This is a genomic window from Bartonella sp. TP, from assembly GCF_030406085.1.
In the GTDB taxonomy this organism is placed as follows: domain Bacteria; phylum Pseudomonadota; class Alphaproteobacteria; order Rhizobiales; family Rhizobiaceae; genus CALTWN01.
This window is the reverse complement of record NZ_CP129002.1, coordinates 517,836-573,736: the sequence shown is the minus strand read 5'-3', so window position 1 is coordinate 573,736 and position 55,901 is coordinate 517,836. Positions and strand designations below refer to the sequence as shown.

The window sequence follows — 55,901 nt, the reverse complement described above, 5'->3', positions numbered from 1 at the left end:
AAGTTCTAATAGCTGGTTAGATCTTAGCACCAAAGAGGGCGTGTATGACGATAGTTTGCGATTATTTCGTTTGCCTGGTCAGATTAGCCTGACTCTGGACAATGAAGGGGCCAAAATCTATGGTAATTTGCCAAATGCTAGCATAGATGTTGCTGCAAAATCTTTGCAATCAACAGGCGGGGTAAAGGTAAATAATGATATGATGCAGCTAACAGCCCAGGCCTTGCAGATATCAGATAGCGGTAAAAATTTGCTATTTACGGGGGCTATACAGCTTAGCTTGGATGACAAAAAATATGGTAAAATAACGATAACAGCAGATGAGTTGCGAATTTTGCCAATGTTACAATTATTGCATTTTTCTAGCCATGTAATGGCAAAATTGCATGGGGATATTGTAAAAAGTGATATGATGCAGCTACATTATCTTAAAGCTAGCCATGATGTTGATAAAATATTTGCCAGTGGCCATGTATATTTAAAGCATAATAACGAGATTGCGCGGGGCTGTAAATTGCAAATGGACGTAAAAAATGGTACGACGAAATTAGATAGTTGTGCTGTGCAAGCTAGCATAAGTTTGGGTAATTAATATGGCTATATTGCGGGCAAAAGATTTACGAAAAACCTATAATGGTCGCGTGGCTGTAGATGGCGTTTCTTTTCGCGTTGGCTCTGGAGAGGCGGTTGGGCTTTTGGGTCCAAATGGCGCTGGTAAAACTACTAGTTTTTACATGGTAACCGGGCTAATAAAAAGCGATAGCGGGCAGATTTTGTTGGATGAATATGATTTAACCCCTTTTGCTATGTATAAGCGCGCGCGTTTTGGCATTGGTTATTTGCCGCAAGAAAGCTCGATTTTTCGCGGGTTAAATGTGGGCGAAAATATCCGCGCGGTGCTCGAGCTTATTGAGAAAAATAAGCGTAAGCGGGAAGATTTGATAGATGAATTATTGGCAGAATTTAAAATATTGCATTTAAAGCATAGCCCAGCCCTTGCGCTTTCTGGCGGGGAGCGCCGCCGACTTGAAATTGCCCGGGCCTTGGCTTTGCGGCCTAAATTTTTGCTATTAGACGAGCCTTTTGCGGGCGTGGACCCTTTAGCGGTGAGTGATATAAAGCTACTTATTAAGCATTTGACAAAGCGGGATATTGGCGTTTTAATTACTGACCATAATGTACGCGAGACGCTTTCTATGGTAGACCGGGCATATATTATGCATGGGGGCAAAGAGCTGGCGCATGGCGACGCTGCTTCTTTGGTGGCTAACCCGGAGGTGCGCCGATTTTATTTGGGCGAGGATTTTCGCCTATAATAGGGAAAAATTTATGTTATGAATATAATAGCTTCATTAGTTTTTTTAATTCTATTCGTGCTGGGCGTTTATGGGTTTTTGTTTATAGCATTTTTGGGCTTGGCAAATTGGCTGCTGCATAGTTGGGGTTATTTTTCGGTAATAGATTTTAAGTTAGTTTTTGCTACTGCTTTGTGCTTTTTGGCTGGCTGGCTTGGGGTTAGTTTTATTATTAGCCGCTTGGTTTATTTTGCTTTACGTAGCTATGGGCCAAAAAGAGCAGCAAAAATTGCTGAAATTACCTTATTTGCTATGTTTCATATTTTCGCCATGCCAGTTTTATTTTGGCGTATGTTTGTGCAAAATTATACTCCCTTGCGGCGGTATTACCGAGCGCGGCTAAAAAAGCTGGCGCGCCGTAAAAGGCAAAACCTTAGTGCGGCGCAGGATTTTAGCTAGCTTTGCTTTTGGTTTGTGGCGTAAATGAATTATCGCGGCTTAAGACTAATCTAAGATTTGCTGATTTTTTACCCCCAAGTTTAATTGGTGTATTGTGCATATGCGGAGAATAGGCATTTTGAAAAAAATGGTGATGCAGGGCATTTAGGCTTATGCGCAAGGCGCCCAAAAGATGTGGCAGCTCTAGATTTTCTAATACGCCATATTGAATGGCAGCAAAGAGATTTTCAGAGCTATATTTTGCTTGCGCGTCTTCGATTACTTTGTTGGTTAGCTCAAATTTTCTGGTTGTTTTAATCGCCCATTGGGTGTAGCTTGCGTCGTCTTTTATGTAAGTTTGGTCTGTTTCATTGTCGTAATGTGCGGCGGGGGACAAAATTGCTTTGCGATAATTATTGTATAATTTTAAATAATGCTCGGCAGCTTTATATTGCGGCTCGCTTAAGCCACGCCCGGCGCCTAGAAAAGACAGCCGACCAACCCAGCTTTGCGAGCGTGGGTTTTTTGCTTGGTCAAAGCTTAAGTTGAATTTTTGGGCGCGAATTTTTATAGCTAGCTCATCGCTGTTGTGTTTGGCGCGCGAAACTCGCCCATTTGGCTCGCGTAAGGCGCCCTTGATTCTGGGTCTGCCCCTTGGTTTTAATTTCTTGCCTTTACATGTTTCGGTTGTTTTTTCTATTATTTCCATGTTATGATCTCTTAAGTTATGTTAAAGCTTTGTTAAATATCTGAGTATAAAATCAACTCCTCTAAGCTGTAATCATATTAGGTAAATTTACCGCATTGTGCAAGGAAAAAATTCCTAAAATGGGACGATTTGTAAAAATCCCCCGGTAAATGCGGCTTTTTGGAGTATAAATTTTTTAAGATATTTTTAATAAATGTCAAAAATTAGAATTTTGAGAAATGAATATTGCGGCAAGGATAGAGAGCAGGTTAAAAATTTTGCATAAAAGCGAAAGGCAGGCTTGTCTGGAAGCTGGATTGAGCGATTCTTTTATACGAAATATTCGTGTTGGTAAATCGGTTAGTCCGCGTATAGATACCTTAGATAAATTAGCAGTGGTGCTGCAAACTAGCACGGCCTGGTTGTGTGCAGGGCAGGATGCTGTAGTAGAAAATGGCAATGCTATTATCCAGCAAGGGGTAGATTTTCTAGAGCAACACTCGCTATTGCAGGTATATGGTCAAGCTGTGGGCGGTAGCGAAGGGGAATTTATTCTAAATGGCTCGCCTTTATATGATGTGCTTTGCCCACCTAGCTTAAGCAACACCGTGGGTGCCTATGCCGTAGAAATTGTTGGTGATTCGATGTCGCCCCGCTATGAAGAAGGCGAGATAGCCTATATAGACCCACTGCACCCTATTCGCCGCGGCGATTATGTGGTGGTGCAATTAAAAGATAATGGTAGCGACGCGCCCCATGCTTTTATTAAGCGTTATTTGTTTAAAACCGAATATGAGTTGGTGTTGGAGCAATTTAATCCCCCTAAGCGTATAAAATTTCCGCTGGGGCAAGTAATTTCCATGCATTATGTGGCCATGGCCGGGGCTCGGGGCTCTGTGTGATAGTTAATAAAGGAGAAAAATATGCAAAAGAGTAAAATTCAGCTTCTATTATATAGTAGTGTTATGTGTCTGGGGTTAAGCGCTTGTGCTAGAACCAATGCTGGCTATGACCCCATGGCTTATGACGCCGCGCAAAATCCAGTTTTGCAGGCCACACAAGCAGAAAAAGCTGTTAATGTAAAAGATTTTAGCTGGCCGACCAATCCATATGATGATAATTATGCCCATGGCGGCGAAAATCTAGGCACTAGTGGCTATGATGTTAAGATAGATAAGGTTTTGCCAGCAGATAAGAGCTATTTTACCGCGCAAATAGGTGATGTAATACATTTTGACTTGGATTCTATAACGCTAAATGAAGAAGGCAAGAATCTGTTACGTTTGCAGGCACAGTGGATAGCGCAGCACCCACATAAATTATTGATTGAAGGCTATGCCGATGAACGCGGTACCAGAGCCTATAATATCGCCCTAGGCGCAAAAAGAGCTAGCGCTGTGCGAGAATATTTGATGCAGATTGGTATACCAAGAGCCACGATTAAGACTGTGTCTTATGGCAAGGACCGCCCGGCTGCTGTATGTGGTTCTGAGCGCTGCTGGTCGCAAAACCGCCGTGCAAAGATTGTATTGCGCTAAGGGCGTCTGCTAGATAGGGCTAGTATTTTATCTAGCCCAGTCTGGCGTTGTGTCTTCTGCAAATTGTCCATAGGGGCGTAAATGCCATAGATAGGATGGCGTAATAGCTGCTAGGCTATGCTGCTCTATTTGCGCCGCTTGCAATATGCGCCCTTCTTTTTTTGCCTCAATGCTTACCATGCTGGGCATAGACAAGGCCTGAACATCTGCCCTATTTAATAGCTGCGTGCAAAAGGGAATGTTTTGTGTAAAGCTGAGCAAGGCGCTGAGCATAGCGCTGCTTTGTTGGGTTAGATGTTTTACCTTGCGCGGACGTTTTATTGTTTTTGCTATGGTTTGTATGATTTCTTCTTGGGTGAGTTTTTCTGGTCCGCCTAACTCGAAACATGCCGCATCGATGACATTATTTAGCAAATCACTTTCTAACAGCCAGGCAATAAAATTAGCAATATCGCCTACATAAATTGGCTGGTGTCTTATGTCTTTATTGCCAAATACTGGCAGGCTAGTTGTAAAGCGTGCTAGATTTGCCAAATGGGTGAATGTTTTGTCGCCAGGGCCAAATACTAGCGATGGGCGTAATATTATAGGGCTATTATGAGCATGGCGCACCGCATCTTCGCCAAAGGCCTTGGCTATGGCTTGCGCGTTGGCGTTGCATTCTGCTTGTTGTAGAGAAGAAAAATAGATAAAGCCTATGCCTAATTTTTGTGCAATTTCTGCTACAAATTTAGCACCCTCGACATTAACCTTGTGATAGCTGTTGGCACCATGAGAAGAGCTGCCATTGGCGGCAAAGATAACTGCGGCAGAACCCTGGATAAGCGATGTTATGCTGGAGCGGCGCAAAATATTGGCAGAGACGCATTGAACCTGGCCAACATCACCAAACTGCATTAACTCATAAGCGCGGCGGGTATTGCGTGCTATAATTGCTACGCGATAGCCCAAATTGCAAAGTTTTTTTGCTATTGCCTTGCCTATAAAGCCAGTGCCGCCTATAATGGTGACTAGTTTAGGTTGCTCAAACAAGGCTTTGCGCCGCGATTCTATGCTGTTTGGGGTGAATTTAGTGCTGTTTAAAAGCTTGATTATGCTTTGTAGATTTTCGCTAGATTGAGGCTGCATTTTTACTCCATCTAATAATGCTATTGCTTAGATTAATATATTATATTATTTTATGTTTGTAAAAATAAAAATTTCTCTTTAAGAATGTATATATGACCGAAGTAAAATTAGCCAATATCCGTAATTTTGCGATTATTGCCCATATCGACCATGGTAAATCTACTTTGGCCGACCGTTTGATCCAGCTAACTGGTGGGTTAGAAGAGCGGGAAATGAAGGCGCAAATCTTAGATTCTATGGAGATAGAGCGCGAGCGCGGCATTACTATTAAGGCACAAACGGTGCGCTTGGTGTATGAGGCGAAGAACGGCAAGCGCTATATTTTGAATTTAATGGACACACCGGGCCATGTTGACTTTGCCTATGAAGTTTCGCGCTCATTAGCGGCCTGCGAAGGGTCTTTGCTTGTGGTAGATGCCTCACAAGGGGTGGAAGCGCAAACCTTGGCAAATGTTTACCAGGCCATTGATAATAATCATGAAATTGCGGTGATTTTAAACAAGGTAGATTTGCCCGCGGCGGATGTGCCAAGGGTAAAAACGCAAATAGAAGATGTAATAGGTTTGGACACCTCACAAGCGGTAGAGATTTCTGCCAAGACGGGGCTGGGTGTTGAAAATGTATTAGAGGCAATAATTGAGCAATTGCCAGCACCAAAAATTGGCGACATAAATGCACCGCTAAAAGCTATGCTTGTAGATAGTTGGTATGATTCTTATCTGGGTGTGATTGTTTTGGTGCGGATTATTGATGGGGTATTAAAAAAAGGGCAAGTAATTCGTATGATGGCGGCGGATGCGCGCTATCCTGTAGAGCGGGTTGGAGTTTTTTGCCCCAAGATGGTTGCGGTGGACTCACTCGGCCCTGGGGAAATAGGCTTTATTACCGCCTCTATTAAAGAGGTTGCGGATACACGGGTGGGCGATACGATAACAGAAGATAGGCGTCCTTGCGAAAAAACGTTGCCCGGGTTTCGCTCGGCGCAACCAGTGGTTTTCTGCGGTATTTTTCCCATTGACGCAGCGGATTTTGAAAATCTACGCAGTGCTATGGGTAAGTTGCGCTTGAATGATGCTAGTTTTAGTTTTGAAATGGAGAGCTCGGCTGCGTTGGGCTTTGGCTTTCGCTGTGGGTTTTTGGGCTTGTTGCATCTAGAGATAATTCAAGAGCGGCTTTATCGTGAATTTGGGTTAGATCTTATTGCTACTGCGCCTTCGGTGGTGTATCAAATGCTCATGCGCGACGGTAGCGTTAGGGAGATTCACAATCCTGCAGATATGCCAGATATTATGCAGATTCAAGAGATTCGAGAGCCGTGGATTAAGGCAACGATTTTAACACCAGATGAATATTTGGGCGCTATATTGAAATTATGCATTGACAGGCGTGGGTTGCAGCGCGACCTTTCCTATGTTGGTACGCGCGCTATGGTTAGTTTTGAGCTGCCTTTGGGCGAGGTAGTGTTTGATTTTTATGACAGGTTAAAATCTCTGTCTAAGGGCTACGCTTCTTTTGACTATCAATTGGCTGATTATCGCGCTGGTGATTTGGTAAAAATGTCTATTTTGGTAAATAGCGAACCAGTGGACGCTTTATCGGTATTGGTGCATAGAAGTGCAGCGCAAAAGCGCGGCCGTGCGATGTGCGAAAAGTTAAAAGAGCTAATTCCGCAGCATATGTTTCAAATACCGATTCAAGCAGCGATTGGCGGCAAGGTAGTAGCGCGCGAGACGATAAGGGCGTTGCGCAAGGATGTTACCGCAAAATGCTATGGTGGGGATGTAACGCGTAAGCGTAAATTGCTAGATAAGCAAAAAGAAGGCAAGCGCAAAATGCGGCAGTTTGGCCGGGTGGAAATACCGCAAGAAGCTTTTATTCAAGCCTTAAAGATGGATGATTGATTGCAATCTGCTGGGCATAAATCAGCAAGGAAACATTGCTCGCATAGGGCTTTGCGTGCTTTGCAGATATAGCGGCCATGTAGAATTAGCCATAGATGGCTATTTTTTATATATTGTTTGGGAATAATTTGGGCAAGCTTTTGCTCTACGCCAATTGGGGTGGGTGCTGGTGCAAGCTTTAGCCTATTGCTAAGGCGAAATATATGGGTGTCGACGGCGATGGTGGGCTGGTTGAAGGCTGTGTTGAGCACTACATTTGCGGTTTTGCGGCCTACACCAGGTAATTGCACTAATTCTTCGAAGCTAGACGGCACGATGCCGTTGTGCTTTTGCAGTAGTTGCTGGCACAGGGCAGCAATATTGCTGGCTTTGCTGCGCCATAGACCAATGGTTTTTATGTAATTTTCTAACTCGCTTAGCTTGAGCTGCGCCATGGCTTGTGCATTATCGGCCTTTGCGAATAGCGCTTTTGTGGCTTGATTCACGCTTTTATCGGTAGCTTGTGCCGAAAGCAACACGGCTATTAATAGCGTAAAGTTATTGGTGTAATCTAGCTCGCCTTGGGGGTTTGGATTATGTTGCTCAAAGCGCTGAAAAATTTCTAAAATCTGGGCCTGGCTAAGGGGTGTTTTGTTGTGATTTGTCATAATATAATTTCGTCTAACCTACTGAAATAAATAGCTATTTTATGGCATATTTCATTTTGATTGACAATGACAAACAAATATAATTAAATGACAGCTAATCTTAGATTGGATTTTAGCGCTTGTGGTTGCCCTATAGATATAAATCGGCATTGGGCTTTGTCTTTCTTGAGCCTTGCTTTGAGCTTTTATTTTTAGTTTTGCATAATTTTGTGTTTTACCATATTGCTGGCTTGCAGTTTGGCGGGGTTTCAATTGGCGCCTTGTTGGCTTTTTTATATAAATTTCATTTGTCGAATATGTATATAGAGCAATATCTAGTTATGCTGCCCATTGCGGCTTGCTTAGGCTTGTTTATTTTTGCACGCCAACTTGCTGGCGCTTTTGTTCAATTAAAGCATTTATTATTAGCGGCTGCTTATATGTGGCTGCTACTTTGCGCTATGTTACTGCTGGGTAAATATAGGATTTTGCATGTTTTTAGCTGGCCTATGTTTATTTCTTGGGGTCTGAGCAGCTTATATTGGTTTAGCTCGGTGAGTTTAAGCTGGGCTGTACTGGTAATAGCGCGTTTATTATAATTTAAAATTCTTAAAATATTACGGTGTTTAATGGCTAGAAAGACGCAAAAACAGCTAGATTTTGCGCGACTGCGCAAATCTGTAGGCAAGGCCGCTGCGCTTGCCGGCGAAGAATTTGGTGAAGAAGGCTTGGTTTCTTATCTGCAACATCAAGCATTAAAAAAACCCAATGCCTTTATGGCATTATTGCTAAAAGTAGCTTTGCCAGAGTCAGAAGAATTGGCAAAAGAAGCTAGCACTATCACTAGAATCGAGCTTGTTGCCTCAGCGCCTAAAGAGCAGGAAGAGGGCGAGTAAATTCACAATGAAAGCAAATAAAATACAGAAAAATGAAGCAGTGCAAATAGAGCTGCCAGCAAAGCTGGTAGAGCTATTTAGCGGACCAGCGAGGTATCGTGCTGCTTTTGGCGGGCGTGGCTCTGGCAAAACGCGTTCTTTCGCTATTATGTCTGTGCTGCGAGCTTATCAGCTAAGCAAGGCGGGTAAAAAGGGGCTGATAGTTTGTGCCCGTGAATATATGAATTCGCTTAGTGATTCATTGCGGGCAGAAATTCGCGGGGTTATTGAAAATCGCCCTTGGCTACAAGCGCATTTTGATATTGGCGAGCGGCATATAAGAACAAAAGATGGGGCCATAGCTTTTAATTTCATTGGGCTTAATCGCAATTTGAGCTCTATAAAATCTATGGCTAATATTCATATTTTTTGGGTAGATGAAGCAGAAACGGTAAGCGAAGAAGCTTTTATGCAAATAATACCCACCGTGCGCGAGGAAGATTCTGAAATTTGGCTAAGCTGGAATCCGCAATCTTCGCATAGTGCGGTGCATAAGCGATTTAGAGAAATTGGTGCTGCCGACCCCATGCTGCGGTTGGCGCAGATTAATTGGCGCGATAATCCCTGGTTTCCAAAAATATTGAATAATGAAAGATTGCGCGATAAAAAACTACGCCCGCAATATTACCAGCATATTTGGGAGGGCGCTTTTCAAACCGCTTTCGAAGGGGCGTATTTTGCTAGCTCTATTACTACAGCTTATGAAGAGCAGCGGATTGGTGCTATTGCTGCGGACCCGCTAATGATGTATCGCAGTTTTTGGGATATTGGCGGTAGCGGCTCAAAAGCCGACGCTACGGCAATTTGGATTGCCCAATTTATCAATGGTGAAATAAGAGTATTAGACTATTACGAAGCACAGGGGCAGCCGCTGTCTGCGCATGTTAATTGGCTGCGCGCCAAGGGCTATGGCAATGCGTTAGTAATTCTGCCGCATGATGGCCGTACTTTTGACCGCGTGTATAATGTTAGCTTCGAAAGTGCGCTGAGCCAAGCTGGCTTTGCCGTAGAGATAGTGCCGAATCAGGGAGCTGGCGCAGCAATGGCGCGGATAGAGGCAGTAAGGCGGCTATTTGGCAATATTTGGTTTAATGAAGCAACAACAAAATTAGGCCTAGAGGCGCTGCAATGGTATCACGAAAAGCGTGATGCCGAGCGTGGTATTGGGCTAGGCCCAGAGCATGACTGGTCGAGCCATGCTGCTGATGCTTTTGGTCTGATGTGTATAAATTTTGAGCCCGGCTCGGCACTGCGCCGAACAAAGCGGGCAGCTTATAGCGCTAGCGATGTGGCGTCTAGTTGGATGAGCGAATAGTTAAAAGGGAAAAATATGATTGAAGAAGACAAGCAAGCTTTATTTTTAAAGCTAAAAAGCTGGTATGAGCGAGATATAAAATGGGCGCTGGCCTGGCGGCAAAAAGCGCGCGAAGATTATGAGTTTTATAATGGTGAGCAATGGAGTGCTGAAGATCGCCTGGTTTTGCAGCGAAATCGCCGCCCGGTAATGACTTTTAACCGTATTGCGCCACTGGTAAATGCGGTGATAGGCGCAGAGATTAATAATCGGCGCCAGGTGCGGTTTATTCCACGTAATTTAGGCGAAGCGAAGGCCGACGATATGCTAACCGGATTGGGGGAGTGGTTTCGCTATACAGCAAATGCGGTAGACGAAGAATCAGAGGCGTTTGCCGATACAGTAATTGCTGGCATGGGCTGGGTAGACACTGGCTTGGATTTTGACAATAGCGCGGATGGTGTGCCGATGATGCAGCGTTTGGACCCTTTTAAAATGGCATGGGACTGCAATGCAACAAAGAGCAATTTAACCGATGCAACTCGCATGTGGTATGTTGACGAAAAGCCGATAGACCAGCTGCGCGAGATGTTTCCAGATATTGACGAGGCGCAGCTAGATGCTGCATGGGCCCGCCGAGCCCCAGGCGCGGCGAAGAGCGGTGATATGGTAACGATAGTTGAGGCGCGTTGGTTTGAATATCAAGAGGCTTTTCAGGCACCAGATATTATCACGGGCGAAAAGCGCGTTTATAGTGCTGAGAAATTGGCAGAGCTGTTGCAGGATTTTCCAAATTTGCCGCATCACAGATTTCGCCAGCGTATCGTTAAACGGGCTTTTTTGGGTGCAGAATTATTGGGCGACCCAGATTCGCCTTTAGTCCCGCATAATCAATTGGGCTGGGAATGTATTACCGGCTATTACAACCGGGCAGAGCGGCAATTTTATGGCTTGGTGCGGCCAACTAAAGACCCGCAACGCTGGGCAAATAAATTCTTTAGCCAAGTTATGCATGTGTTGAATAGTCAAGCCAAGGGGGGGCTTTTGGCAGAGCGCGGCGCTTTTGACGACGACGCCCAGGCCGAAGAAAGCTTTGCCCGGGCCGATCAGATAACTTGGCTGCGCAATGGGGCTTTGTCTGCTACGGCGCCGCGTATTCAGCCCAAGCCAGCTGCACAATTTCCCTCTGGGTTTTTTCAGCTTTTTGAAGAAAGTAAAAATGCTATAATGCAGGTAACCGGTCTGTCGCCAGAATTTATTGGCACCAGAGAAGTGAACCAACCGGGTATTTTAGAAAATCAGCGTCGCCAATCTAGCTTAAATTTATTGGCCTATATTTTTAATAGCTTAAAGAAATATCGCAAAAGACAAGCAATGTTGGTGCTGCATTTATTGCAAAATTATTTAAGCGATGGCCGCATGGTTAGAATTATTGGCGAGGAGAATCAGCAATATGTGCCATTAACGCGTGCAGTTTGTGCACAGCGTGAATATGATGTGATTGTGGATGACGCCCCAACCACAGCGAATGAAAAAGAGCGCACTTTTGCGATATTGCAGCAAATCTTGCCGATGATAGCCCCATATTTAACGCCGCAAATGGGGCTAGAAATGTTGAAATATACGCCATTGCCAGCATCATTGATAGAAAAATGGTCGGCAGAAGCTAGTGTAAATCTACCGCATAAATAAGCCTGGCTCTAGTAGCTTCTGCTCTGGCCAATGCGGGGCTAGAAGCTACAAGGCAAAGGGCATGGCTGGGCTGTGCCTTTTGCCTTCATGTTGTGCTGAGCTGGTAGGCAACATGAAAATTTAAAACGAGCATCACAAAAAATTCAATATTATGGAGAGAGACAGTATGTCTGTAACAAAATTTGCCGTGAATAGCGATTTTGCCGTAAAAACTTGGTCTAAGCAATTGGCTAGTGAGGTTTCTAAAGCAACTGCTATCGCGTCTCTTATCGGTACTGATACAAATAGTATAATACAATTAAAAGAAGAAACAGCCAAAACAGCTGGGGACAAAATTACCTTTGGCCTGCGCAAGCATTTAGTTGGCGCTGGCGTTAGCGAGGGGGCAAAACTAGAGGGGCAAGAAGAAGCGCTTTCTGTGTATAGCGATGCCGTGATGCTAAATGAGCTTGCGCATGCTGTGCTGGTACAGAATGAAGGTACGATAGATGCACAAAGAGTGGCCTTTAACCTGCGAGAAGAAGCAAATGCGGGCTTGGCCGACTGGTATAGCGAACGTTTGTCTATTAGTGCTTTTATTCATTTATGTGGTTATAATGCTGCAAAATTAGATTATGAAGGTACGAGTTTTGACCTAAGCCAAACGCTATATACGGGGTTTAATAAGCCCAGTGCCCCAAGTGCCGGGCGCCTGATTTGCGCTGGCGACAAGGCAACAGAGGCGGAGTTGGTTGAAAAAGACAAATTCGACCTGAGCTTGATAGATAAGGCGGTGGAATGCGCAAAATTGGCAAGCCCGAAAATACGCCCGATAAAAATAGATGGCGAGAATCTCTACGTAATGTATTTGCATCCCACTCAGGTAACGGCATTGCGTACCAATACAAATACAGGGCAATGGTTGGATATTCAAAAATCTGCCTATAATGGCTCGCGTAGTAAAAACCCAATCTTTAACGGTTCGCTAGGCATGTATAATGGCGTGATCCTGCGCGAGGCAGACCATGTTATGCCTGGCATAGCGGCTAATGGTACTGCCCTGCCCAAGGTGCGCCGTGCGGTGCTACTTGGCGCACAAGCTGGGGTTATTGCTTTTGGCAAAAACCGCGGTGGCGAGCGCTATAGCCTACGCGAGGAGCTATTTGACTATGGTCGTGAGCTTGGTGTTGCGGTAAAAACTATTTTTGGCTTTAAGAAAACCGTGTTTAACACACAGGATTTTGCAACCATAGTAGTGTCTAGCTATGCGGCACCTACTTGGAAAACGACCCCCAAAACAGCAGCTAAAAACCCTAAATAATTTTAAACCCTGGGGGGGCCGTGTTGGCCCCCCTTTTTTATAGGAGCTAACATGACGGAAATAGAAGAAACCAACATTTCTGAAACTGCGCCAGAATCAGAAAGCCAGGCTGCTCAGCCGCAGAATGATGCGGATAGCTTATGGCAGAATTTTGAGCATGATGTACAGGAATATAAAAGCAAAGTGCCAGATTTTGCCGAGGCCTTTGGCTATTTATTAGCCCGGCGCGACGCGCAATTGGCAGCCTATGGAGCAATAGACAAAAGGCTTAGCGACCCGGCGGCACGTGCGGCACATCTTGAAAATGAAGCTTTGCAAGTGCTAACCCAAGCTGCACAGGCGGGGGTAAGCCCGGCCGAGTTTATGTATAATATGGCCAAAACCCAAGGCTATGGCCAGGCGGCAAATATGGCCGCGGACTATGAGCAAAAGAGCAAAACTCGCTCGGCTGCAAAAAGCCTAACTCTGAGTGCTGGCGGGGCTGGTGTTTCCCCTATGAATATAGAAAGCTTGGCCGCATTGCCGCAAGAAGAATTCGATGCTTGGTATTGGCAAAACAAGGATGAGTTTAAACGCATTATGGGGCGATAAAATGCAGCAAATAATACTAAAAGCGGAGATATTAAAACCGCTGCAGCAGCAATTGCGCCAAGCTCTAGATGTGGCGGGTGATGAATATGACGCGCCTATTTTGCAGGCGATACAAGAGGCCTTTGGCTTTTGCCGCAAGCTGGTGCCAAATTATGCCGGGTTGGAAACTAGCCTGAATATTGCCATTAAGCCGCTATGCGCCTGGTATGATGTGCCGATTGACAGTATGGCGCAGATTTCTGACGTTGTGCTAAAGCCAGCTGGCTGCGCTTTGCAGGCTTTGCATATAGATGAGTTTTTGGGGCTGCGCCGCGAGCCAGGAAATCGACCCTATTATTATACTTATTTTAGTGGGCAATTGGGCATAAAGCCGCTATTTGCTGGCAATGATATGAGTGTGGTGGTGAATTATGTGGGCTATAGTGCCGAGCAATTTTTTGACCAGGCTTTTGATTTGATAAAAGCGCGGGCTCTATTTGATTTATATCAGAATTTTCTAAATAATCCACAATCTGCCCAGGCTGCCTTGCGCAATTATAGCGAACAGCTGGCCTTGTTTCAAACACAGCAATCACGCAGCTCTGGCTTGGGGCGCATTGTGGCCACCAATTTTTAATGGAAAGGGGTGATTTATGAGTTTTATTCCCATAGCGCCATATTGCCCAGATGATGCTGTTTTAAATTCTGAATGTAGCGAGAATATTTGTAATGTTTTGCTGGGGCTTGATTCTTATACGCCCATGCCTTCGCTAGAGCCGATTAGCCAAGAAATAAAAGGCGAGATTTACGGCTCATTGGCGATGCGTGATGCCGAGGGCAAGGTGATTATTTTTGTCGCTACTGGCAGTAAATTATTTATGATGGATAATGGCGAAAATAGCTGGCGCGATATTAGCCGCGAAAGTGGGCCCTATGCTGCTTCTAAGATTGCGCAGTGGAATTTTGCTATTTTTGGCAATTATATCATTGCTGTTAATGCGAATGATAAGCCGCAGATTTTTGAAATTGGGCGCTCTACCAAATTTCGCGATATGGCTGGCAACCCACCACGCGCTGGCTTGGTAAAGATTTGGGGCGATTTTGTGTGTTTAATGCAGCTGCCCGACCATCCAAATCGTGTGCATTGGAGCGGGTTGAATGACGCAGAATTTTGGAAACCGGGTGAGCGCAATTGCGATTATCAGGATTTTCCTCAAGGTGGGCGGGTGCAAAATAGCTCGGAGGATAGCAATCCGATAATTTTTCTAGAGAGTGCTATTTATTATGGTCAGTTTATTCCCGGTTCCGATATTATTTTCAGCTTTCGCAAATTGCAAGATCGGCAGGGCTTAAAGTTTTATGGTTCGCTTGCCGGGCGTGGGCAAACACTGTTTTATGTTGATGAGGGTGGATTTTTTCAAATCTCCAGCGACGGCACCACAATTCCCATCGGCTATGGCAAGGTAAATAGCAAGATATCTAGCCATTTTAGCAGCGAGGCAACAAATATCAAAGCAGCGATAGACCCATATAATAGCCGTGTATATTGGGCCATAGATTATAGCGGCAGCGGGGTATTTACCGAATTGTTGGTGTATGACTGGATGCAATGTGGCTGGAGCCGTATAGAGCTAGAGCTAAAGGCGCTGATGGCGATTTATAGCATTGGCTATACTTTAGAAGGTCTCGATAAGGTTTCTAAAAGCATTGACGATTTGCCCTATTCGCTTGACGATCCAAAATGGCGGGGTGGGCGGCCAGTACTTGGCGCAATTGACGTTTCTGGGCGCTTGTGCAGCTTTAGCGGGCCAGCAATGGCGGCTACTATTGAAAGCCAGGAATTTAGCGATATGGCTGGTAATTTACAAAAGATGGATTATGTGCGGCCGATTGTTGATAGCGATAATTTTACAATTTCTATTGGCGAGCGCGAAAAAATCACTATGCCGATAAGCTGGGCTTCGGTGCGAAAACCAGCCCGGCATACTGGGCGGGTGCATGTGGCCGCGCGGGCGCGCTATTTGCGCTTTCGCTTGAACATACCAGCAGGCGTTTCCTGGACACATATACGTGGCTTTGAAACACAGATTAATCCTGCAGGAGCTAGATAAGGAAACAAGATGAAATATAAGCTATATAATTGTAGCAGCTGGAGTTTGGCGCGATTATTACGGTATAAAGAGCAGCTGAGCCAAGCTATGGAAAAGCTAGCCCGGCGCTTTCCGGGTGATATAGCTGTGCTAGATATTTTGCAGGACATTACCAGCGGTCGCCATGAAATGTGGCTGATTCTAGACGAGCAAGAAGAGTTTATTGCTTTTTTAACCACCGAGCTTAAGCTAACTTTAGAAGGTAAAAAGCGGCTGAATCTGTGCCAGCTTGGCGGCAGGGGCGGCACGGTGCTAGCACAATTTTTGCCGCAATTAGAACAATATGGACGCGACCATGGTGCAAGTGAAATCTGCCCCGTGGGCCGCATTGGCTGGCTACGTGTTTTGGGCCAGCTTGGCTATAAGCCAGAGATTTTAAAATATAGAAAGGACTTAACGCATGGGTAGTCATGTTTTTGGCAAAAATTCGCATACGCAACAAACGAGTACTAGCCAATATAGCCCACCAGATTGGGCCCGTGGGTTGTTTGAGCGCTTTGCCAGTGATGCTAGTAATTTATATAATAATGGCCAGGGCGGACATGCTTATACTGGGCAGCGCGTGGCAGATTTGAGCGATATGAGCAAAAATGCTATGAATAATCTAGCTGCAATTGGTGGCCAATTTAATAATCCTTATTTGAGTAGTATTCTTTCTGGCGCAACATCGTCGCAGAATAATCTTAGCGATTTGGCTAGCGGTAAATATATCGGACATAATAGCAATTTTCAAACAGCCTTGAATAATGGTTTGAATGACGCTGCCACCACTATAAATTCGCAAATGAGCGGTGCTGGCCGGTATGGCTCGGGTGCAAATAACGCTGTTTTGGCCAACAGATTGGGCACAATTGCCTCTAGCGCCAATGCCCTGCAATATAATCAAGATATTGCCAATATGATGAATGCAAATGGACAAATTGACCGGGCGCGGCTTGGCCAGCTGAATGGCGCGGCGAATATGCTGGGTGCACAGAGCAACAATGCGGCTGCGCAGTTGCATGGCGGGGCGATGCTAGATAAAAACGCGCAGGATAAATTAAATAGCAATTGGCAATCTTGGCTCGACAAGGATAATGAGGGCTGGAATCGGTTGCAATTGTTAAAAGATGCGATGAATTCTGCCGCGGGGCGCTATGGCAGCGGCAGTGCGCAGCGCAGTGTTAGCGGCGGGCAAGGCTGGGGCAGTATTTTTAGCAAATTGCTTGGCAAATAGGCAGGTAAAACATGAGTTCGATTTATGAATGGTCCCTGAATGCCGACGCTAATGGCAATAGCGATGATATAATAAATTGGCAAGAAGGCCAGCCGCCAAGCTCGGTTAATGATTCGGCACGTGCTATGATGCGGCGTATAGCAGAATATTTGGGCGATTTAAGCGGTACAGCAAATGTGCAAGGCAATGGTGATGAGCTGAGCATAAATGCCAGCTCGCCCATTAGCAAATATAAGGACGGTTTGCGTATTTATTATAAGCAAAACATTACCAATAGTAAAAATCTGCAGATACAGCTTGGTAATCTAGGGTTAAAGCCGGTATTTCAATCTGGTGCTACTGGTCTTATCCCAACTCCGGCTGGGGCTTGCCAGGCCGGGTGTATTTACGAGATTATTTACAGTAGCGCTTTGCAGCCTTCTGGCGGGTGGTTTTTAACCAACCCCACGCGTTTGTCGAAGCCTGCTAAAATGCCAGCTGGTAGTATTGCTTGTTTTAGCGCTCTTACGCTGAAATCTTTGGAATGGTTATTATGTGACGGTTCTGAGTTGCGCAAGATTGAATATAAGCAGCTATATGCGGCGATTGGCGATGTTTGGGGCGCTACAAAAAAGGGGCCGGACTTTTTTAAAATACCAGATTTGCGCGGGGTATTTTTGCGCGGCTTTGATTCGGGTCGCGGGCTAGATGCCAAGCGCGAATTTGCGTCATATCAAGAAGATGCGAATAAAGAGCATACGCATAAAATTATTTGTGAAGAAGCCGGGGAGCATACGCACAGAGTGCTAGGGCCTGGCGGCAATGTGCGCAATTCGCTGTATCCGCAGCAGTCGGCCGAGGGGCCCTCTACTTATTATAAGCCGGATATTCCAGCAATTGAGCCAGCGGGCAAGCATAAGCACAATATAGTTTGCGAAGATGACGGCGCTAGTGAGGCCCGGCCAAAGAATTATGCGCTGCATTATATGATAAAAACCTAAGGTAGGGCTAAATGTCTAACATATATGAATGGTCGCAAGAAGCGGCCAGCAATGCCAATGTTGATGAGGCTATAAAATGGGAGCTTGGCCAGCCAGCTAAGCTTACCAATGATTCGGCCCGGGCCATGATGCAGCGTTTTGCTGAATATTTGGTGGATTTGGCGCCAAAGCTTAGCACGGCCCACGCCCAAGCCACTGCCGAGCCAGTTTATTGCATCAAGAGTTGCTCGCCAATTGTTAGATTGCGCGAGGGCATGCGATTTTACCTAATTCCGCATTGTGACTCAAAGGGTGCGGATAAATTGGCTGTTAATGCCGAAAAAGCAGTGCAGATTTATAAATTTAGCACGGTAAAGCAAGAGGTAACGGCGTTAGAAGCTGGTGATTTGACCAAGGGCAACTGTTACGAGCTGCTTTATGCTGTGCAATTGCATGTAGATGGCAATGTTATTTCTGGCTGGTTTGTGGCGAATTTATATGGTGAGCTAGCCGGGCAAACGGCGATTAGCGGTACGATTTTGTCTTTTGCTGGGCTCAAGCCACCACAGGGCTGGCTGTTTTGCGATGGCAGCATGCTGGAATCGGCTAAATATCCGCAGCTGTATAAAATTATTGGCCAGAATTATGGCGGTGGTGAGGGCAGTAAATTTGCCTTGCCGGATTTGCGCGGTGTGTTTATTCGTGGTTTTGATTCGGGCAGGGGGCTAGATATTGGCCGGATTTTTGGTAGCTTTCAAGCTGATGAAAACAAGGCGCATAAGCATAAATTATCGCTGGAGGAAATAGGGCCGCATGGCCATAATCGCTTAGTAGAATGGAGCGAAGAAGGCAAGCCAGCCAAGCCAGTGCACAAGGATTTTCCTAAAATGTTTAATGATGATGAAGGATTGTATAGAGGTCCCGATGAGCTAGAAGTTACCGGTAAACATACGCATAAGATTACAACGGTAAAGCAGGGCGCTAGCGCTGGCATGCGGCCAAAGAATATTAGTATCAATTATATTATTAAAATATGAGGCAAAGATGGCAATAATGGATCAAGACCCCGCGGCTTTTGGCGCGGTGCAGGATATAGCAAAGATTCGCCTGATGGTGTATCAGCATGGCGAAATTGCCCATGTTAGTTTAAGTGCGGTGTTGGAGCAGGTGAATGAAACGCTAGCAGATTTAGCCATTCGCATCGCGGTTTTAGAAAAAAATAAATAGAGGAAGTTGCAATGAATCAGCAAAGAATCAGCAATGGCGGATTAATACAATTAATGAGTTTAGAGGGTTGTAAGCTGCAGAGTTATCGTGATTCAGCAGGTATATTAACTATAGGTTATGGGCACACCAGTTCATCTGGCCAACCGCAGGTTGTAGAAGGAATGCGCATCAACCAACAGCAGGCAGAAGAGATCCTGCGCCGAGATGTACGCCAATATGAAGCTTTAGTAAATCGCTTAGTTCAGGTACCGCTAAATATTAGTCAATTCGCGGCCATGGTTATTTTTAGTTATAATGTTGGTGCGCAGAATTTTGAGAAATCTAGTTTGCTGCAAAAGCTAAATCAAGGCCAATATGAGCAAGTGCCGATTGAGCTAATGAAATGGGTGCATGTGCGTGGTGTTGTATGCCCGGGCTTGGTGCATCGTCGTTCGAAAGAGGCGGCCTTGTGGCACAAATCCAACTATACTAGCCGTAAATACAGCAATTCAGTTTTGGTAGATGCTGGCGATTTTGCGCATAAGGGGCGCGCTGGGTTGCGGGCGCTAGTACCGCTTACTGGTATTGTAGCGGCTGTGGCTAATATGGTGGCTAGCTCGCCTGTGTTGCAATTTGTGCTGGGGGTTTTTATTCTGCTCAGCGCTGGCTCTGGCTTGTATTACTATCACAAATATTATCAAAAATGCGCTTTGTAGGCTTGGCGAGTTTTGGCAGTTTTATCTTGCTGGTGGCTGCTTTTGCCGGGGGATTTTTTTATAGCAAGCAGCGCGTGGAGCTTCACGCGCTTGCAAAGCAGATTTATTTTTATCGAAATAAGGAAAGGTTAGAAAGTGAAATTAAAACCATGTCTGACTATCAGCTTTGCCTTGCTCTTGGCGGGTTGCGCACAGCATGTAAGCCCTTGCGCAAGCATAACAAGCCTAATGCCAACGCTACCAAGCCCGCACTATCCGGCTTTGCTTGTGGCTAGAGAGCGTGATTTAAGCCAATGGCTAGTTTTATACAAGCGGCTAAGGCACAAGCAGGCGAGGCTTTGATGAACGAGCTAGCCAGTAAGAACATAGTTGGCAATTATAATTATTTTACGATAACTATGGCGGCTTTTTTTGGCGTTTTTGTACGTCAGATCTATGTTAAAAAGGGAAATATAATGCAGCGTATTTTAGAATATATCGCTGGGGCGCTTTGCTCTATTTATGGCGCGGAGCTATCTTCGCATATTTTATATCGGCTTTTATTGTATTATAATGTTGTGCCAAAGAGTGAGCTTATGCCACAAAGCTTGCTTTCGCTAAGTGCTTTTTTGTGCGGTATGTTTGGGCTTAGCCTGTGCGAGCTGGGTTTTGCCTATATTTTTCGGCGCAAAAATGAGCTTTAGGGCAACAAGATGGGCGCTAGCGCAAGAGACAGGCCAGAGCACGGCCAAGCTTGTACTAGCGCTTTTGGCAGATTATGCGGATGACACAGAGTTTACAGCTTATCCGTGCCAGGCAACATTGGCCAGGCGCGCGCATTGCTCGCGTCGCCAAATTGTGCGTATTTTAAAACAGCTAGAGGCTCGTGGTTTGCTGCGCCGGGTAAAGTCCCGGCAAAGGGCTAGCGATTTATATATCTTGAATCTACAGCCGAATGTTGCTTGCCCACGCAAAGAGAAAACGCATTATTTTGTGGATAACAAGCGGCAAAGCGTGGCTAGTTCTATTGCTGCTGCTACGCTTGCGATTATGGGTGGCTAGATTGCTAGAATTTATATGCTGCGCCTAGGCGAAGCTGGTGTGATTTTATGCCAATATTGTTGGGTTCTTTGGTCCAATTTTCATTGATAAATTCATAACGGTGTTTAATTTTATTTTGGCTAAAGCGATAGTCCGCGCGTAAAAATATATTATTAGCGATGGCATAATCTACACCTGCGCCGATATTCCAACCTATATGATTATCTTGTATTTGATTGCCGCTAATTATGCCTTGATCTGTGCCGCCATATGCAAAGGCGGCACGTGCTATAGATAGCCCCCCGGCGAAATATGGCATAAAGCGCCCCGAGGCAAGCCCCACCCGCAGGCGGGCAGCGGCAAGTGCTGTTTCTTTATAGAGCCAATAGTCATTTTCGCCTGATTCGCTGATTCTTAAGGCGCTTGAGGAATGGAAATCTACATTACCGTCGATACCTAATATAGCATGTTGACCCAAGCGAAAATTATAGCCTGCAAATATACCAGCTAGGGCGGCATTTTCGGGTTTTCCGAGTTCAGCTTTTAGCCCATCTACGGTGTTAGTTTTATCTGTTGAGTAAAAATGACTAAAAGCAGTGCCAGCCTCTATACCAATATAGGGGCCAGCCCAGTTAAAAACAGGTGCTGAAACAGGTCTAGCTTTTATAACATCTGCTGCATTTGCTATAGAGGCGCTGCTGGCTATTGCGATGATTGATAAAAGGGCTGTAAGTTTCATTAATTGCTCCTGGGTTAGAATTTATATGCCGCGCCAATACGAACTTGGTGTGACTTTAGACCAATATTGTTATCATGTTTGGTCCACGAATTGCTGCCATTTAATGTATAAAAGTATTTTATCTTGGTTTTGGCAAAGCGATAATCAGCACGCAAGAACAGCTTAGGTGATATAGCATAGTCGATACCTGCCCCAATATTCCAACCTATATAATTATTAAGCAGTTTGTTGCTGCTTTTTATGCCATTTGGGGTGGGGCCTGTTGTGCGGCTAGCACGCAGTGCCGAAAATCCGCCAGCGATATAGGGCATTAACCTGCCTTGCGCATAGCCTAGGCGAATACGTGCTGCTGCTAACGCTTTTTCGCTGTATAACTCATAGCTGTCTGGTGTAGTGGTATCATCTATATCATAGCCCGGTATGATTGTTAGCGCTTGGGAATTATGAAAATCTACATTACCGTCGATACCTAATATAGCATGTTGACCCAAGCGAAAATTATAGCCTGCAAATATACCAGCTAGGGCGGCATTTTCGGGTTTTCCGAGTTCAGCTTTTAGCCCATCTACGGTGTTAGTTTTATCTGTTGAGTAAAAATGACTAAAAGCAGTGCCAGCCTCTATACCAATATAGGGGCCAGCCCAGTTAAAAACAGGTGCTGAAACAGGTCTAGCTTTTATAACATCTGCCGCATTTGCTATAGAGGCGCTGCTGGCTATTGCGACGATTGATAAAAGGGCTGTAAGTTTCATTAATTGCTCCTGGGTTAGAATTTATATGCCGCGCCGATACGAACTTGACGTGTGGTAAATTTACCTTGGTCAGTATTCAGAACTGGCGGACCTGGCGGTGCTACAAAGTAGAACTTATTGTTAAAGGTTTTGCGAATGTTGTATTCAGCACGCAAGACGACATTACGCGCTGTTGCATAATCTATACCTGCCCCAATATTCCAACCATAATAGGTGCAAAACTCTGTATTACCAGCAGTAATGCCATTTTTTGCGTCACCGAATACAGCTCTAGAGCGTGTTATAGAGCCGCCCCCGGCAATATATGGCATAAAACGACCCTGTGCATAGCCTAGGCGCATGCGTGCGGCGGCTGCTCCCATTTTTTCTTGGTATAATTCATAGGCATATCCATCCGGCGCATCGCTACCCGAGGAAGACATGAGGTGAGTTCTGCTTAATTCAGGTGAAAGAAGATTAATGTTTCCCTCTATCCCGAATATAATATGCTGGTGTATTGGAAAATTATAGCCCGCATATATCCCAGCCAAACTTTTCTTGAAAGATGTGGTAAACATCCCGAAATGTCTGCCATAAAAATTAAATTTGTTGGTGCTAGCTCCAACATCAAGCCCGATATAAGGCCCCGCCCAATTAAAAACTGGCGCTGTTGGCGCAACCGCTGCTATCGCCATTTGCTTTACATGGTGAGGCTTATGCTTTGCGATGTCGGCGGCATTTGCGCTGCTAGTGTTGGCAATTATTGCTATAGCTGCGGCGCTAGTTAGAAAAACCTTAAGTTTCATATTATTTTCCTATAAATTTAATTATTGTCAAAGACATATCATAATTCAATCATAATTGCAAACTTAACTGTAAAGCTTGTGCTAGAATTTATACGCGGCGCCTAGGCGAAGTTGCTGCGACCTTACGCCTGTATAATTCGCTTCTTTTTGCCAAATTCCGTTTGTTATGGCATAGGCATTGCTAATTTTGATTTGGCTAAAGCGATAATCAAGCCGTATGAACATATTGCCACAGGCTGCGTAATCGATGCCCGCGCCAAGATTCCAGCCCTTATAATTATGCAAGAGCTGATGGCTGTTGCTGGTTAGCTCTTGTTCTACAAAGCTGTGCCCTGTGCCTGCGCGTAAAATAGATAGGCCACCCGCAATATAGGGCAAGAAGCGACCTTGGGCATAGCCCAGGCGCAGGCGCGCATCGGCTAAACTTTTCTCTTTGTACAAATTATAGCTTGCGATTATAGCGCCGGGGGGTGTAATGAGCTTTAAATTTTCATAGGAGTGAAAATCTATACTGCCATCTATGCCTATTATAGCATGCTGGCCTAAGCGAAAATTGTAGCCAGCATAAGGAATGGCGGATAGTTCATTACCGGGGCTGCCAAAAGTTTCTTTAAGCTGCTGATTCGATGGTTTATTGCTTTCTGCCGTAGAGTAAAAATGGCCAAAGGCCACACCAGTTGCAAGCCCTAGATACGGCCCAGCCCAGTTAAAAACAGGTGCTGAAACAGGTCTAGCTTTTATAACATCTGCCGCATTTGCTATAGAGGCGCTGCTGGCTATTGCGACGATTGATAAAAGGGCTGTAAGTTTCATTAATTGCTTCTGGGTTAGAATTTATAGGCTGCACCGACACGGATTTGATGTGACTTTACGCCTCTATTTGTCGCCGCTGATCTTAGAAAAACATCCGGCTTGTACATATAATATGAGTCGTTAATCAGGGTTGTATTAAAGCGGTAGTCAGCACGTAATAAAAGATTACGCGTTGCGGCATAATCTATACCAGTGCCAAGATTCCAGCCTGTAAAATTATGCATTGCTTTTTCGCCACTATTAATGCCTAGGCGCTGGCTAGCAGCAAAATCGACAGCTCGTAAAACAGACAGGCCCGCAGCGACATAAGGCATAAAGCGCCCTTGGGCTAGGCCAAGGCGAGCGCGAGCAGAAGCTACAGCGGTTTCTTTATAAATCATGTATAATGAGTCGGGAATAATCCTTAAAACCTTTGATGAGTAGCGATCTATATTAGCATCGATACCGAATATAAAATGTTTTGGCAGCTCAAAATTGTAGCCCGCATAAAGCCCTAGCATAGGAACTCTGCTAGGGTGACCCAAGCGCTCTTCTATATTTGCAGTGGAATCTGACTTATGTGTAAAACGACTAATGGGAACGCCTGTTTCAACCCCTATATAGGGGCCAGACCATTTGAACTCTGGCTTGGCCGGCATTACCCTGGCCGCGGCTATATCGGCAGCAGAAGCTGCGGTAATATTAGCAATAAGAATCATCGCGCTGATGATGGATATCTTGGGGCTCATTCAAATTCTCCACTGTAAACTATTAGAAGTGCATAACACATTTGAGCCTGACTTGCAAGCGATTTACTTTTTCGCTATTATTAAATCTTGAGCATTGAAGGAGTAAAAATGGCTGTTCGTAAGTTAATCTATTTGCCGGATAAAAAACTGCGCGAGGTTTCAAAGCCAGTGGGCTTAATTACCAAGGAAATTAAAATATTAGCGCAAGATTTAATAGATACGATGCAATCAAAACAGGGCATTGGCCTGGCCGCTATTCAGGTTGGGGTGCCGCTACGCATGTTTGTAATAGACCGCGCCACGGCCGAGGAAGACGCCGCAACCACTCCGCTTGCTCCAGAAGATAATGCCGAGCCATTGGTGGTTATTAACCCCGAGGTGCTATGGTTTAGCAGCGAAAGTCATGTGTATAACGAAGGTTGCTTGTCTATACCAGATTATTATGCCCAGGTTAAGCGCCCGATTCTTATTTATATGCGCTTTACGACATTAGATGGCACAACAGAGCAGCTGGAGCTGCAAGGGTTGCTTTCTACTTGCGCGCAGCATGAGATTGACCATTTGGACGGTATTTTATTTCTGGATCATCTAACCAAAATCAAGCGTGATAGAATGGTTAGTAAATTTACCAAAAATGCAGAATTTTCAGATTAGGTTTTTGTTATGCGTATAATTTTCATGGGTAGTCCGTCTTTTTCAGTTCCTTTTTTAGCCGCCCTTCACCAAGCTGGGCACGAGATTGTGGCGGTATATAGCGCGGATTTACGGGTGCGCTCGCGCCGTGGCGAGCAGCTAGAGCATTGCGCTGTTGCTAAATATGCCATAGAGCATAATTTGAATCTGCGCACGCCAAGAAACTTTAGAGATCCGGCGGCGGTTCAAGAATTCATAGATTTCCAGGCCGATCTTTGTGTAGTGGTGGCCTATGGGGTTTTATTGCCCGAGCCAATTTTGCAGGCGCCAAAACATGGTTGTTTAAATGTACATCCTTCGCTTTTGCCGCGTTGGCGCGGTGCTGCGCCAATAGAGCGCGCTATTGCCGCTGGGGACAATTATACGGGCGTGATGATAATGCAGATGGATAGCGGCTTGGATACTGGCCCCGTGGCGCTAAGCGCAATAACCAATATCGATCAGCGCAATGCGCAAGAACTGCGCGAGCATTTGGCGCAGCTGGGCACACCATTGCTGATGGAGGCGCTGAGGCGGATAGAGGCCGGGGAATTGCTGTTTCTATCGCAGCTGGGCGAGCCTGTTTATGCGCATAAAATTATCAAGGAAGAAACGCGCATGCATTGGCATCATACCGCGTTTGAGCTCTATAATAAAATACGCGCTTTTGCACCACTTCCCGGGGCTTGGTGTTATATGCAGCTAACTTCGCATTCTGGCAAGCAAAAAACAGAGCGGGTAAAGATTCTTTCTGCTAGTTTGGAAGAAATTGCCACGCCAATGAAAAGAATTTGCGGCGATGGGGACAGTTTATACATATTAAGCTGTAAAAGGCCCGGTGGGCGCGAAATGCCAGTTGAAGAATTTGTAAAAGCCTATAGTAATATCGAATTCTTATGAAGCAGCGCTATCGTATAGATATCGAGTATGACGGCACAAATTATCATGGCTGGCAGCGGCAAAAAGCGCAGCCAGGGCAGCCAGAGCTAGAAACAGTTCAGAAAGCTATCGAGCAAGCCATAGAATCATATGCGCAAGAGCGGGTAAGCCTTGTTGCGGCGGGCCGTACCGACGCTGGTGTGCATGCGCTGCAACAAGTGGCGCATTTTGACTTGGGCAAAGCCAGGTCTGGCATAGAGATCGCCGCGGCGCTTAATTTCTACCTCTGTGCTGCGGGGCATCGCATTGCTGTTTTAAAGGCGCAGCCTGTTTCAGCAGAGTTTTCGGCTAGATTCAGTGCAAAAAAGCGGCATTATCTATACCGAATCATTCAGCGGCGGGCGCCCTTGGTCTTGCAGGCCAACCGGGCCTGGCATGTGCCGCGTGACCTAAATGTACCGCTGATGCAGCTGGCCGCGCAGCTTTTGGTTGGCACCCATGATTTTAGCTCTTTTCGCGCTGCAGAATGCCAGGCAAAAAGCCCGGTACGCACAATTGATTCTATCGAGATAACCAGGCGCAGCGAGGGTCTGATTGAAATGCGAGTAGTTGCGCAATCTTTTTTGCACAATCAGATTCGGGCCTTTATGGGCAGTTTGTATAATGTGGGTATTACGCGCTGGACTAGCGAGGATTTGGCCCAAGCCTTGGCCGCAAAGTCACGTGCTTGTGCCGGGCAAAATGCTCCGCCCTGTGGTTTGTATTTAAAAAAAATTGAATATTAGCAGGCACATAGAGCGATATTTAAAAAAACGTCTTGCCAAGGTTGCATCTTTGGATTAATAACAGCCGATGAAAGTATTTATTATAACATTGCGAATTTGCTTTTTGACTGCTTTGTGCATAAGGATATCTTTCTTTTCCAGTATAGAGGCGGTAGGTTCATCCCTGCTGCCTCTATCAGCCAAGCACGCAATGTTTGGCCCGGATGTACCGGATTTAAGCGACTTGCCGCATCTACGTTTCTTAACTAGCAACGATTTTTACCCCTTTAATTACGAAACGCCAGACGGTCATATGGCTGGCTATAATATCGACTTAGCCAAAGCAATATGCCGTGAATTGCATATGATTAATAAATGCCAGGTGGAAACAGTGCCCTTTGACCAATTGCCCAACAAGTTGCGTAGTGGCGAAGGCGAGGCGATAATTGCTGGCTTGCGGCTAGAAGGGGCTGGTGGGGCAAAGGATATTAGCTTTACGCGGCCTTATATGTTATTTCCGGCACGATTTTTAGTTATACGCTCTAAATTCGACCCGCAGACGGCAAAAGTTGCTGGCAAAGAGCTTGGCGAACAACGCATTGGCGTTTTGGGCGGCACCTCGCATAGCAATATGCTGCACATATATTTTCCCAATATAAAATATTTTTTATATAAGAGTATAGACCAGTTGCAAGAAGATTTAAATCGTGGCAATATAGATGCTATCTTTGGTGATGGTCGCATTTTGGCTAGCCTACAAGGCGACTATGTCTTTGAAGGCAAGGCGTATTATAACGAGCGTTTTTTGGGCTCTGGCATGAGAATTGCCGCGCTTACGAAACGGCAAGATATTTTGGCCGCGCTGGATTATGCTTTAGAGCAAATTAAACGTAAGGGTGATTTAGAACGATTATATTTTCGTTATTTTCCCCGTGATTTTTATAGTTAAATGAGTATTGTAAAGATATGAGCACCTTGTTATGAGTTTAGTTGGGCCAGATTTGTTGGAGTTCGTGCGGTCTTGTACGAGCTGGTGTTTTGAAGAAGCCGAAAAGCTTATGCATAGGCTAAACGCGGCTCGAGATAACAAAAAAGTTGTTATCTTTGAAACTGGCTACGGACCTTCTGGACTGCCCCATATTGGCACCTTTGGTGAGGTTGCGCGCACCCTGATGGTAGCGCATTGCTATGATTTAATTAATAAAACCAATTCTAGGTCAAAGCTTATCTGTTTTTCAGATGATATGGACGGCTTTCGTAAGGTGCCGGGCAATGTGCCCTGCCAAGAAGAAATGGCAGCCTATCTTGGCCAGCCTTTAAGCGTTGTGCCCGACCCTTTTGCCCTAAAAGAGCTGCTGCAGTCTACGCGGGATGAAGCAAAAATCAAACGCGAGATTAAGAAATTGCCAAGCTTTGCGGCTAGCAATAATGCTAGATTGCGGGCCTTTCTTGACTATTTTGGTTTTAAATATGAATTTGCAAGTGCTACGGAGCATTATAAATCTGGCAAATTTGACAGCACATTGCAAAAAATGATGCAAAATTACGACCAAATTATGCAGATTATGCTGCCAAGCTTGCGGGCTGAGCGTCAGGCAAGCTATTCGATCTTCTTGCCCATAAGCCAAGTTACCGGCCAGGTTTTGCAAGTGCCGATTTTAAGCAGAAATGAGGCAAAAGGCACAATAATTTATAAAGAGCCAACAACTGGCAAAGAAGTTGAACAGAGCATTTTTGGCGGTAGCGTTAAATGTCAATGGAAGGCCGATTGGGCCTTGCGCTGGGTAGCTTTGGGCGTTGATTATGAAATGGCTGGCAAGGATTTGATAGATTCGGTGGCTTTGTCTAGTAAAATCTCCCAGAAACTTGGCAGACTGCCCCCCGCTGGCTTTAATTATGAATTATTCTTGGACGAAAATGGCCAGAAAATTTCTAAATCAAAAGGCAATGGCCTAACCATAGAGCAATGGTTGAAATATGCACCAAATGGCAGCTTGCGCTTATATATGTATCAAAAGCCAAAAAGTGCCAAGCGCCTGTCTTTTGATATTATTCCGAAAGTGGTTGATGAATATTATAAATATTTGAAATCCTATAGGCAGTCCTTTGTTGATCTTAGCCGAGTTGATTTAGACAAATATGTTAATAACCCACTATATTTTGCTTATAGCGGCGATGATATAGACGAGGATGTACCCCCGCTTAGCTATGCCTTGTTGTTGAATTTAGTAAATGCTACGGGCAAGAATGCAAGCGAGGAGTTGTTGTGGAACTATCTTGTACGCCTCTATGGTGCTGAGGTTAGAAATAACCGCACTGTTACCAAATTAATCAAATATGCGATTAATTATTATAAGGATTATGTTGCTTCAACTATAAGCTTGGCCACGGCCACGCCATTTGAAGCAGAGGTGCTGCATAAACTATATGATTTAATCTCGTCTATGCAGCAAAGCAACACCATTCAGGGTGATGAGATACAAAACAATCTGCTTAATTTAGCCCGGCAATATGAGGCCTATCAAGACCCTAGCAAAAAGAATAGTGCTGGGCAGATAGCGGTTAATGGCGCATTTTTTCAAATGCTGTATAAAACTTTGCTGGGGCAAGCAAGCGGCCCGCGCTTGGGCTCGTTTATCGAGCTTTATGGCCTGCAAGAAAGCAAACAATTGGTGGGCCAAGCAATATGGCGCTCTGCTATAGCTAGAATAGAAGCGGCAAAACTCTGGGCCAAGCAAGAGCCAGAATATAAGCAGCTGCTAGCCCAGGCTGAGGCAGTGCAACATGCCCCAGCTACCCAGGCAGATTTGGAGCTTGGGGTTATTAGCCCCGCCTTGCTAGAGTTAGAACAGCTCGCTGTGCAAATGGAAGCATTGCAGCAATAGAACAATGAACGCGACGGAACAGCAAAATAGCATTAAAGAGCAGGTAGCGCGCCGGCGTAGCTTTGCTATTATCGCGCATCCCGATGCAGGAAAAACCACACTTACAGAAAAATTGCTGCTATTTGGTGGGGCAATAAATCTAGCTGGTGAGGTCAAGGCAAAGCGGGCAAAGATACAAACGCGCTCTGACTGGATGCAGCTAGAGCGCGAGCGCGGTATTTCTGTTGCTACCTCGGTTATGACTTTTGAATATAAAGATTGCGTGTTTAATTTGTTAGACACCCCCGGGCACGAAGATTTTGCCGACGACACTTATCGCACGTTAAGTGCGGTAGACAGCGCGATAATGGTGCTAGATGCGGCAAAGGGTATAGAGCCGCGTACGCTAAAATTATTCGAGGTTTGCCGGTTGCGTGATATTCCTATTATTACTTTTGTTAATAAAATGGACCGCGAAGCCCGCTCGCCGCTAGAGATTTTAGACGAAATAGAGCAAAAATTAGCGCTTGACGCTGTACCGTTTAATCTACCAATTGGGCAAGGGCAGCAATTCTGTGGTATTTATAATTTGGCTTCTAGTTTTATTCGCCGTGCTGATTCGCAGCCAGTGCAAAATATTGCTGCAGCAGAAGCGGTAAATATACCTAATCAATTGCAGCTCGATAATTTTGCCGCGGCGCAATTTTGCGAATCATTAGAAATGGTGCAGGGCTTATGCAAAAGTTTCGACCAGGATTCTTATCTGCAGGGCCATATGACGCCGGTTTTTTTCGGCACGGCACTGCGTGACATTGGTGTAGTAGATTTGATCGAAGCGTTGGTCGAGCACAGCCCTAGCCCGGGTCCTACAGCTAGCCAAACAAGAATTGTACAGCCAGATGAGCCAAAGCTAAGCGGCTTTATTTTTAAGATTCAGGCAAATATGGACCCGAATCATCGTAGCAGCTTGGCTTTTATGCGGGTTAGCTCTGGCGTTTTAAAACGCGGCATGCGGCTGCATATTGTGCAGAGCGGTAAATCGGTGAATCTTGCCGCGCCGCAATTTTTCTTTGGCGCGCGCCGTGCCCTGGCCGAGCAGGCTTTTGCGGGCGATGTGGTTGGGCTGCCGAATAATGGTAATTTTGCCATTGGCTATAGTTTAAGCGAGGGCGAGGGTTTAGAATTTTTAGGCGTACCGCATTTTGCCCCGCAAATAATACGCAATATCCGGACTGGCAATAGTTTAAAGGCGAAAAATTTGAATCAAGCTTTGCGCGCTTTGGCTATGGAGGGGGCGGTACAATTATTTTTTCCCGAAAATGGCGAAAATGTGTTAATTGGCGTGATTGGCGCGCTGCAGCTGGATGTGTTGCAGGCTCGGCTACAGGGCGAATATAATCTTGAGGCGCGGCTAGAGCAAAGCCGCTATAATGTTTGCCGCTGGGTAACTGGCGCTGGCGCTGCTAATTTTGCTGCCATGCATAAGAATGATATGGCACGGGATAATAGTGGGGCGCTAGTTTTTCTGGCCAGCAGTGAATTTTCGCTAGAATATGAGGCAAAGCGGGCGCTAGATGTTGAGTTTCTTGAGCTTAAGCCGCTTTAGCGCTCTGTGCCTAGCTCTTCGATTTTTTCGCCGCGCTTGGTGATTCGTGCGCAGGACGTAGCGATATCGCTAAAATCTTTTTCAAATAAAATAAAACGCTTTTGTACATCATTTGCTTGCTTCATTAATTTGCTGATATCTAGCAATAAAGTAGTAATTTCGGCCTGAATCAAGCGTGCGTTATTGCACATATTAACCTCGCGCACTAGGGCTTGCACAATTTTTACCGTTAGCATCAAGCTATTTGGCGAGGTTAGCACCACGCGCTCGCGGCTGGCCAGCTCTAGCAGCATGGGGCAATGTTGGGCGATATAGGCATAGATTGATTCGGCAGGTAGAAAAATAAAGGCCATGGCTTGCGTTTCGCCGGGAATGATATATTTTCTGGCTACATCGGTGATATGTTTTTTCATGTCGCTTAGAAAAGTTTTATGCGCTAGTTCGGCCCGTAATTTTTCGCCCTTTAGTGTTGCTTCTTCGATAGCGGCGAATGATTCGAGTGGAAATTTCGAATCAATGGCCAAGGGCGTGTGATTCGGTGGCAAAAACAGCACGCAATCTGGCCGCACGCGGGTAGAAAAACTGTATTGCATGGCATATTGTGCGGCGCTTAGCTCGTCGCGGATAATTGATTCTAGCTTTTGCTCGCCATAATAGCCGCGCTGCTGCTTGGCACCTAGCATGTGATGCAGATTTACAAAACTTGTGCTTAGATTATCTAGCTGCTGCTGTGCTCGGTCAATTACCCCTAGCCGGTGTTGAATTGCTGCCAAGGCTTGGCCAAAGCCGCCTAGGCTGTTGTTGCTTTGCAATTGTGCCTGCGCTAGGATTAATTGTTGTTTATAGTCGGCTAGCTTGGTTTTTAAATAAATTATATAGCCGATTGCGGCTAGGCATATGAAAAACGCGGCGGATAAATATAGGTAATTCGGCACTACATATAACCGCAAGAGCGTAGCTGTTGGGCGTAGATATTGGCTTGTATGGCAACATTATGCGCGAGTTGGCGTAGTTTGGGGCTAGCGCCTTGTGGTCCTGATTTTGCAAAGGCGGACCAGCCCATATGGTAGCTTAGATATAATTCATACGCGTTATGCGGATTTATGCCAGCTTTCATTGCGCTAGTGCGGTGATACCAGGCAATAAAGTCGATGGCGTCGCCAAAGCTACTGCGCGAGGCTGCAACATTGCCAGTGCGTAGCTTATATAAGCGCCAAGTGCCGTCTAGCGCCTGGGCGTAGCCAAATGCGCTAGAGATATGCCCCCACGGGATGATGCCTAATAGATATTGACGTTTTGAAAAAGCAGTAGAGCGAAAGCTAGATTCTGCCTTGATGGTGGCCAGCAAAATTGGCATATCGATTTTATATTTGTCCGAGGCTGTTTTAGTTTGCTGATACCAGTCGCCGAAAAAACTATGGCCCTGGGCAAAAATCGTGCAGGCATTGCCTGTATTCGTAATATGTGGGGAGGTACAGCTGGTTAAGAAGGTCAGAATGATAAAAACCAGGCTAATTTTGGTTTTATTCAAATATTTCATAGCTGTCTACAAAACTAAAAGGGGTTTTGGGGTTGTTGCCTATGGTGTTAAAAACAACAACCCCTTCGGAAGTTAGCAATTTAGTTGGCGACTGAATTTGCTAACACCCATTTAACTAAAGGTAGTTAAATGATAATTTGCAATTTACAGGCAAAAGGTTAACAAAAGGTTAACAACTTTCTTTTAATGCAAATTTTTTTCGCATTAAATTAATTTTTATGCGTTGGCTCTTTTCAATATTGCGGCAATGGGTGGCAAAAAACGCTGGCGTAGGCGGATAGGTCATGTTTTGCTCTGGCACTAAGCCTTTTAAAAAATCTTGCAGAGCTTTTTCTATAAGATAGCGGCTAAAGTCGCTGAGCGAAAAAATATAAGCTCCGGCTAAGGGTACCACATTGGCGTAGTTGCGGGCAGGAAAACCGCTGAATAATACTTCTAGCGATCTGGCCAATTCTTCGCGGTTTATTGGCTGGGCTAATTGCTGCTCTATTACGTCTAGTCGCTGCGCCATGGCGGCTATTTGCTCGGCATTGGGCTTTTGCCCTGGCTTAAACTCCATGCCTGTGGGTAGCGCTAGGCGAGACATTAGGTCTTTATACGTTTCTTCTAACCATAGCCATTGGGCTTGGTGTTGCAATTGAAAGGGTGTTTTTTCTTTTTTCATAATTTATATTTTTCTCCTAATATATTCTATTGATATATTATTGATATATTAGTGTGACATGGTGTCACATCCTTTATGCTCTAAATGTCGCAAGTGTATGTGACATTTTAAACTATTAATTAGCAAAATAAAACACGCTTTTTTGCGGTAGCTTCGTGAATCTGTAGCAGGAATTGCTTGACTTTTGCGGCTTGTTTGTTATTGCTGTAGGTGCAAAATTAGCTTATGGGGTATATTATGGTAGAAGCAGATAATAGAGGCCAAAAGCGGCCTAAACTTGGTGGGGTAGACCCAGCGCATTTCTTGATGAAGGCGCTGCCGATGTTAAAGGCCTATGAGGGCGAAAAAATTGTAATAAAATATGGCGGCCATGTCATGGGCGAAAATAAATTGGGCGAGCTTTTTGCCCGTGATATCGCCCTGTTGAAGCAAATAGGGCTTAGCGCGATGATTGTGCATGGCGGCGGCCCGCAGATAAATGATATGCTCGCTCGCTTGGGCATAGCCACGCATTTCGAAGCGGGCTTGCGGGTAACAGACGAAGCCACGCTAAAAGTGGCAGAAATGGTGCTGTGCGGCGATATTAATCGCAATTTAACGGCCCAATTATGTCGGCATGGGGCCAATGCTATGGGCCTAAGCGGGCGCGATTGTAATATGGCGCTGGCGGCAAAAACCTACAAAACTACTATTGACCCACAAACAAATCGTGAAAAAGTTTTGGATCTTGGCTTGGTAGGCGAAATAGAAGAGTTTAACACTCATACGCTGGACATATTATTGTCGCAGGACATTACTCCGGTATTGGCGCCTATTGCGGCCGACGCTACTGGCATTGTGTATAATATTAATAGCGACAGTTTTGCTGGCGCGCTAGCTGGTGCGTATAATGCCAAGCGCTTGATTTTCTTGACAGACGCGCCCGGTGTGTTAGATGCCGAAGGCCAGCTGATACGGCGCTTATCCATTAGCAAAGCCCGGCAACTGATTCAAGAGCAGGTGATAACGGGTGGAATGCTGCCAAAGATAGAAACCTGCATTAAGGCGGTAGAAAGTGGCGTACAGGCTGTGGTGATTTTAGACGGAAAATTGCCGCATGCGATTTTCTATGAATTATTCACCACTGAGGGTATTGGTACATTAATTGTAGCAGATTGAGTTAGGGAGAGATAGCTTATGGAAAGTAAAAATAGATTAGCCCAGTTGGTAAGTGAGGCTTATAGTCAGAATTTAAATGACAGCCAGACGGTGCGGATTATAGAAAATGTTATCGACGCGCTAGACCATGGCGCGTTGCGCGTAGCCGAGCAGGATATAGAGGGCAAATGGCAAGCCAAAGAATGGGTAAAGCAGGCGATTTTGCTGTATTTTCGTTTTAACCCCACCCATATGATGGGCGATAAGGTAAGCGGCGTGTTTTATGACAAGATAGAGCAAAAATTTGCCACCTGGACCGAGGATTTGTTCAAATATGCGCGTATTCGTGTGGCCCCCGGTGCAATTGTGCGTACAGGCAGCTTTATTGGCCCCAATGCGGTGTTAATGCCATGTTTTGTCAATATCGGTGCTTATATTGGCGAAGGCACGATGGTAGATAGCTGGGCTACCGTTGGCTCTTGTGCGCAAATTGGCAAAAATGTGCATCTTTCTGGTGGCGTGGGTATTGGCGGCGTGTTGGAGCCTTTGCAAGATAGCCCGACTATTATCGAAGATGGCTGCTTTATTGGGGCACGTAGCGAAATTGTTGAAGGCTGCGTAATAGGACAGGGCAGTGTTTTAAGCATGGGCGTTTATATTGGTAAATCAACAAAAATTATTGACAGAGAAACGGGCGAGATTCATCAGGGCTATGTACCGCCTTATAGTGTGGTAGTGCCTGGCTCTGTGCCTAGCAAGGGCGGGGTGAATTTATATTGCGCTGTTATTGTTAAAAAGGTTGACGAAAAAACCAGGGCAAAAACTTCTGTAAATGAATTGCTAAGGGGAGTTGACTCTTAGTATTGCTGTATGCTATATAAGTTTTGTTAGTAACTTCTCCGGATACAAGACTTGCTAGTTACTATACGTTAGTTGGCAGAGAAATCTGCCAACTATTTTTTTATGTGCGGCCTTCGCCCCTCAATCCTTTGCCGAAGCCAAGATTTTGCTAGCGATGTAGTCGCTGAACATTAGCCCCTTACTGGTAATAGGTAAATAGCGATTGTTTTTATCGCGTATTTTGCGCACTAGTCCTGCTTTTTGTAGCTCTGCTATGACTTCCTTTTTTAAAGGCCGTTGGTTTAAGACAGTATAAGCCCATAGATCAATGCCTCTTTTTATCCTAGTATTATTTACCAGCAGTTCTTCTGCTTGTTCGGCCCAGCTTAGCACATTAAGCTCTTCCACCGCTATGCCTTTTATACTGGCGTCTTTGTGCCAAATCTCGGGGTCTTTTTTATTAAAGACGGCGATTCGGCCATTTATACCACTAAATGATACACGTGAGTGGGCACCTGGTCCGGCTCCGATATAGTCACCACTGGTCCAATAATTCATATTATGTTTGCATTCATAGCCCGGTTTGGCGTGATTTGAAACTTCATAGGCTGGCAAGCCTGCTTTGCGCATAAATCTCTGTGTGAATTTATACATCGCGGCGGCGGCGCTAGCTTCCATCACTTCCATCTTACCTCGTTGGACTAGAGAGGCAAATTTGGTACCTTGTTCGATTGTTAGCTCATATAGTGACATATGTGGTAGATCGTACGCTAGGGCCGTCTCAAGCTCTTTTTGCCATGATTCTATCGTTTGCCCTGCTCTGGCATAGATTAAATCAATAGAGATATTGTCAAAATATCTCTTGGCGGCTCTTATGGCTAGGTGAGCAGCCTTTACATCATGCGTGCGGCCCAAAAACTCCAACCCTTCTTGTGTAAAGGATTGTACGCCTATCGATAGCCTATTTATGCCTGCTTCGCGATAGACTTTGAACTTTGCGCGCTCGGCACTAGAAGGGTTGACTTCTAAGGTTATCTCGACATTTTGCGCTAAATTAAACTGTTGCCTAATGAAACTTAAAATGCGGGCTACTGTGGAGCCGCTCATCAAAGATGGCGTGCCGCCACCAAAGAAGACCGAGGTAATTTGACGCCCTTTTATGTATCCTCTAAGATTCACTAACTCGCGTATTATTGCGATTAGGTATGTTTTTTCTTTTACATCCTCTTTTTGCTTATGCGAATTGAAATCGCAGTAGGGACATTTTGCCACGCAAAATGGCCAGTGAATATAAATTGCTGCTTTATTACTTTGTATATACATTTTACTAAACCCATTATGGTTACGCATATTGCTGTCAACTTTAACTAGAGGATTCATTTACATTGATAATTTACATTTCTACAACTTTATTTTACTATCTTGAACCATTAAATAAATAATAGACAAGTAAATAACTAAGGTGCAAACATGGAACATCACGAAAATTCGCCCCAGGAAAATACTCCTATAGAAGTAATAGCCGAAAACGAGAGTAAAAAGCAAGGATTAGAAGAACAACTTCTAGAAGCAAAGGACCGTATTTTACGTCTCGCTGCGGAAGCAGAAAATATTCGCAAGCGTGCAGCGAGGGAAATTAGTGACGCAAAAACCTACGCAATTCAAGGTTTTGCGAGGGAAATGCTTCCCGTATGCGACAGTTTAGAACGTGCATTAAAAGCTGAAAAAAATAATGAAAAAAATAATAATTTTTCTGCTTTTTTTACTGGTGTTGAGATGACTCAGGGTATTTTATTGAAGGCATTGGAGAATATGCAGGTAAAAAAGATGGTTGCAGAGGGCGCTATTTTCGACCCAAACTTTCATCAGGCCATGTTTGAGGTGCCAGTAAGTGATGCCGAATCTGCAGGTAAGGTGGCCAATGTTATTCAAGACGGTTATACGATAGGCGACCGTGTATTACGCCCCGCTTTAGTAGGCATAACTAAATATAAGCCAGAAGAGCAGGCATAAAAAAAGCCGGGATAGTAACCTATCCCGGCTTGCTATAAGCTTTTTTTTAGAATTTATAGGCTGCACCAATACGAATTTGATGAGATTTGGTTTCTATAGCTGGGTCAGCGTGTAGTAAAGTGTTATCGATAGCTATAGCATATATATCTTTAATCTTAATTTGGCTAAAGCGGTAATCCAAGCGCAAGAGCATATTATGGGCTAAGGCATAATCCAAGCCGCCACCAATATTCCAACCCAGATAGGTTTTCTGCTTTTTAGCATCTCTTAAGCTAAATCCTGGGTTTATCACGCTAAGGCCAGCATGTACTGCCGAAAGCCCGCCCGCTAGATATGGCATTACGCGGCCCTGGGCAAAGCCTAGGCGTAAGCGAGCAGCGGCTAGAGCGCTTTCTTTATATTTAATATACGGATCGTTGGTAGAGGAGTTTTCGCTTGAATGATAGTCTATATTACCATCTAAACCTAAAACAGCATGGCTGCCAATAGCGATATTATAGCCAGCGAATAAGCCTGCAGCGGGTGTTTCTTTTGGCTTTACCAGTAAGTTGGTAAACAAATCGCTGCCATCAGTCTCATGGAATTTATTCATTACCACGCCCGCTTCGAAACCTAGATAAGGTCCCGCCCAGCTAAAAGCTGGAGCTATATGAATGGGTTGCTTGATAATAATATCAGCAGCATTTGCTATAGGGGCAGTGCCTAGCATTGTGCCCATTGCCATAGCAGCGAAAAGTACTTTAGTTTGCATTTATATGTCCTTTAGTTTAGTATATGTAGGCAGGTCACTGGCCGAATTAATTGCGTGATAATTAATATTTCCATCTATGCCAAAAATCGCATGGCGGCCAGCCGCGATATTATAGCCAGCAAACAATCCAACTAAAGGTTGTTCCTTTGTTTTAGTATTTATATACTATACTATACTATACTATACTGTACCGATATGAGATTTGCAAGCTCTATTAGTTTTTAGCATTATCTGCACCTACTGCAGCTATTTTCGTGCCAGGTTCAGCCCTCAGATAAGACCGCACCATAATTGTTTTGCCGTGTTCAGATTTTATATAAGGCCTTACTATAACTGTCTTGGGTGCCGTTGCTGGTTTTATAACTGGAACCGCCTTTGTCCTAACAGCTAGTGGTTTTGTAATATGATGCCTTGTCAGGTGAGCCGCATTTGCGCTAGAGGCGCAAGCAAATATTGCGACAGTAGAAAGAAGGGCTTTAAGCTGCATTATTAATTTCCTTAGTTAGAATTTATATGCCGCGCCAATGCGGAGCTCGTGGGCTTTCGTTGCTATATTTGGATTTGCTTGTATTAAAGAATTGCTAGCATCTATAGAATATATATCTTTAATTTTTACGCGGTTAAAGCGATAATCAGCGCGTAAAAATACGTTTTTTGCTAAAGCAAAATCTATACCGCCGCCGATATTCCACCCGATATAAGTTTTTTGTTTGTTACTATCGCTATTAATAACGGTAGGGTTAGTTAAGCTTAGCGCTGCTCTGTTTGCCGAAAGCCCACCAGCTATATAGGGCAAAACACGGCCCTGGGCGAATCCAAGCCTTACCCGAGCAGCGGCCAAGGCGCCTTCCTTATATTTAAGATGCACGGTGTCTTTTTTAGCCGATTCAATTGAATGATAATCAATATTAGCATCCAAGCCCAAAATAGCGTGGTGGCCAAGCGCGAAATTATAACCAGTGAATAACCCTACCGATGGCTGCTCCTTTGGCTTAATAAGCGTGGCCAGATAACTATCATCCTGCAGCGGGGAATGTAGTTTAGTAATTACCACACCGGTTTCAATACCTAGATAAGGCCCCGCCCAGCTAAAAGCGGGTGCAGCAGGAGCTACCACCACTTTTGCTATAGGCGTTGGCCTTATAACATCGGCCGCATTGGCCAGCGGTACATAGCTCAGTACGGTGCTGGCTATAAAGCTTGTTAAAAGCGCCTTAAACTGCATTTTCTGTTTCCTTTTAGAATTTATACGCTGCACCGATACGAATTTCATGAGATTTTGTCTTGGTATTTGCATTGAAGCGATGCCAAACATTGCTAACATCTGCCATATACAAATCTTTGATTTTAATTTGGCTAAAGCGATAATCAAGGCGCAAGAACATATTACGCGTTACAGAATAATCTATACCGCCACCTATATTCCAACCAAAATAGATCCTCTTTTTGTTGATATTTTGAGGATTACCTGTAGCATTATCTACGCTAAGGCCAGCATTGGCAGCGGAAAGTCCGCCGGATATGTATGGTAGAGCGCGGCCCTGCGCTAAGCCTAAGCGTAGGCGAACAGCGGCTAAAGCGTCTTCCTTATATTTAACATATTGCGTTGTTTCAGTAGGCGATTCTATTGGATGGTAATCTATATTCGCATCCAAACCTATAATTGCTCGTTGTCCCATAGGCATATTAAAGCCTGTATATAACCCCAATAAAGGGTGAGCTTTTGGCTTAGCTATTAATGGTACATAATTAGGCGGGGTGCTATTAGTAGAGCGGAACTCATTCATTACCACACCGGTTTCAATACCTAGATAAGGCCCCACCCAGCTAAAAGCGGGTGCAGCAGGCGCTATCATCACTTTTGATATAGGCCTTGGCCTTATAACATCGGCCGCATTGGCCAGTGCTGCATAGCTGAGCACAGAGCTAGCTGTAATACTTGCTAAAAGCGCCTTAAACTGCATTTTTCGTTTCCTTTTAGAATTTATACGCTGCACCGATACGAACTTCATGAGATTTTGTAGTGATATTTAGATCTTCTCTGTGCAAAACATTGTTGAGATCTAGAGAATATAAATCTTTAATCTTAATTTGGTTGAAGCGATAATCTAGGCGTAAGAGCACATTATGAGCTACAGCATAATCTATACCACCACCAATATTCCAACCTATATAAGCCTTTTGCTTTTTAATTGCAGCTGTGGGGGTTGCTGTATTGTATAGGCTGAGTGCCCCCCTTGTTGCTGAAAGTCCTCCAGCTATATAGGGCAAAACACGGCCCTGGGCGAATCCAAGCCTTACCCGAGCAGCCGCCAAAGCACTTTCTTTATATTTAACATAAAAACTGCCTTGATCGAGGGACTCTATAGAATGATAGTCGATATTACCATCTAAGCCTAGAATAGCGTGCTTCCCAAGCGCGAAATTATAGCCTGCAAATAATCCTACTGATGGCTGTTCCTTTGGCTTAATAACAACGCTTGCAAGGTCATCATCCCCATCAATGCCATGGAATTTAGTCACTACCAAACCCATTTCCGCTCCTAGATAAGGCCCCGCCCAGCTGAAAACTGGCGCAGGTGGCATTACTACAACTTGTCTTACTGGTGCTGGCTTTTTGACATGATGTGGGTGATGTTTTATAACATCAGCTGCATTGGCCAGCGGAGCGTAGCTAAGTATTGCACTTGCGGTTATGGTTGTGAAAATTGTCTTAAATTGCATATTAAATATTCCTTACTTTTAGAATTTATACGCGGCGCCGATACGAATTTCATGAGATTTTGTAGCGATATTTGCATCTACACGCTGTAAAATATTAGCAACATCAACGAGGTATAGATCTTTAATCTTAACGTTGTTAAAGCGATAATCTAGGCGTAAGAGTACATTATGAGCTACAGCATAATCTACACCGCCGCCGATATTCCATCCGATATAAGCTTTTTGTTTGTTAACAGAAGCAGGGATGGCGTTATCATTATATAGGCTGAGTGCTCCCCTTGTCGCTGAAAGCCCGCCAGCTATATAGGGCAAAACACAGCCCTGGGCAAATCCCAGTCTTACCCGAGCGGCTGCTAAAGCGCTTTCTTTATATTTATTATAACCTTGAAGTTCACTTCTAGATTCTACGGAATGGTAATCAATATTACCGTCTAGGCCTAAAATGGCATGGTGACCAATAGCAACATTATAGCCTGCAAATAATCCTACTGATGGCTGTTCCTTTGGCTTAATAACAACGCTTGCAAGGTCATCATCCCCATCAATGCCATGGAATTTAGTCATTACCAAACCCATTTCCGCTCCTAGATAAGGCCCCGCCCAGCTGAAAACTGGCGCAGGTGGCATTACTACAACTTGCGTTACTGGTGTTGGTTGCTTAATACGACGCGGATGATGCTTTACTATATCAGCGGCATTCGCACTAGATGCACCAGCTAATATTATTACGCTGGATAATAGAGTTTTCATATTCATAATTATCTTCCTGTTTGCATTATGCGGTTAAGTTATTAGAATATAAAATAGAATGCAAGTATGTGGATGAAAAATATATAAACTGTGTTATAAATATCACATCAATAATCTTTTTCAAAGAAAATACCGGCACTGTTATTGCTGTCGGAGCTAATTCGGGCTTTTGTTTTTACATGTTGGCTTAGGTCCCAGTTTATTGTGGCTTTTGTGCGGCCTTTTTGCGTGGCGCTTAGATTTATATAGGTGCTTCTGGTTAGGTACCGCCCGGCGCTAAGGCCGATATCGCCATTTTCGTCACTATTGATATCTAAATTTGCCAGGCCAGAAGCTTGCCTTAGATTACCAATGACGTCGATATTATTGTCGCCAGAAAACTGGGCCAGAGTCGAAACAATTTGGGTAAGCTGCAGTGGCGAAAGGTGCTTTAAATCATGGTTGAATAACAAATGGGCTAATATTTCATCTTGCGGCAGATCGGGGCTAGAGGTTAGCAATATTTTCATGTCATTACTGGTCCCAGAAAGGCTAATATTTATGGCGATTTTATCCACTGTGGTGCTAGCGGTAAAATTTAACAAGGGCTGCAAATTGCCAGTTAGCGTGGCGGTGCCAGCATTTAGATTTAGGCGCTGGCCTAGCAGATTTATCTCACCACGAATCATCTTAAAACTACCCACTGGCTGCATGACTGGGCCAAGATTGCGCAGATTTATCTGCCCGCCTAGCTCTACATTTAGCCCCATACCATGCAGAAATAGCTTTTGCGGGGCGCTGATATTTATATTTAAATCGCTGATGAATTTACGCTTTGTGTTGTTATTGTGCTGCAGTAAATTCGCGCGTTTTAAGGTGCGCATTACGCAAATAGAAGGGTGAAGATGGCGAACAGGCAAAGGTTGGCGATTCGCTAGATTTTTGGTAACCAGCAGCTCGCTGGTCTCTAGCAGCACATCGCCAGTGATAATTGGATGGCTTAGCAAATCGCCCTTTATGCCCAGCTGCCCAGACATTATTGTACTAAATACGTCGCTATTGCTGTAATGCACATGGGTTAGGGTGATTTGTAAGTCGCTAAGCAGGGCTAATGGCTGGTTGAGCTTTATGCTACCACTGGCTTTGAGCTCGCCACCTTCCATTGCCTGAGCCTTGGCGCTGGTAAGGATGAGTTGGTTGCCTTGTAATTGCCCACTGATATTAATATGCTGTAGATGCACATTATGCTTTACATCATAAAAATTGCCTTCGGTTAGTTGCATTTGCCCAATGGCATTTAAGGAATTGGCATCTAGTTTAATATGAGCTTTTAGCGCTAGCTGGCCGTCGATATTGAAGGCTTGGTTGGTAAAAAATTGGTTGAATAAATTAAGATTTGCCTGGCCGTTGATATTGGCGTCTAGCTTTTTATAGCGCATATTATATGTGCCAATGGCGTGTAGCGGAATGGCTGGCGTTTCGCTATTTAAGGTAAAATTGAGATTCTGGCCCTGAATCTTTGCTTTAGCGCTGATTCTGATATCGGGTAATTTGGCTGCAATAAAGGGCTGCAAGAGATTTAGGTCTAAATGCTGCATGGTGATATTGCTGTGTTTATCGTCGCTATAATTCAAACTGCCGTTAAATCTCGTGCCATCCTGTATGCCTTGTATAGTGCCCAGCAGGCTATAATGGGGCGCTAGCCGATTTGTCCCGGCTATGGTCATTATAAATTTGGCGTGGCTATCTTCTAGCTTTTGCCCATTTATCTTTAAATTCTGCGGCTCGATTTGCGCGCCAAGGCTTAAGATATGATTGTGGCCTTGGGCGTTGAGTTTAATCTTGGCGCTGCCCGCTAGGCTTTCTTCTAGTGTTTTTAGCTGCTTTAGCGTTAGGTAAGCCTGTAGCGCGGCGGATTTTTTATTAAGCAAACCTTCGGCCTGGATATTAAGCTGTGTCGAATCAGCGGCAAAAGATTTAAAGCCGAGCCCAGCAGCTTGATAAAGCACTGTGCCGGAAAGATTCGTTTTGGGCATAAATAAAGGGCGAAAGCGTGCGGGCAGGCTGGTAAAAGCAAGATTTTTAAAATAGCCAGTAAGCTCTTGGCTAACCAAGAGCTTTGAAGGCTTAAGGCTAGAAAAATCAATATGGCTTTTGCCCTGTATATTAATTATACCAGCCCAGGCTTTGCCAAAAAAGCCGCCAAGCGTGCGTAAATCCGTAATGTCGATTTTGCTATAGCCATCAAAATTGTGATTCTGTATCGTGCCGCTGGTTTGTATCTGGGTATTGGCAGTGGTAAAAACTAGCTTTTTTATTAAAATCGGTGCCGGGCCGAATAATTGTGCATCGCCATTTAGCATGATTCGGGTTTTGGCATGCTGCAAATGGCCCGTAGCTTGCAGAGTTACATAGTGGGTTTCGGGATCTTCCAAGCGCTGCGCCAGGCCGTTTAATTGCAAATGCGCGCTAAAGGGTGCAGCTTGGTTGCTGGCTTTGAAATCTTGTATATTTAGCTCGCCTTCCCAATGGTCGGTATTGGCGGCGCCATAATCTAAGCGCAATATTGCTTGGCTAGCTGTCATATGGCCGTCATTAAAAGGCAGTTTGATTGGCTCATGTGCGCGGCTTGGCTTTAGCCGGGCCAGAACAAAGGCGCGGCGCAAAAAACCGTCGGGCATTAGGCTGCCATAGGCGTCTAGCGACAATATGCTACCTTCGATTTTTGCCTCATGCACGATTATGCTGTGATCGGGGCGAATATCGGCATTTAGCCACAGGGCAGTGTTATTATCGAATAGGGGTTGATAGATTGGCGGCATAATTATGCGCACCGGGCCGCTTAGGTCGAGCTGAATATGCTTGCCTTCTGCCTCTGAGGGCTGAATGCGCAGATGCCCGTCTAGCACATCTTTATCACCTGCCTGGGTGCTTAGATTCAGCTGCATATCCGACAGAGTGCCGCCGCCTTCTAGCTTTAGCGCTAATTTTGGCCTGCCCTCAATTTGCAACAGATTCGCGATAATGCCATTTGCGCTTTCAAAAGCATCTAATTTTATCTGCAATTGCTTGCTTAGCGTGCTATAGCTGGCATTTAGCTCTAGCTGGCCGGGTGCGTCGGTTCTTTGTAATTTTAAATTGGTGGCTAAATTATGGTCAATAAATTTACTAGAACCTTTTATGGTCAAGCGCGCGGCCACGCCAAAAGCTGGCTGGGCAAATTCGATATTATTAAAATCTACTTGGTTAATGTCGATATTAACGGGTAAATCGCTAATGCTAAAGCCGTAATCTGGATGCTCGCTAGAATGCTGCGGCTGGCGCAAGAGAGTTAATTTTTGCGCACTAAGCTTGTTTATTACCAGATAGCCTTGTAAAAGAGCCGAGCGCTGCCAGTCTATTTGCGCCTGCTGAATATCTAGCCAAACGCCATTTTGGTCAGAAATGGTGATTCGGTCTATATTTGCCTTGGCGGACAACGCGCCATGCACACCCTGAAAATGTATTTGGCGCTGTGGTGTAGAGATTTGTTGCTCTAGATAATTAAGAATCCAGGAGTTTTCTTCGGCATTATCCGCCACCGCGCCGCTTATTATCAGCACCAGCAGGGCGATTAATATTGTAGCGAGCAGGCTTCTATTGGCCATTAGAATACCTCACCAATGCCGATATAAAGCTGCAGCTTTGGGTCATTTTTTGTCTGGTGCAGCGGGCGGGCGATATCTAGGCGCAGGGGCCCCAAGCCAGAATTATAGCGCAGTCCAACGCCCACGCCAGTCTTGAGCTTAGCTTTAAAGTCTAGAGCCTTTGCCCCGACATAGCCGCTGTCAACAAAGCCAGTAGCGCCCCATTTATGCCATAGCTTAACGCGTAACTCAGCGCTGGTTAGGCCCAAACTTCTACCGCCAACTGCGCATTGCCGATTCTTGCCGTCGGCCGGGCAAATTACGCCAATAGATTTATAGCTATAGCCGCGAATTGAGCTGGAGCCACCAGCAAAATATTGCATGCTTAGCGGTAATTGCTGTAGATTGGCGCCGCCCAACATGCCCCATTTGCCACGCAGCGCCAAGATATAATTGGCGTTGTTATCTAGGGTTAGGTACGAGCGGCCCTCTAGCTCGACACGCGTGGCCAAATTGCCACCGCCGCTAGCGTAAAAGGGATTGAGCCGAATATTGGCAAATATACCGCGGCTTGGTGACAAATTATTATCACGTTTGTCGAGGCTAAAATTGGTATCCAATCCGATTAGATGAAAATGCCGGGCACCAAAACTATGAATTTTATCGCTACGGTCGCGTATATCGCTTAGATTTACATAGGCCGAGCCTAGCCATTGTTCGCTTAGCGGTTTGTAAATGCCCGCCTTGGCTTCTAGCTGCTTTGTATTATAATAGTCTGTATATTCGCTCCAGGCACGCAGGCTGGCAGCTGTGTGTGCATTATAATACCAGGTGCCGGGTTTGTCGAAGCTAATGGTGAAATCATAGCCAAAATGCTTGATTATTGGTGATTGCCGCTTGCGGCGCAGCGCATCGATATCAATGGCATTGCCCCCGGCTTTTAGAAATAGGCGCTCGCCATGGCCAAATAAATTGCGATGCAGCCAGGTTAGATTAACGCCCAGCCCGTCTTTGGTGGCAAATTCTAGCCCTGCGGTAATGCTGTGCAGCGGCTTTTCGGTTACTATTATACTCAGCGGTGTGGCGCCAGCACTATTATTCTTGCCGGGTCGCAATATTACAGTGCTGAATAGGTCTAAGCTCTCTAGATTATGCCGAATATCTTCCCTATTTTTTGGCGTATACAGGCTGCCGCTGGTAAAGCCGCTAAAATAGGCGATAAGCTTGCTATTTAAATGCGGGTAGGGCGTGGTGTTAATAATCTCTAACGTCGAGAAATATAGCTTGCGGCCCCGATCGATTAATATATCAATATCAATGCTATTTGTTTGATGTTGCGCGGTGATTCTGTTGTGCAGAATCTTGGGCCGAGAATAGCCAAGCTCTGCTAAATGATGCAAAATCTGCGTCTGTGCCTCTCTTATTATCGGCGCCTTTGCTGGCTCACCAGTGCGAAAACCTAGATTATGCGGCAAAAATAACGTTTCATCATAGTGGGTTTTTTTCCCCTGGGTAATGCTAGCGATATTTATGTTATGCAACTTAAAGATAGGGCCGGGCATTATAGTGATAATGATGTGGTTATGTTCCGGAAATCTGGTATTTGCAGCTAGATTATGCACCTCGCTACCATTAAGCTTAATGGAAAGCTGGCTGGCATAGAAAGCGTGATTCTGCATGGCGCTTACGATATTAGCGTAATCGCCCTTTGCCTTTAATAGCAGCCCGCTATCGCCATAGGCAGCGTTTTTCTGCTCGCGATATAGCAGGCTGGCGCTTTTGGCATTTGCCAGAGCTTTGCGTGCTTGCAGCGTATCGCGGCTGGTAAAAGTGCAGTCTTGTGGTTTAAGTAAAACAAAGCGTACATCATAATAGCGTGGCGCTTGCAATGTTTGAGCTAAGGCAGAGCTAGAACAGAGGCAAATCAGAGTCAAAAAAAGGTAGTATAAATATCTCATTTCGGCTGCTGAGTGTAAGCGCAAAAGGTAAATAAATCTGCAATAAGTTAGGCTTTCAACTTGCAGAGGGGTTTGCCCATGCTTATATAAATTTTAATGAATAAAGCCGACTATATGGGGGTATTTAATGGCAAAAGTTATAGGTATAGATTTAGGAACCACAAATTCTTGTGTGGCGGTGATGGACGGTGGCAGCGCTAAGGTTATAGAAAACGCGGAAGGCGCGCGTACTACGCCTTCCATCGTGGCCTTTACCGACAATGGCGAGCGTTTGGTAGGGCAGCCCGCAAAAAGACAAGCAGTAACCAATCCAGCAGGTACAATCTTTGCGGTTAAGCGCCTTATCGGCCGCCGTTTTGAAGATGCCGCGGTTAAGAAAGACAAAGAGCTAGTACCGTATAAAATAGAAAAAGGCGACAATGGCGATGCTTGGGTAGAAGTGGCTGGCAAGAAATATTCGCCCTCGCAAATTTCTGCTATGACGCTACAAAAAATGAAAGAAACTGCCGAATCTTATCTGGGCGAAAAAGTTAGCCAAGCAGTTATCACCGTACCAGCCTATTTTAACGACGCGCAGCGCCAAGCCACCAAAGATGCGGGTAAAATCGCTGGTCTGGAAGTGCTACGTATTATCAACGAGCCAACGGCGGCGGCCCTGGCCTATGGTCTGGACAAAAAAGACGGCAAAACTATAGCTGTATATGATTTAGGCGGCGGTACTTTTGACGTTTCTGTTTTGGAAATTGGCGATGGTGTGTTTGAGGTTAAATCTACCAATGGTGACACTTTCTTGGGTGGTGAAGATTTTGATATGCGCTTGGTTAGCTATCTTGCGGATGAGTTCAAAAAAGAGCAAGGTATTGATCTAAAAAGCGACAAATTGGCTTTGCAAAGATTAAAAGAAGCTGCGGAAAAAGCGAAAATAGAGCTTTCCAGCGCGGCCCAAACCGAAATCAACCTGCCCTTCATTACAGCTGATGCTAGTGGACCTAAGCATTTAACACTTAAGCTAACACGGGCAAAGTTTGAATCTTTAGTAGAAGATTTAGTACAGCGTACGATTGAGCCGTGCAAAGCCGCACTGAAGGACGCTGGCCTAAGCGCTAGCGAAATTTCCGAAGTGGTGCTAGTGGGCGGTATGACGCGTATGCCAAAAATCCAAGAAGTGGTTAATAAATTTTTTGGCAAAGAAGCGCATAAGGGCGTGAATCCAGACGAAGTTGTGGCCATGGGTGCAGCAATTCAGGCTGGTGTGCTACAGGGTGATGTTAAGGACGTGTTGTTGCTTGACGTTACGCCGCTTTCTTTGGGTATTGAAACTTTGGGCGGGGTGTTTACCCGGCTTATTGAGCGCAATACGACGATACCAACGAAAAAATCGCAAACTTTCTCTACCGCAGAAGATAGCCAGTCGGCAGTTACGATTCGTGTATCGCAGGGCGAGCGCGAAATGGCTGCGGACAATAAGCTTTTGGCACAGTTTGACCTGGTGGGAATTGCGCCAGCACCGCGCGGCGTGCCGCAAATCGAGGTTACCTTTGATATCGACGCTAATGGTATAGTAAATGTCTCGGCAAAAGATAAGGGCACAGGCAAGGAGCATCAGGTGCAAATCCAGGCTTCTGGTGGCTTGTCAGAAGCCGATATTCAAAAAATGGTAAAGGATGCCGAGCAAAATGCCGAGGCAGATAAGCAGCGCAAAGCGTTGGTTGAGGCAAGAAATCACGGTGAATCCTTGGTCCATTCTAGCGAAAAATCATTAAAAGAGCATGGTGAAAAGCTGGGCGAAGAAGATAGAGAAGCGATTAAAACTGCAATTTCTGAATTGCAAGAAGCGCTACAATCGGATAATGTAGATAAGATTGCTAGCAAAACCGCAGAACTTGAGCAAGCTAGTATGAAGCTGGGCCAAGCTATCTACGAATCTAGCAAGGCGAATGCAGAGGCACATGGCGATGCTGGGCATGCTCATGACAATCCAAAAGATGTAGTGGATGCTGAGTTTGAAGAAGTAGACCATAAAAAATAATAAAATTAACTGCAGCGGGGGGCGTGGTCTCCCTGCTGCCCCTTCATTTTACCCTTAGATAGAAAATGAAAATAGATTATTACGAAGTATTAGGTGTAGCTCGCGATTGCGACGATAAAACAATAAAAACTGCATTTCGCAAATTAGCCATGCAGTATCACCCCGATAAAAATCCGGGTAATATCGAGGCAGAACAAAAATTCAAAGAATTAGGCGAAGCCTATGAAATATTGCGCGACCCACAAAAACGCGCCGCTTATGACCGCTATGGCCATGACGCTTTTGCAGGAGGCGCCGGTGGGCAGAATCCGTTTGGCGATATGGGGGGCAGCCCTTTTGGTGGCTTTGCCGATATTTTCAGCGACATGTTTGGCGATATTATGGGGGGGGGCATGTCGGCCCAGGCCGACCCACGCCAGCGCGGCTCTGATCTGCGCTATAATATGACTATCAGCCTGGCCGAGGCCTATAGTGGGCTAGAAAAGCAAATTGACATTAAAGCGGCCACGCAATGCGACGAATGCAATGGCTCGGGAGCGCAAGATGGCACAGCGCCGCAGACCTGCCCGCAATGCCATGGTGCTGGCCGCGAGCGGATAAGGCAGGGCTTTTTTGCCATAGAGCGCACTTGTTCTACTTGCCATGGCCGCGGAGAAATTGTGGCAAATCCATGCAAGAAATGCGGCGGTGCTGGCCGGGTAGAAAAACATCGCCAGATTAATGTGCGCATTCCAAAAGGTGTAGACACGGATACGCGGTTGCGGCTTAGCAATGAGGGCGAAGCAGGGCTTTTTGGTGGGCCAAGTGGTGATTTATATATTTTTCTAACGGTAAAAGAGCATGAGCTATTCCAGCGAGAAAATGCCGATTTATATTGTCGCGTGCCAATTAGCATGACCAAGGCGGCACTGGGCGGCACTATTAGCGTTACTAGCCTTAGCGGCAAGCAGCATGAGGTAAAGATACCTGTTGGCGCACAAAATGGCAAAAAACTACGCCTGAGCGGCGAGGGTATGCCGGTTTTGCAAAAATCTGGCTACGGCGATTTGTACATTCTGCTTCAGATTGAAACGCCGCAAAACCTTAATGCCAAGCAGCGCGAGCTCTTGCAACAATTTGAAAAATTGTCGAAGAGCGAAAATAGCCCTACAAGCTCTGGGTTTTTCAATCGTATGCGAGAATTTTTTACTCATCTTTAATAGCAACTCCTAGGGCTGTAAGGCGTTTTAGTTAATTAGCTAAATACAGAATAAGGAGAAAGAAGATGGGACTATTTGACTTTGTGAAAGAAGCCGGGCACAGGCTTTTAAACGATATGGGTGATACAGCCAAAAGCGCAGCCTCGAATATAGGCCAACAAGTTGTCGCAGATAATGTTAAAAAGCATTTAGACAAATATAATATCGGTACAGAAAATGTTAATGTAAAGGTAGATGGCGACAAGGCGCTTTTGAGCGGCGAGGTAACTGACCAAGCATCGTTAGAAAAAGCTGTGCTGGCTGTTGGCAATTTGCTAGGCATTTCTCATGTTAACGCTAGTGAGCTCAAAGTGCAAAACAATAATACTAGCATGGGCGGAAAAAACAGCCGATTTTATGAGGTTAAGCGTGGTGATAGCCTATGGCAAATAGCAGAGTCGGTTTATGGCGCTGCCAATGGCGACAAATATAAAGTTATCTTTGAAGCCAACAAGCCTATGCTAAGCTCGCCCGACGATATTTTTCCGGGTCAAATGTTGCGTATCCCAAATATAGACGCAGCATAGCACAAGGCTAGTAGCCTGGACAGCAAATAGGGCCTGCTGTTCGGGTTTTGCCGATTTCTTGTGGCTTTGAGCCTTGCCATCAGTTTCTATATCTGCTAGTACTAGATAAGTTTTAGTTAGTTTATAGGAAGAATTATGCAGGTTAGAATTTGGTATGCTATGGTAATTTTAGTGCCTTCTTTTCTTGCGGGCTCTGTGGCTAATGCGATGAGCCCGCTTTTGCGTGAAGAGTTGAAGCGGTTAGACCCGCAAACGCGGCTTGAGCAGCGCTGTGATATCGAAGCGATGGAAGCTATTGCAAAATCTACCAAATTCTCGCCAGATAAAGCTATAGCCTATGCTTTTGCTGACCCCATAACGACCAAAGACACTATAAACGCTAAGGGTGCAGCTTTTCGGGCGCGCGGCAAATGGTACCATTTTAGCTTTTTCTGCTTAGGTACTGCAGATCATCTTGGTATAGTTAAATTTGATTATCGTCTGGGCGAAAAAGTCCCGCGTGACCAATGGGACGCGCATTATTTGGTGCCATAAGGCTCTGCTTTAGGAAAGACAAGAAAGACTACGGCGCCTATGGTGAGTGCTAGCAATAAATAGTAAAAGGCCATGTAATTATTGTGATAATAATGCTGCAGGGCGGTTATAGCCATATTGGTGGTGCCGCCAAAAAGAGCCACGCCAATGCAGTAGGATATAGCGTTGCTCCTGGCTCTGATTTGTGTTGGAAAAACCTGCAGAATAAATAAACCGCTCACCGTCATCAGCATACCAATATGGGTTACGCAGAGTAGGTAGCTGCTAATAAAGCAAAGTGAATTGGCCGCTGCTAAAGTAGTAAAGCTGATATAGGCCAAGCCAGCAATTGCGCCGAGCAAATAAACAATCAGCGCTTTTTGTCGCTGTACCCTATCGCAAAACAGGCCGCCCAGCAGCGCACCAAAAGCCATAAACAAACCTGCATAGCTGGTGATAAGAAAATTGGCGCCAGCATTCTTAAAGCCAATTTGATTTAAAAAATGTGGCATATAAAATACCATACAGTAAATCGCCACGCTAGTCGGTAATATGCTCATAATGCTCAAGAAAATCTGACCCCAATATTGCTTTAATTGGGTTTTTTCAGTGGTGTCTGGGCGTTTATCTGCCTGCATATAGCTATAGCGACGCAGCATCAGCGCCAAGGGCGTTAGACACAGCCCTGCCAAAAATGGCAAGCGCCAGCCCCAATCATAGAGCTGCTGGTGGCTAAGCCAGATGTTTAGGCCCGCGGCAAAAGCAGCGCCCAAAAAGCTACTCAAACCTTGAGCCATAAATTGAAAACTCAGAAAGAGCCCCGGCCTGTACCCAGCCTCGATTAGTAAGCTAGAGGCCACGCTTGACTCACCGCCAGTAGCAAAGCCTTGGCAAAGGCGCGCCAAAACCAGTAATACCGGCGCTGCTGTGCCTATCATCGCGAAGCTTGGTAGACAACATAGCAGCAAATTTGCTGCTGCCATTAACATCATTGACCAATATAGTGCCAAAGTACGGCTTTTTTTATCTGCTATATAGCCCAGAATTATGCCGCCTAGTGGGCGAATTACAAAACCCAAAGCAAAAATACTAAAGGCAAGTAGCATAGAAATATAGGCGCTTTTATGCGGAAAAATCGCCGCCGCAATCTGGGCTGAAAAAAAGTTATAGACAGTGAAGTCAAAAAACTCTATAAAACTACCTAGAATTGTGATAAGGATAAATTCTACTTTACGGTACATAATGTTAATATAAAAGAGTAAAGAGTAACATGTCAAATAAAATTACTATAGAAGAGCTAAAAAATCCACTTTTTGTCCTACAAGAATTATTGCGATGTCCTTCGGTTACGCCAATCGAAGCGGGAGCACAGCAATTTATAGCCGAGTGCCTAGAGCCGCTGGGCTTTACTATTCAGCATTTGCCATTCGAAGCTGTGGCGAATCTTTATGCTAGCCGCCCTGGGGGTAAGGGCCGGCATCTGTTATTTTCTGGGCATAGTGACGTAGTGTCGCCTGGCGCGCCTGCTAGTTGGAGCCATGCGCCATTTTCTGGTATTATTGAGGGCGGGAGGATTTATGGTCGCGGCGCGCAGGATATGAAGGGCGCTATAGCCTGCTTTATCTCGGCTTTGGCTCGCGCTGGCGAAATAGATGCCACAATTTCTCTAGCTATAACGGCAGATGAAGAAGGCCCGGCTTTGGACGGCACGGTTAAATTATTGCAGCATGTGGCGCAGCAAGGTGAAAAATGGGACTTTGCGCTAGTTGGCGAGCCCACTTGCGGCGAGCAATTTGGTGACACTATTAAGATTGGCCGGCGTGGTAGCTTGAATGGCGTTTTGCATGTGCAAGGCGTGGGCGGCCATGTCGCTTATCCGCATTTGGCTGTTAATGGAGCGCATAAGCTTGCCAATTGTATATCTAAATTGCTGTCATTGCAGTTAGATCAAGGCAGCGAAAATTTCCAAGCTTCCAATTTAGAGGTTACGCAACTAGTTTCGTCAAGCAATTCGGATAATGTTATACCAGCTTTTGGATTTGCGCGCTTTAACATTAGATTTAATGATTTATGGACGCTCGAATCTTTAAAAGCGCGAATTGCGGAAAGCCTACCAAAAGATCCAGATATAGAGTTAGATTGGGTAGATGGCGCGAGCGAGAGTTTTTTACTGCCAGAACCGAAATTAGCCACTACGCTACAAGAGATTATAAAAAAAACTACCGGAATTAGTGCACGGCTTGATACTGGCGGCGGCACTTCTGATGCGCGTTTTATAAAAAATTACTGCCCAGTTGTAGAGTTTGGCCTGTGCGGTGGGCTTATGCATAAGCCCAATGAAAATGTGCCATTGCCTGAGTTAGAGGCTCTCACAAAGGTTTATACAGAATTGTTACAAATTGTATAAAATTGCTTGACAAAGTAATAAAACTAGTATAGAGTAATAGTTAGGATATAGTTAGAAACTATATGTTCTATTGTTTGAAGATCATTCAATTATCTTTCCATTATTGGCTCCCGCTATGCGGGGGCTCTTTTTTCGAGAAAGAGCATGTAAGCTAGCTATATTTCAAATGTTTATTTTTAACATTTTAACTCTCTTATCACTTTAAATTGCTGCACTCTTTAACTCCGGGTGCAGCCTTTTTTTTAGTCATGAGCGTAATTGCGCGCCAGTTTGTTTATATATGGCTTCTATTACCTTGCTACAGATAGCTTCAATCTGTGCAGCAGCTAGCGGCTGGGCTGGGCTAATTTTTAGCTCTAGTCCAACAGACTTCATGCCTGGTTCGATTGGCGAGCCCGTAAAAACATCAAAAACATTAATTTTGGTAATTAATTTATCGGCATTTGCGGCCGCTTTTTGCAATTTTGCCGCTTCTACGCTCTCTTCTACCACAAAGGCAAGATCACGATAGATATTTTGCTGTAATTGCGGTGTATAGGCGGTATTTTTTTTATTGCTGGCTAGCTTTGCTATAGTTTCTAAATCTAGTTCAAACATGACAAGAGCGTTTTTAACCGCAAAGAGTTCGCAAATATCCGGATGCAACTCACCAAAATGGCCTAGTACATTGGGGCCTAATTTTATTAAACCGCTGCGCCCTGGATGGTAAAAACTTGGCGCTTCGGGTTCAAAACTCAATTTATCTATATTGATGCCAGCAAGATCCAAAATGCTTATAGCGTCCTGCTTAGCGTCAAAAATATCAACAAATCCAGCATTGCCGCGCCAATGCCTAGCTTGCTGGCCGAATTTTGCTTGATTTTGCCGCAAGGCAGCCACAGATAATTCTTGCCCATTTTCGCTTGTGTTTTTGTAAATATGCGAAAGTTCAAATAAAGCCACATCTTTTTGCCCACGGGCAGCGCTATTAACTGCGGTGTTTATAAGGCCGGGCAGTAATGAAGGCCGCATGTCGCTCATATTTGCGGCGATGGGGTTGAGCAATTGCAGCTCTTCTGCCCCGCCGCCAAAAGCTTTTGCTTGCTCATGGCTAATGAAGGACCAGGAGAGGATTTCGCTAAAGCCGCAGGCGGCTAGACCATGTTTAACCAGGCGGCTAAGGTCCAAATGCTTGGCAAAAACCACAGGGGGCTGGCCTTCTTTTCGCGGCTGTGCCGGAGGTAGGGGCTGTGGTTCTAGCTTGCCCAGGCCATGGATGCGTATAATTTCTTCTACTAAATCGACGGGTTGGTGAAGGTCATGGCGCCAGCTAGGGATTGTTATAAGCTTGCCTTCTCTGGCGCAGCCGAGCTTTTGTAGAATATCATACATTGTTTCGTGTGCTATTTCTATGCTCGTTAAACGTTTTACTAAATCGGGGTCAAAAGGAATTGAGAAGGGGGTTGAGTTTTTTGGTCCCCCTAATTCTTTGCTTTGCCAGCCTAGAATTTGTTGTGCTTGTTGAAAGGCATAGGGGATTAACTCGCCATCGATGCCACGCTCTGCGCGATAGCGTTGCTCATTATTTATGCCTAATAACCGCCCCGCTATTGCTACTGGTTCTTGGTTCCAGTCTTCGCTCCAGAGTAATATATTGTTCATAGTTGGTTCAAAAACATGTTTTATAGAAGCGGTAACACCGCCGACGGCTTCGATGCCGTCTTTGCTCTTAAGCACCACAGTTTTGGGCGGTAATTTATAAGTTTTTCCGTTTGGCGCGTTAAAATCTTCTTCGTCTTGGAGCTCAACAGACTCAACATCGCCATTTAATTTATTGGCATTTAATGCTATTATTGGTACACCGATATCGAGGGCGATATAATTGCAGCAATCTTGAATGTTATTTTGTGGTTTTATGCCAGCCGCATTTAGCCGCTGTTGAATAGAGTCCG

At 45.1% G+C, this 55,901-nt stretch carries 59 protein-coding genes (2 of these 59 cut by a window edge); 37 read left to right on the top strand and 22 right to left on the bottom strand.

All coding sequences use genetic code 11. The features are described 5' to 3' along the window. The 3 genes in view from QVL57_RS02850 to QVL57_RS02840 are tightly spaced (at most 18 nt apart) and all read left to right on the top strand, a layout consistent with a single transcriptional unit that may run on beyond the window. Positions 1 to 592, top strand: partial view of a hypothetical protein gene (locus tag QVL57_RS02850; RefSeq protein ID WP_290077361.1) — the 3' portion only. Its footprint begins 335 nt before the window's first position; the window shows 592 of its 927 coding nt (coding positions 336–927); its start codon lies beyond the left edge, outside the window; its stop codon occupies positions 590 to 592. A 1-nt stretch (position 593) separates the two neighbouring features. Next, positions 594 to 1,316: an LPS export ABC transporter ATP-binding protein gene (gene lptB, locus QVL57_RS02845; RefSeq protein ID WP_290077359.1), complete on the top strand. Its 723-nt coding sequence runs from the start codon at positions 594 to 596 to the stop codon at positions 1,314 to 1,316. A gap of 18 nt (positions 1,317 to 1,334) precedes the next feature. Beyond that, positions 1,335 to 1,754, top strand: coding sequence for a hypothetical protein (locus tag QVL57_RS02840; RefSeq protein ID WP_290077357.1), 420 nt, complete (start codon positions 1,335 to 1,337; stop codon positions 1,752 to 1,754). On the opposite strand, the gene QVL57_RS02835 is transcribed toward QVL57_RS02840, so the two are convergent. Beyond that, positions 1,747 to 2,442 (bottom strand): hypothetical protein, encoded by a 696-nt coding sequence (locus QVL57_RS02835; protein WP_290077355.1) that lies wholly within the window; start codon positions 2,440 to 2,442, stop codon positions 1,747 to 1,749. The two genes, QVL57_RS02840 and QVL57_RS02835, sit on opposite strands and share 8 nt — an antisense overlap. Before the next feature lie 218 nt (positions 2,443 to 2,660). Here QVL57_RS02835 and QVL57_RS02830 point away from each other — a divergent pair, with 218 nt between their 5' ends. Both QVL57_RS02830 and QVL57_RS02825 read left to right on the top strand, forming a co-directional pair. Then, positions 2,661 to 3,323: an XRE family transcriptional regulator gene (locus QVL57_RS02830; protein ID WP_290077354.1), complete on the top strand. Its 663-nt coding sequence runs from the start codon at positions 2,661 to 2,663 to the stop codon at positions 3,321 to 3,323. A gap of 21 nt (positions 3,324 to 3,344) precedes the next feature. Beyond that, the gene (locus QVL57_RS02825; RefSeq protein ID WP_290077353.1) at positions 3,345 to 3,959 is read left to right on the top strand and encodes an OmpA family protein; all 615 of its coding nucleotides are present in this window, start codon (positions 3,345 to 3,347) and stop codon (positions 3,957 to 3,959) included. A gap of 27 nt (positions 3,960 to 3,986) precedes the next feature. Here QVL57_RS02825 and QVL57_RS02820 read toward each other — a convergent pair whose 3' ends face one another. Further along, positions 3,987 to 5,087 (bottom strand): NAD-dependent epimerase/dehydratase family protein, encoded by a 1,101-nt coding sequence (locus QVL57_RS02820; RefSeq protein WP_290077351.1) that lies wholly within the window; start codon positions 5,085 to 5,087, stop codon positions 3,987 to 3,989. Positions 5,088 to 5,179: 92 nt separating this feature from the next. On the opposite strand from QVL57_RS02820, the gene lepA reads away from it, so the two are divergent. Beyond that, entirely contained in the window at positions 5,180 to 6,988 is a 1,809-nt protein-coding gene (lepA, locus tag QVL57_RS02815; RefSeq protein WP_290077349.1) for a translation elongation factor 4, read from the top strand. Here lepA and nth read toward each other — a convergent pair. Further along, positions 6,964 to 7,635: an endonuclease III gene (gene nth, locus QVL57_RS02810; RefSeq protein WP_290077347.1), complete on the bottom strand. Its 672-nt coding sequence runs from the start codon at positions 7,633 to 7,635 to the stop codon at positions 6,964 to 6,966. The genes lepA and nth overlap by 25 nt on opposite strands. A gap of 119 nt (positions 7,636 to 7,754) precedes the next feature. Here nth and QVL57_RS02805 point away from each other — a divergent pair, with 119 nt between their 5' ends. The 17 genes from QVL57_RS02805 (at position 7,755) to QVL57_RS02725 (ending at position 20,693) form a co-directional block, all read left to right on the top strand. After that, positions 7,755 to 8,213 (top strand): hypothetical protein, encoded by a 459-nt coding sequence (locus QVL57_RS02805; protein ID WP_290077346.1) that lies wholly within the window; start codon positions 7,755 to 7,757, stop codon positions 8,211 to 8,213. A gap of 30 nt (positions 8,214 to 8,243) precedes the next feature. Then, positions 8,244 to 8,510, top strand: a complete 267-nt coding sequence (locus tag QVL57_RS02800; RefSeq protein WP_290077344.1) for a hypothetical protein — start codon at positions 8,244 to 8,246, stop codon at positions 8,508 to 8,510. Positions 8,511 to 8,517: 7 nt separating this feature from the next. After that, the gene (locus QVL57_RS02795) at positions 8,518 to 9,864 is read left to right on the top strand and encodes a PBSX family phage terminase large subunit (protein ID WP_290077342.1); all 1,347 of its coding nucleotides are present in this window, start codon (positions 8,518 to 8,520) and stop codon (positions 9,862 to 9,864) included. Positions 9,865 to 9,879: 15 nt separating this feature from the next. Beyond that, entirely contained in the window at positions 9,880 to 11,535 is a 1,656-nt protein-coding gene (locus tag QVL57_RS02790) for a portal protein (protein ID WP_290077341.1), read from the top strand. A gap of 166 nt (positions 11,536 to 11,701) precedes the next feature. Next, positions 11,702 to 12,835, top strand: a complete 1,134-nt coding sequence (locus tag QVL57_RS02785; protein ID WP_290077339.1) for a N4-gp56 family major capsid protein — start codon at positions 11,702 to 11,704, stop codon at positions 12,833 to 12,835. 51 nt (positions 12,836 to 12,886) lie between these two features. Continuing rightward, positions 12,887 to 13,426: a hypothetical protein gene (locus QVL57_RS02780; protein ID WP_290077337.1), complete on the top strand. Its 540-nt coding sequence runs from the start codon at positions 12,887 to 12,889 to the stop codon at positions 13,424 to 13,426. 1 nt (position 13,427) lies between these two features. Continuing rightward, positions 13,428 to 14,042: a hypothetical protein gene (locus QVL57_RS02775; protein WP_290077335.1), complete on the top strand. Its 615-nt coding sequence runs from the start codon at positions 13,428 to 13,430 to the stop codon at positions 14,040 to 14,042. 16 nt (positions 14,043 to 14,058) lie between these two features. Beyond that, entirely contained in the window at positions 14,059 to 15,516 is a 1,458-nt protein-coding gene (locus tag QVL57_RS02770; protein WP_290077334.1) for a hypothetical protein, read from the top strand. Between the two features lie 9 nt (positions 15,517 to 15,525). Continuing rightward, on the top strand, positions 15,526 to 15,963 hold the full coding sequence (locus tag QVL57_RS02765; protein ID WP_290077332.1) for a hypothetical protein: 438 nt from the start codon (positions 15,526 to 15,528) through the stop codon (positions 15,961 to 15,963). Further along, the gene (locus QVL57_RS02760) at positions 15,956 to 16,771 is read left to right on the top strand and encodes a tail fiber domain-containing protein (protein WP_290077331.1); all 816 of its coding nucleotides are present in this window, start codon (positions 15,956 to 15,958) and stop codon (positions 16,769 to 16,771) included. Before QVL57_RS02765 ends, QVL57_RS02760 begins: the two co-directional genes overlap by 8 nt. A gap of 11 nt (positions 16,772 to 16,782) precedes the next feature. Continuing rightward, entirely contained in the window at positions 16,783 to 17,751 is a 969-nt protein-coding gene (locus QVL57_RS02755; RefSeq protein ID WP_290077329.1) for a phage tail protein, read from the top strand. An 11-nt stretch (positions 17,752 to 17,762) separates the two neighbouring features. Beyond that, on the top strand, positions 17,763 to 18,767 hold the full coding sequence (locus QVL57_RS02750) for a tail fiber protein (protein WP_290077326.1): 1,005 nt from the start codon (positions 17,763 to 17,765) through the stop codon (positions 18,765 to 18,767). 16 nt (positions 18,768 to 18,783) lie between these two features. Beyond that, positions 18,784 to 18,957 (top strand): hypothetical protein, encoded by a 174-nt coding sequence (locus QVL57_RS02745; RefSeq protein WP_290077324.1) that lies wholly within the window; start codon positions 18,784 to 18,786, stop codon positions 18,955 to 18,957. Positions 18,958 to 18,968: 11 nt separating this feature from the next. Beyond that, positions 18,969 to 19,652, top strand: a complete 684-nt coding sequence (locus QVL57_RS02740) for a lysozyme (protein WP_290077322.1) — start codon at positions 18,969 to 18,971, stop codon at positions 19,650 to 19,652. Beyond that, the gene (locus tag QVL57_RS02735) at positions 19,640 to 19,927 is read left to right on the top strand and encodes a hypothetical protein (RefSeq protein ID WP_290077320.1); all 288 of its coding nucleotides are present in this window, start codon (positions 19,640 to 19,642) and stop codon (positions 19,925 to 19,927) included. The genes QVL57_RS02740 and QVL57_RS02735 overlap by 13 nt, the downstream gene beginning before the upstream one ends. An 18-nt stretch (positions 19,928 to 19,945) precedes the next feature. After that, positions 19,946 to 20,335 carry a hypothetical protein gene (locus QVL57_RS02730; protein ID WP_290077318.1) on the top strand — a complete coding sequence of 130 codons (390 nt, stop codon included), beginning with the start codon at positions 19,946 to 19,948 and terminating at the stop codon, positions 20,333 to 20,335. Further along, positions 20,325 to 20,693: a helix-turn-helix domain-containing protein gene (locus QVL57_RS02725; protein ID WP_290077316.1), complete on the top strand. Its 369-nt coding sequence runs from the start codon at positions 20,325 to 20,327 to the stop codon at positions 20,691 to 20,693. Before QVL57_RS02730 ends, QVL57_RS02725 begins: the two co-directional genes overlap by 11 nt. Positions 20,694 to 20,697: 4 nt before the next feature. On the opposite strand, the gene QVL57_RS02720 is transcribed toward QVL57_RS02725, so the two are convergent. The 5 genes from QVL57_RS02720 to QVL57_RS02700 form a co-directional block, all read right to left on the bottom strand. Continuing rightward, positions 20,698 to 21,411, bottom strand: coding sequence for an outer membrane beta-barrel protein (locus QVL57_RS02720; RefSeq protein WP_290077315.1), 714 nt, complete (start codon positions 21,409 to 21,411; stop codon positions 20,698 to 20,700). A 14-nt stretch (positions 21,412 to 21,425) separates the two neighbouring features. Beyond that, the gene (locus tag QVL57_RS02715; RefSeq protein WP_290077313.1) at positions 21,426 to 22,163 is read right to left on the bottom strand and encodes an outer membrane beta-barrel protein; all 738 of its coding nucleotides are present in this window, start codon (positions 22,161 to 22,163) and stop codon (positions 21,426 to 21,428) included. A gap of 14 nt (positions 22,164 to 22,177) precedes the next feature. Next, positions 22,178 to 22,948 (bottom strand): outer membrane beta-barrel protein, encoded by a 771-nt coding sequence (locus QVL57_RS02710; RefSeq protein WP_290077311.1) that lies wholly within the window; start codon positions 22,946 to 22,948, stop codon positions 22,178 to 22,180. Positions 22,949 to 23,029: 81 nt separating this feature from the next. Then, on the bottom strand, positions 23,030 to 23,761 hold the full coding sequence (locus tag QVL57_RS02705; protein WP_290077307.1) for an outer membrane beta-barrel protein: 732 nt from the start codon (positions 23,759 to 23,761) through the stop codon (positions 23,030 to 23,032). A gap of 14 nt (positions 23,762 to 23,775) precedes the next feature. Continuing rightward, a complete protein-coding gene (locus QVL57_RS02700; protein ID WP_290077306.1) occupies positions 23,776 to 24,489 on the bottom strand; it encodes an outer membrane beta-barrel protein in 714 nt (237 codons plus the stop codon). A gap of 108 nt (positions 24,490 to 24,597) precedes the next feature. On the opposite strand from QVL57_RS02700, the gene def reads away from it, so the two are divergent. The 6 genes from def to QVL57_RS02670 all read left to right on the top strand — a co-directional run bounded on the left by def (position 24,598) and on the right by QVL57_RS02670 (position 31,274). Further along, positions 24,598 to 25,143 (top strand): peptide deformylase, encoded by a 546-nt coding sequence (gene def / locus QVL57_RS02695; RefSeq protein WP_290077305.1) that lies wholly within the window; start codon positions 24,598 to 24,600, stop codon positions 25,141 to 25,143. Between the two features lie 9 nt (positions 25,144 to 25,152). Then, the gene (gene fmt / locus QVL57_RS02690) at positions 25,153 to 26,061 is read left to right on the top strand and encodes a methionyl-tRNA formyltransferase (protein ID WP_290077304.1); all 909 of its coding nucleotides are present in this window, start codon (positions 25,153 to 25,155) and stop codon (positions 26,059 to 26,061) included. Next, positions 26,058 to 26,825 carry a tRNA pseudouridine(38-40) synthase TruA gene (gene truA / locus QVL57_RS02685; protein WP_290077302.1) on the top strand — a complete coding sequence of 256 codons (768 nt, stop codon included), beginning with the start codon at positions 26,058 to 26,060 and terminating at the stop codon, positions 26,823 to 26,825. The genes fmt and truA overlap by 4 nt, the downstream gene beginning before the upstream one ends. A gap of 67 nt (positions 26,826 to 26,892) precedes the next feature. After that, on the top strand, positions 26,893 to 27,753 hold the full coding sequence (locus QVL57_RS02680; protein ID WP_290077301.1) for a transporter substrate-binding domain-containing protein: 861 nt from the start codon (positions 26,893 to 26,895) through the stop codon (positions 27,751 to 27,753). A gap of 31 nt (positions 27,754 to 27,784) precedes the next feature. After that, the gene (locus QVL57_RS02675; RefSeq protein WP_290077299.1) at positions 27,785 to 29,689 is read left to right on the top strand and encodes a lysine--tRNA ligase; all 1,905 of its coding nucleotides are present in this window, start codon (positions 27,785 to 27,787) and stop codon (positions 29,687 to 29,689) included. 4 nt (positions 29,690 to 29,693) lie between these two features. Beyond that, positions 29,694 to 31,274 (top strand): peptide chain release factor 3, encoded by a 1,581-nt coding sequence (locus QVL57_RS02670; protein WP_290077298.1) that lies wholly within the window; start codon positions 29,694 to 29,696, stop codon positions 31,272 to 31,274. On the opposite strand, the gene rmuC is transcribed toward QVL57_RS02670, so the two are convergent. The 3 genes from rmuC to QVL57_RS02655 all read right to left on the bottom strand — a co-directional run bounded on the left by rmuC (position 31,271) and on the right by QVL57_RS02655 (position 33,478). After that, the gene (gene rmuC, locus QVL57_RS02665; protein WP_290077296.1) at positions 31,271 to 32,224 is read right to left on the bottom strand and encodes a DNA recombination protein RmuC; all 954 of its coding nucleotides are present in this window, start codon (positions 32,222 to 32,224) and stop codon (positions 31,271 to 31,273) included. The genes QVL57_RS02670 and rmuC overlap by 4 nt on opposite strands. Beyond that, a complete protein-coding gene (locus tag QVL57_RS02660; protein WP_290077295.1) occupies positions 32,209 to 32,814 on the bottom strand; it encodes a hypothetical protein in 606 nt (201 codons plus the stop codon). The genes rmuC and QVL57_RS02660 overlap by 16 nt, the downstream gene beginning before the upstream one ends. Positions 32,815 to 32,983: 169 nt before the next feature. Further along, positions 32,984 to 33,478: a hypothetical protein gene (locus QVL57_RS02655; RefSeq protein WP_290077294.1), complete on the bottom strand. Its 495-nt coding sequence runs from the start codon at positions 33,476 to 33,478 to the stop codon at positions 32,984 to 32,986. A gap of 237 nt (positions 33,479 to 33,715) precedes the next feature. Between QVL57_RS02655 and argB the strand changes: the two genes are divergently transcribed. Next, positions 33,716 to 34,636: an acetylglutamate kinase gene (argB, locus tag QVL57_RS02650; protein ID WP_290077293.1), complete on the top strand. Its 921-nt coding sequence runs from the start codon at positions 33,716 to 33,718 to the stop codon at positions 34,634 to 34,636. An 18-nt stretch (positions 34,637 to 34,654) separates the two neighbouring features. Then, positions 34,655 to 35,476: a 2,3,4,5-tetrahydropyridine-2,6-dicarboxylate N-succinyltransferase gene (gene dapD / locus QVL57_RS02645; RefSeq protein WP_354669859.1), complete on the top strand. Its 822-nt coding sequence runs from the start codon at positions 34,655 to 34,657 to the stop codon at positions 35,474 to 35,476. Between the two features lie 120 nt (positions 35,477 to 35,596). Here dapD and hemW read toward each other — a convergent pair whose 3' ends face one another. After that, positions 35,597 to 36,778, bottom strand: a complete 1,182-nt coding sequence (gene hemW, locus QVL57_RS02640; protein WP_290077291.1) for a radical SAM family heme chaperone HemW — start codon at positions 36,776 to 36,778, stop codon at positions 35,597 to 35,599. Between the two features lie 147 nt (positions 36,779 to 36,925). On the opposite strand from hemW, the gene grpE reads away from it, so the two are divergent. After that, a complete protein-coding gene (grpE, locus tag QVL57_RS02635; protein ID WP_290077288.1) occupies positions 36,926 to 37,468 on the top strand; it encodes a nucleotide exchange factor GrpE in 543 nt (180 codons plus the stop codon). A gap of 46 nt (positions 37,469 to 37,514) precedes the next feature. On the opposite strand, the gene QVL57_RS02630 is transcribed toward grpE, so the two are convergent. From QVL57_RS02630 to QVL57_RS02595, 8 genes are all read right to left on the bottom strand, one after another. Then, a complete protein-coding gene (locus QVL57_RS02630) occupies positions 37,515 to 38,219 on the bottom strand; it encodes an outer membrane beta-barrel protein (protein ID WP_290077286.1) in 705 nt (234 codons plus the stop codon). Positions 38,220 to 38,433: 214 nt separating this feature from the next. Continuing rightward, the gene (locus QVL57_RS02625; protein ID WP_290077284.1) at positions 38,434 to 38,706 is read right to left on the bottom strand and encodes a hypothetical protein; all 273 of its coding nucleotides are present in this window, start codon (positions 38,704 to 38,706) and stop codon (positions 38,434 to 38,436) included. 15 nt (positions 38,707 to 38,721) lie between these two features. Continuing rightward, positions 38,722 to 39,444, bottom strand: a complete 723-nt coding sequence (locus QVL57_RS02620) for an outer membrane beta-barrel protein (protein WP_290077282.1) — start codon at positions 39,442 to 39,444, stop codon at positions 38,722 to 38,724. Between the two features lie 13 nt (positions 39,445 to 39,457). Further along, positions 39,458 to 40,183, bottom strand: coding sequence for an outer membrane beta-barrel protein (locus tag QVL57_RS02615; protein ID WP_290077281.1), 726 nt, complete (start codon positions 40,181 to 40,183; stop codon positions 39,458 to 39,460). Between the two features lie 13 nt (positions 40,184 to 40,196). Beyond that, complete coding sequence (locus QVL57_RS02610) at positions 40,197 to 40,943, bottom strand: outer membrane beta-barrel protein (protein WP_290077279.1); 747 nt, start codon at positions 40,941 to 40,943, stop codon at positions 40,197 to 40,199. A gap of 18 nt (positions 40,944 to 40,961) precedes the next feature. Continuing rightward, on the bottom strand, positions 40,962 to 41,699 hold the full coding sequence (locus QVL57_RS02605) for an outer membrane beta-barrel protein (protein WP_290077278.1): 738 nt from the start codon (positions 41,697 to 41,699) through the stop codon (positions 40,962 to 40,964). A 101-nt stretch (positions 41,700 to 41,800) separates the two neighbouring features. Continuing rightward, the gene (locus QVL57_RS02600; protein WP_290077277.1) at positions 41,801 to 45,319 is read right to left on the bottom strand and encodes a translocation/assembly module TamB domain-containing protein; all 3,519 of its coding nucleotides are present in this window, start codon (positions 45,317 to 45,319) and stop codon (positions 41,801 to 41,803) included. Further along, a complete protein-coding gene (locus QVL57_RS02595; RefSeq protein WP_290077276.1) occupies positions 45,319 to 47,187 on the bottom strand; it encodes a BamA/TamA family outer membrane protein in 1,869 nt (622 codons plus the stop codon). Before QVL57_RS02595 ends, QVL57_RS02600 begins: the two co-directional genes overlap by 1 nt. 196 nt (positions 47,188 to 47,383) lie before the next feature. Between QVL57_RS02595 and dnaK the strand changes: the two genes are divergently transcribed. The 4 genes from dnaK to QVL57_RS02575 all read left to right on the top strand — a co-directional run bounded on the left by dnaK (position 47,384) and on the right by QVL57_RS02575 (position 51,584). Continuing rightward, on the top strand, positions 47,384 to 49,285 hold the full coding sequence (gene dnaK, locus QVL57_RS02590; RefSeq protein WP_290077275.1) for a molecular chaperone DnaK: 1,902 nt from the start codon (positions 47,384 to 47,386) through the stop codon (positions 49,283 to 49,285). 65 nt (positions 49,286 to 49,350) lie between these two features. Further along, positions 49,351 to 50,484 (top strand): molecular chaperone DnaJ, encoded by a 1,134-nt coding sequence (gene dnaJ, locus QVL57_RS02585; protein WP_290077273.1) that lies wholly within the window; start codon positions 49,351 to 49,353, stop codon positions 50,482 to 50,484. A gap of 65 nt (positions 50,485 to 50,549) precedes the next feature. Then, positions 50,550 to 51,050, top strand: coding sequence for a peptidoglycan-binding protein LysM (gene lysM / locus QVL57_RS02580; RefSeq protein WP_290077272.1), 501 nt, complete (start codon positions 50,550 to 50,552; stop codon positions 51,048 to 51,050). A 135-nt stretch (positions 51,051 to 51,185) separates the two neighbouring features. Beyond that, a complete protein-coding gene (locus QVL57_RS02575) occupies positions 51,186 to 51,584 on the top strand; it encodes a DUF930 domain-containing protein (RefSeq protein ID WP_290077271.1) in 399 nt (132 codons plus the stop codon). On the opposite strand, the gene QVL57_RS02570 is transcribed toward QVL57_RS02575, so the two are convergent. Further along, complete coding sequence (locus QVL57_RS02570) at positions 51,569 to 52,804, bottom strand: MFS transporter (protein WP_290077269.1); 1,236 nt, start codon at positions 52,802 to 52,804, stop codon at positions 51,569 to 51,571. The genes QVL57_RS02575 and QVL57_RS02570 overlap by 16 nt on opposite strands. Before the next feature lie 29 nt (positions 52,805 to 52,833). Between QVL57_RS02570 and dapE the strand changes: the two genes are divergently transcribed. Next, on the top strand, positions 52,834 to 53,970 hold the full coding sequence (gene dapE, locus QVL57_RS02565; RefSeq protein WP_290077267.1) for a succinyl-diaminopimelate desuccinylase: 1,137 nt from the start codon (positions 52,834 to 52,836) through the stop codon (positions 53,968 to 53,970). 246 nt (positions 53,971 to 54,216) lie between these two features. Here dapE and ytpR read toward each other — a convergent pair whose 3' ends face one another. Next, positions 54,217 to 55,901, bottom strand: partial view of a YtpR family tRNA-binding protein gene (gene ytpR / locus QVL57_RS02560; protein WP_290077265.1) — the 3' portion only. Its footprint extends 586 nt past the window's final position; only the last 1,685 of its 2,271 coding nucleotides appear in the window; the start codon falls outside the window, past its right edge; it ends in the stop codon at positions 54,217 to 54,219.

Excerpts from the sequence above, each read along its gene's own strand:
- lptB (WP_290077359.1), top strand. The coding sequence starts at position 594 with ATGGCTATATTGCGGGCAAAAGATTTACGAAAAACCTATAATGGTCGC.
- QVL57_RS02840 (WP_290077357.1), top strand. The coding sequence starts at position 1,335 with ATGAATATAATAGCTTCATTAGTTTTTTTAATTCTATTCGTGCTGGGC.
- QVL57_RS02835 (WP_290077355.1), bottom strand. The coding sequence starts at position 2,442 with ATGGAAATAATAGAAAAAACAACCGAAACATGTAAAGGCAAGAAATTA.
- QVL57_RS02830 (WP_290077354.1), top strand. The coding sequence starts at position 2,661 with ATGAATATTGCGGCAAGGATAGAGAGCAGGTTAAAAATTTTGCATAAA.
- QVL57_RS02825 (WP_290077353.1), top strand. The coding sequence starts at position 3,345 with ATGCAAAAGAGTAAAATTCAGCTTCTATTATATAGTAGTGTTATGTGT.
- QVL57_RS02820 (WP_290077351.1), bottom strand. The coding sequence starts at position 5,087 with ATGCAGCCTCAATCTAGCGAAAATCTACAAAGCATAATCAAGCTTTTA.
- lepA (WP_290077349.1), top strand. The coding sequence starts at position 5,180 with ATGACCGAAGTAAAATTAGCCAATATCCGTAATTTTGCGATTATTGCC.
- nth (WP_290077347.1), bottom strand. The coding sequence starts at position 7,635 with ATGACAAATCACAACAAAACACCCCTTAGCCAGGCCCAGATTTTAGAA.
- QVL57_RS02800 (WP_290077344.1), top strand. The coding sequence starts at position 8,244 with ATGGCTAGAAAGACGCAAAAACAGCTAGATTTTGCGCGACTGCGCAAA.
- QVL57_RS02795 (WP_290077342.1), top strand. The coding sequence starts at position 8,518 with ATGAAAGCAAATAAAATACAGAAAAATGAAGCAGTGCAAATAGAGCTG.
- QVL57_RS02790 (WP_290077341.1), top strand. The coding sequence starts at position 9,880 with ATGATTGAAGAAGACAAGCAAGCTTTATTTTTAAAGCTAAAAAGCTGG.
- QVL57_RS02785 (WP_290077339.1), top strand. The coding sequence starts at position 11,702 with ATGTCTGTAACAAAATTTGCCGTGAATAGCGATTTTGCCGTAAAAACT.
- QVL57_RS02780 (WP_290077337.1), top strand. The coding sequence starts at position 12,887 with ATGACGGAAATAGAAGAAACCAACATTTCTGAAACTGCGCCAGAATCA.
- QVL57_RS02775 (WP_290077335.1), top strand. The coding sequence starts at position 13,428 with ATGCAGCAAATAATACTAAAAGCGGAGATATTAAAACCGCTGCAGCAG.
- QVL57_RS02770 (WP_290077334.1), top strand. The coding sequence starts at position 14,059 with ATGAGTTTTATTCCCATAGCGCCATATTGCCCAGATGATGCTGTTTTA.
- QVL57_RS02765 (WP_290077332.1), top strand. The coding sequence starts at position 15,526 with ATGAAATATAAGCTATATAATTGTAGCAGCTGGAGTTTGGCGCGATTA.
- QVL57_RS02760 (WP_290077331.1), top strand. The coding sequence starts at position 15,956 with ATGGGTAGTCATGTTTTTGGCAAAAATTCGCATACGCAACAAACGAGT.
- QVL57_RS02755 (WP_290077329.1), top strand. The coding sequence starts at position 16,783 with ATGAGTTCGATTTATGAATGGTCCCTGAATGCCGACGCTAATGGCAAT.
- QVL57_RS02750 (WP_290077326.1), top strand. The coding sequence starts at position 17,763 with ATGTCTAACATATATGAATGGTCGCAAGAAGCGGCCAGCAATGCCAAT.
- QVL57_RS02745 (WP_290077324.1), top strand. The coding sequence starts at position 18,784 with ATGGATCAAGACCCCGCGGCTTTTGGCGCGGTGCAGGATATAGCAAAG.
- QVL57_RS02740 (WP_290077322.1), top strand. The coding sequence starts at position 18,969 with ATGAATCAGCAAAGAATCAGCAATGGCGGATTAATACAATTAATGAGT.
- QVL57_RS02735 (WP_290077320.1), top strand. The coding sequence starts at position 19,640 with ATGCGCTTTGTAGGCTTGGCGAGTTTTGGCAGTTTTATCTTGCTGGTG.
- QVL57_RS02730 (WP_290077318.1), top strand. The coding sequence starts at position 19,946 with ATGGCTAGTTTTATACAAGCGGCTAAGGCACAAGCAGGCGAGGCTTTG.
- QVL57_RS02725 (WP_290077316.1), top strand. The coding sequence starts at position 20,325 with ATGAGCTTTAGGGCAACAAGATGGGCGCTAGCGCAAGAGACAGGCCAG.
- QVL57_RS02720 (WP_290077315.1), bottom strand. The coding sequence starts at position 21,411 with ATGAAACTTACAGCCCTTTTATCAATCATCGCAATAGCCAGCAGCGCC.
- QVL57_RS02715 (WP_290077313.1), bottom strand. The coding sequence starts at position 22,163 with ATGAAACTTACAGCCCTTTTATCAATCGTCGCAATAGCCAGCAGCGCC.
- QVL57_RS02710 (WP_290077311.1), bottom strand. The coding sequence starts at position 22,948 with ATGAAACTTAAGGTTTTTCTAACTAGCGCCGCAGCTATAGCAATAATT.
- QVL57_RS02705 (WP_290077307.1), bottom strand. The coding sequence starts at position 23,761 with ATGAAACTTACAGCCCTTTTATCAATCGTCGCAATAGCCAGCAGCGCC.
- QVL57_RS02700 (WP_290077306.1), bottom strand. The coding sequence starts at position 24,489 with ATGAGCCCCAAGATATCCATCATCAGCGCGATGATTCTTATTGCTAAT.
- def (WP_290077305.1), top strand. The coding sequence starts at position 24,598 with ATGGCTGTTCGTAAGTTAATCTATTTGCCGGATAAAAAACTGCGCGAG.
- fmt (WP_290077304.1), top strand. The coding sequence starts at position 25,153 with ATGCGTATAATTTTCATGGGTAGTCCGTCTTTTTCAGTTCCTTTTTTA.
- truA (WP_290077302.1), top strand. The coding sequence starts at position 26,058 with ATGAAGCAGCGCTATCGTATAGATATCGAGTATGACGGCACAAATTAT.
- QVL57_RS02680 (WP_290077301.1), top strand. The coding sequence starts at position 26,893 with ATGAAAGTATTTATTATAACATTGCGAATTTGCTTTTTGACTGCTTTG.
- QVL57_RS02675 (WP_290077299.1), top strand. The coding sequence starts at position 27,785 with ATGAGTTTAGTTGGGCCAGATTTGTTGGAGTTCGTGCGGTCTTGTACG.
- QVL57_RS02670 (WP_290077298.1), top strand. The coding sequence starts at position 29,694 with ATGAACGCGACGGAACAGCAAAATAGCATTAAAGAGCAGGTAGCGCGC.
- QVL57_RS02660 (WP_290077295.1), bottom strand. The coding sequence starts at position 32,814 with ATGAAATATTTGAATAAAACCAAAATTAGCCTGGTTTTTATCATTCTG.
- QVL57_RS02655 (WP_290077294.1), bottom strand. The coding sequence starts at position 33,478 with ATGAAAAAAGAAAAAACACCCTTTCAATTGCAACACCAAGCCCAATGG.
- argB (WP_290077293.1), top strand. The coding sequence starts at position 33,716 with ATGGTAGAAGCAGATAATAGAGGCCAAAAGCGGCCTAAACTTGGTGGG.
- dapD (WP_354669859.1), top strand. The coding sequence starts at position 34,655 with ATGGAAAGTAAAAATAGATTAGCCCAGTTGGTAAGTGAGGCTTATAGT.
- hemW (WP_290077291.1), bottom strand. The coding sequence starts at position 36,778 with ATGTATATACAAAGTAATAAAGCAGCAATTTATATTCACTGGCCATTT.
- grpE (WP_290077288.1), top strand. The coding sequence starts at position 36,926 with ATGGAACATCACGAAAATTCGCCCCAGGAAAATACTCCTATAGAAGTA.
- QVL57_RS02630 (WP_290077286.1), bottom strand. The coding sequence starts at position 38,219 with ATGCAAACTAAAGTACTTTTCGCTGCTATGGCAATGGGCACAATGCTA.
- QVL57_RS02625 (WP_290077284.1), bottom strand. The coding sequence starts at position 38,706 with ATGCAGCTTAAAGCCCTTCTTTCTACTGTCGCAATATTTGCTTGCGCC.
- QVL57_RS02620 (WP_290077282.1), bottom strand. The coding sequence starts at position 39,444 with ATGCAGTTTAAGGCGCTTTTAACAAGCTTTATAGCCAGCACCGTACTG.
- QVL57_RS02615 (WP_290077281.1), bottom strand. The coding sequence starts at position 40,183 with ATGCAGTTTAAGGCGCTTTTAGCAAGTATTACAGCTAGCTCTGTGCTC.
- QVL57_RS02610 (WP_290077279.1), bottom strand. The coding sequence starts at position 40,943 with ATGCAATTTAAGACAATTTTCACAACCATAACCGCAAGTGCAATACTT.
- QVL57_RS02605 (WP_290077278.1), bottom strand. The coding sequence starts at position 41,699 with ATGAATATGAAAACTCTATTATCCAGCGTAATAATATTAGCTGGTGCA.
- QVL57_RS02600 (WP_290077277.1), bottom strand. The coding sequence starts at position 45,319 with ATGGCCAATAGAAGCCTGCTCGCTACAATATTAATCGCCCTGCTGGTG.
- dnaK (WP_290077275.1), top strand. The coding sequence starts at position 47,384 with ATGGCAAAAGTTATAGGTATAGATTTAGGAACCACAAATTCTTGTGTG.
- dnaJ (WP_290077273.1), top strand. The coding sequence starts at position 49,351 with ATGAAAATAGATTATTACGAAGTATTAGGTGTAGCTCGCGATTGCGAC.
- lysM (WP_290077272.1), top strand. The coding sequence starts at position 50,550 with ATGGGACTATTTGACTTTGTGAAAGAAGCCGGGCACAGGCTTTTAAAC.
- QVL57_RS02575 (WP_290077271.1), top strand. The coding sequence starts at position 51,186 with ATGCAGGTTAGAATTTGGTATGCTATGGTAATTTTAGTGCCTTCTTTT.
- QVL57_RS02570 (WP_290077269.1), bottom strand. The coding sequence starts at position 52,804 with ATGTACCGTAAAGTAGAATTTATCCTTATCACAATTCTAGGTAGTTTT.
- dapE (WP_290077267.1), top strand. The coding sequence starts at position 52,834 with ATGTCAAATAAAATTACTATAGAAGAGCTAAAAAATCCACTTTTTGTC.